Raw genomic sequence first — 55,653 nt, 5'->3', positions numbered from 1 at the left:
CCACCCGCACGCTCGCCCTGCTCGGCGCGGACGTGCTGCGCATCGACGCGCCGCAGCTCCCGGAGAGCCAGGACGCGCACAGCGACACCGGTTTCGGCAAGCGCTCCACCGCCCTCGACCTCGGCTCGGCCGCCGGCCGGGCCACCTTCGAGGACCTGCTCGCCCACGCCGACGTCGTGGTCACCGGCTACCGTCCGGGCGCCCTCGACCGCTTCGGCCTGGCCCCCGAGGAACTGGCCGCCCGCCGCCCGGGGCTGGTGGTGGCCCGGCTCTCCGCATGGGGCGACGACGGTCCCTGGGGCGAGCGGCGCGGTTTCGACAGTCTGGTGCAGGTGGCGACCGGCATCGCCGTCGTCGAAGCGGGCGCGGACGGGACCCCCGGCGCGCTGCCCGCCCAGGCCCTCGACCACGGCACCGGCTATCTGCTGGCCGCCGCGGTGCTCCGCGCACTGACCGAACAGACCCGCACGGGCGGCTCGTTCCTCGCCGCCCTCGCCCTGGCCCGCACCGCCCACTGGCTGATGCACGACCTGGCGGACGGGGCGGGGGAGGACGGCCCCATGGGCGGAATCCTGGACAGGGCCGGGCGGCCGTCCGCCGATGCCGCCGCGCCCGGCGACCCCGGCTACGACCCGGCGGACCACCTCCGGGAGACCGGCAGTCCGCTCGGGCGCCTGCGTCACGCCCTGCCGCCGGTCGCCTTCGACGGGGCGCCGGACACCTGGGCGACCCCACCCGGCCGGGTGGCCACGGACGCCCCGGTGTGGCGCTGAGAGGTGGCGCTGACCGTAATCGCTGGCCGTACCGCACGGCCGTCCGTACGATTTGCCGGTGACGATCAACGACCGCTACCTCGCACGCGGACCGCGGGTGGGCATCCGGCCCTTCACCGCCGCCGACCGGGACGAGTTCACCGCCGCGGTGCGCGCCAGCGCCGAGCTGCACCAGCCGTGGCTCTACCCGCCGGCCGAAGCCGCCGCCTTCGACGCCTACCTGCTCAGGCTGCAGGAACCCCAGCGCGAGGGCTTCCTGTTCTGTGAGCTCACCACCGGCCGGATCGCGGGCTACCTCACGATCAACAACATCGTGCACGGCGCCTTCCGCTGCGGTGCGATCGGCTACGGCGCCTTCGCGCACGCCGCCGGCCGCGGCCTGATGAGCGAGGGCCTGCGCCTGGTGCTCCACCACGCCTTCGGCGCGCTGGGCCTGCACCGGCTGGAGGTCAACATCCAGCCGGACAACGCCTCCTCGCTCGCCCTCGTCCGGCGCGCCGGCTTCCGCCGGGAGGGGTACTCCCCGGACTTCCTCTTCATCGACGGCGCCTGGCGCGACCACGAACGCTGGGCGATCACCAGCGAGATGGTCACGGAGCCGGCCACGGACGGGGAGGCGGCGAAGGGCGGGACGGAGTGACGCCGGTGCCCCCACGGCCGTGACCTCCGGCCGCACCGTGCCGGTCAGCGGGACTTGCGGTTGATCTTCATGGTGTCCATGTCGGTGGCCGTGGACCGCAGGTCGCGACAGCCGAGGCCGGCCGCGGCCAGCGCCGCTTCGGCCTGCTCCTCGCCGAGGGCGGCCGCCATCTCCTCGCCGTCCGCGGCGTCCGAGACGATGACGCAGCGGTAGCTGAACGAGTGCAGCGCGGCGTCGTAGGCCAGCGCACCCTCGGGGGTGAACCGGTACTGCGACAGCCCGTGTTGGTCGGCCTCGGCGAGCAGCTTCGCCCGGGCCGCGGCCGTCAGGCCGTCCCACTTGCCGCGGACGATCACCCGGTAGGTGTGCTGGGTCGCCATGGTCTTCGGGTCTCCTGTCGCTGTGTCAGCGGGCCGGGAGCGACAGGCTATGCGGCCGTGTCCGCCGGCGCCCCCGATTTTCCGATGCGCCTGCATCGCACCGTTCCCGGGCGGCATCGCCACCCTTCTCCGGGCCCCCGGCGCACCGTTCCGGGGGCCCTCCTTTGCGCAACCCTGACCCCGCGGGCCGGAAGAAGCCCTGTTCAGACCGGCGAGGAGGCGGTTCCATGGTCAACAGGAGGCCGCCGTAGCCGAGGTGGCCGGTCCCCCCTTGCGAGGCAGCCGTGGCCACGAGCGTGCGACGCACCACCTTGACCCTTCCCGCCGCCCCCTTCGGTCCGGACAACCCCCTCCCCGCCCTCCAGGGCGGCCACGACCTCCACCGCGTGCGGATCCCCCGGGACGCCGGGCTGCCCGCCGACATGGCGCGCCAGATCGGATACCGGCCGCTGACCTCGATCCTGCCGGTCGCGCGGCGCGACGGATACGGCCGCGCCCGCCGCAGCACCGACCTCGACGCGCTGGTCATCGAGAACGACCGGCTGCGCGCCACCGTCCTGCCCGCTCTGGGCGGCCGGGTGTACTCCCTCCACCACAAGCCCTCCGACCGCGAACTGCTCTACCGGAACCCGGTGTTGCAGCCCGCCGCGTTCGCCCTCAACGGGGCGTGGTTCTCCGGCGGCATCGAATGGAACATCGGCGCCACCGGCCACACCACCCTCTCCTGCGCCCCGCTGCACGCCGCCCGGGTCCCGGCACCGGACGGCGGCGAGATGCTCCGGCTGTGGGAATGGGAGCGGCTGCGCGATCTGCCCTTCCAGGTGGATCTGTGGCTGCCGGACGGCTCCGACTTCCTCCACGTGGGCGTACGGATCCGCAATCCGCACCACCACACCGTGCCCGCCTACTGGTGGTCCAACATCGCGGTCCCCGAAGAGGAGGGCAGCCGCGTCCTGGCGCCCGCCGACGAGGCCTGGCACTTCGGCTACGAGCGGACGCTGCGCCGGGTCCCGGTCCCGGAGTCGGACGGCGCCGACCGCACGTACCCGCTGCGCAGCGCGTTCCCGGCCGACTACTTCTACGAGGTGCCCGACGGCGCCCGCCGCTGGATCACCTCGCTCGACGCGGCCGGCCGGGGCCTGGTCCAGACGTCCACCGATACGCTGCGCGGCCGCAAGCTCTTCCTGTGGGGCGCGGGCCGGGCCGGGCGGCGCTGGCAGCGGTGGCTCACCGAGCCGGGCACCGGCGGCTACGCCGAGATCCAGGCCGGGCTCGCCCGGACCCAGCTGGAGCACGTACCCCTGGACGCCGGCGGTGCCTTCACCTGGCTGGAGGCGTACGGGCCGCTGGCCGCCGATCCCGCGGTGGTGCACGGCGCGGACTGGACGGCGGCCCGTGAGGCGGTCGCCGACGGGCTGGAGGCGGCCCTGCCGCGCGCGGACGTCGACGCGGCGTACGCGGCCTGGCTGCCGTACGCGGACCGGGAGCCGAAGGAATCGCTGGCCACCGGTTCGGGCTGGGGTGCGCTGGAGGTGGCCCGGGCCGGTTTCGCGCTGCCCGGTACACCGTTCGCCCCGGCCACCCTCGGGCCCGAACAGGAGCCGTGGCTGGCCCTGTTGCGGACCGGTGAACTGCCGCCCGGCGGCCCGCTGCCCGGCCCGGCCCCGACCGCACCGGCCTGGCGCGACCTGCTGGAATCCGCCCCGCCGGGCCCGGCCACCGACCATCACCTCGGCCTCGCCCAGTGGCAGGCCGGCGACCGCGCCCAGGCGGTCCGCAGCTGGGAACGCGCGGTCGGACTGGGCGGCGGGGGGACGGGCCGCGCGACCGACCCGGAGGCAGGAGCCGGGAAGCGCGGGCGCGGTGCCGCCGCTCCCGAGGCAGCCGCCCTGCCGGGCTCCCCCGAGGCCTCCGTCCTGCCGCTCTACTGCCTGGCCGTCGCCGAGTGGGCGGCCGGCGAACCGGCGCGGGCCGCCGACCGGTACGCGCAGGTCTGCGCCGCCGCGACCGCGGCGGCCACCGCGGACGGTCCGGCCGCCCGTACCTGGCGTGCCGCACTGCCCGCCCTCGTCCGGGAGGCGGTGCCCGCACTGCTCACCGCCGGCCGTACCGAGGAGGCCGCGGGACTGCTGGCCGCACTGCCGGAGCGCGTCGCCGCCGACGGCCGCTTCCGGTTGCTGACCGCCCGGGTGCTGCTCGCCCAGGACCGGCCGGAAGCCGCCCGGGAGGTCTTCGACGCCGGCTTCGAGATCGCCGATCTGCGGGAGGGCGACGAGACGCTCAGCGACACCTGGTTCGCGATCGCCGAGCGGCTGACCGCGGCCGGCGGAGCGGTCACCGACGAGGTACGCGCCGGGGCCCGGTCCGCGCATCCGCTCCCGGACCGCTACGAGTACCGGATGCGGCCGGTGTAGCCGGCCTTCCTGCGGGTGCGCAGGACGCGTACGCCGATCCGGTGAACGTGCGCGAGGGGTGGGAATGATCCCGGACCGTCCCGTGTTGTGCCCGGTCATGAAGGCAATCAGCACAGAGCGCTATGGCGACCCCGAAGTCCTCACCTACACCGACCTCCCCGACCCGAAGGTGGCCCCGGACTCGGTCCTGATCCGGGTGCGGGCGGCCGGGGTCAATCCGGTGGACTGGAAGGCCCTCGCCGGCTATCTCGACCCGATGCTGAACGTCCACTTCCCGCTCATTCCCGGCTGGGACGTGGCGGGCGTGGTCGAGGCGGTCGGCGTGGACGTCCCCGAGTACGAGGTCGGTGACGAGGTCATCGGTTATGTCCGCAAGGACGACCTCCAGCACGGCACGTACGCCGAGCTGGTCGCCGCGCCGGTGCGGACCCTGGCGCGCAAGCCGGCCTCGCTCAGCTGGCAGCAGGCCGCCGGGCTGCCGCTCGCGGGCCTGACGGCCTATCAGGCAGCCGATCGGGTCGGCGCCGAGGCGGGCGAGACGGCCCTGGTGCACGCCGCCGCGGGCGGCGTCGGCTCGCTCGGCGTGCAGATCCTCGTCGCCCGGGGCCTCCGCGTCATCGGTACGGCCAGCGAGCGCAACCACGACTTCCTGCGGTCCCTCGGCGCCGAGCCGGTCACCTACGGCGACGGGCTCGCCGACCGGGTGCGGGCGCTGGCGCCCGACGGCGTCGACGTGGCCCTGGACTTCGTCGGCGGCGGCGTGGTGGACGTCTCGCAGGAGCTGCTCAAGGACCGCGGCCGGGTGGCCTCCATCGCCGACGGCGAGGTCAAGGAGAAGGGCGGCCATCTGGTGTGGGTGCGCCCGGACAGCGACCGCCTGACCGCCCTCGGCGCCCTCGCGGACGCCGGGAAGCTGACCGTGGCCGTCGACGCGGTCTACCCGCTGTCCGAGGCGCCCGAGGCGCTGCGGCGGAGCATGGCGGGCCGGGCCCGCGGCAAGATCGTCCTGGAGGTGTCCTGAGGGACCCCGCGGGCGGCCGTCCCGAGCGGGCGCGCCGGACGCGGAACAGGCCGCCGGGGGCGTTCCGTCAGGCCCCCGCGGCCTGTTTGCGGTCGACGTACTCGAAGATCGCACCGTCCGGATGACGGGCCACCACGTTCCGGCCGATCGGCGTCGGCACCGGCCCGGCGATGATGTCCGCGCCGACCGCCGTCAGATCGGCCACCGCCTCGTCCACGTCCGCCACGGCGAGCGTCGCGGTGATCTTCCGCAGCACCGACAACTCCGCCTCGGGGCCGCTCATCAGGAAGAAGCAGCCGACGGCCGCGACCGACACACCGCCGCGCTGGAAGCGGATCGCCTCCGCGCCGGTCAGCCGTTCGTAGACGCCGATCGCGGCATTGAGATCACCGACGCACACCCGCAGCGAGGTCCCCAGAATGTCCATATGAACCACCCTAGTTGGGCCCCCGGCCGGTACGCGATCACCTGACCGTGATCGGACCGTCCGCACCCGCACCGGGACAGCGCGACCTCCCGGAGGCCGCCCCCGGCCCGGCTGCCGGGACCGCGCTCAGACCCGGCACAGGAGCTCGCCGTGCAGGATGCCGAACCAGCCGTCCTCCTCGGCGCCCCAGGCCCGCCAGGCCTCCGCGATCCGCCGCAGTTCGGCCTCCGTGGCGTGCCCGCCGTCCACCGCGATCCGGGCGTACGACGAGCTGACCGTGCGGTCCGCCCACAGCTCGCTCCACCAGGCCCGCTCCTCCGGCGTCCGGTAACACCAGGTGCCCGCGGTGGCGGTGACCGCCTCCGGAGCGAAGCCGGCCTGCCGGGCCCAGGCGTGCAGCCGGCGCCCGGCGTCCGGCTCGCCGCCGTTCCCCCGGGCCACCCGCAGGTACAGCTGCTGCCAGTCGGTCAGGCCCGGGACCTCCGGGTACCAGGTCATCGCCGAGTAGTCCGAATCGCGGACGGCCACGATCCCGCCCGGCTTGGTCACCCGGCGCATCTCCCGCAGCGCCTGGACGGGGTCGCCCACGTGCTGCAGCACCTGATGGGCGTGCACCACGCAGAAGGTGTCATCGGGAAAGTCCAGTGCGTGGACGTCGCCGACCACGAACCGGACATTGCCGACCCCGCGCGCGGCGGCGGTGGCGCGCGCCTGGTCCAGCACCTCGGGTGCCCGCTCCAGCCCGGTGACCTGACCGTCCGGCACCAGCGCGGCCAGATCGGCGGTGATCGTGCCCGGACCGCAGCCGATGTCCAGGATCCGCATGTGCGGCGTGAGTGAATCCAGCAGATATCCGGCCGAGTTGGCCGCGGTGCGCCACGTGTGGGAGCGCAGTACGGACTCGTGGTGGCCGTGCGTGTAGACGGCGGACTCCTGCGGCATGGGGCACTCCTTCGCATGCGTCGGTGTGACACCCACACGGTACGCGTCGATCTCGTATCTTGAGAGTCCCGTCTCAAGATACGAGCGGGGGCTGGCCGGCTGTGTCCGCCCCGCCGGGCTCCGCTCAGTCGGGCAGCAGCCGGTACACCGTCAGTGCCTCGCGCTCCTTCTCCAGCGTCAACTCGCCGCCGGACACGGCCACTTCACCGTCGTACGCGACCGCCGCGGTGTCCCCGAGCCCGCCGATCCGCAGCCGCGGCAGCCGCGCCTCACCGAGCACCGGCGAACGGTGCGGAGTGCCCATCAGGGCCGCGGCGAGCAGCCGGGTGCGGGCCAGTCGGCCACCGTGCACCACCCGTACGTCCAGCACCCCGTCCGCCAGGTCGTGCCGGCGCACCGGCGCGAAACCCAGGCCCCGGTACTGGCAGTTGCCCACGAACAGCAGCCAGACCGAGCGCCGTTCGCCGCCGATCCGCACCGACATCGGTTCCGCGGAGCGCAGCACCTCCCACGCCGCCAGCACCCCCGCCGGCCAGGCACCGATCCGGCCCGCCCAGCGCTCCCGGATCCGCACCAGCTCCGGATAGACGCCCACCGAAAAGGTGTTGAGGAAATACCGGCCCTCCCGGTGCGGGCCGGTCCGGAAGCGCGCCACATCGACCGCGACCGCCTCCCCGCTCTCCACGGCCCGCGCCGCGGCCGTGAAGCTCTCGATCCCCAGGTCGTACGCGAAGTGGTTGGCGGTGCCGCCGGGCAGCACCGCCAGCGGCAACCCGTGCCGCACCGCGACCGTCGCCGCGGCGTTGACCGTGCCGTCCCCGCCGACCACCCCCAGCGCGCCGCCCAGCTCCCGGGCCCGCTCCGCGGCGGCCTCCAGCGCCTCGTCCATCGGCTGCCCGGCCGGCCCGTCACACATGACGACCTCGGCCTCCGGCAGCACCGCGTGCACCTCGGCGGCCCGGTCCGGGCGCTGTCCCGTGCGCTGCCCGGAGGCCGGGTTCGCCACCACGACCAGCCCCCGGCCGCCGGGCAGCGCGGGCGCCTCGGCACGCGGCCGGGCCGGCGGCGCCAGCTGCGCGCGGGTCGGCGCCAGGCCCCGCACCGCGAACGCCGCACCCGCGCCCAGCGCGGCACCCGCCAGCACATCACCCGGATAGTGCACACCCGTATAGATGCGGGAGAACGCCACCGAGGCGGCGACCGGCGCCAGCGCCAGGCCCCACCACTTGTTCTCGAAGAACACCCCGGTCGCGAACGCCGCCGCCGACGCGGCGTGCCCGGACGGGAAGGACGAGGTGAACGGCTGGCGGGTCAGCTGCCGTATCACCGGCACCGCGTCCAGCAGCGGCCGCTGCCGGCGCACCGAGCGCTTGCCCAGCGTGTTCACCGTGGCCGAGGCCACCGCCAGGGACGCCACCCCGCGCAGTGCGGCCCGCCGCGCCGGCCGCCCGCCCAGCGCCGCCGCACCCGCCGCGATGCCGAACCACAGCAGCCCGTGATTGGCGCTGCGGGTCAGCCGCGGCAGCACCCGCTGGGCCCCGGGCCACTCGCGGGTGGCGATCAGGTGGAAGGTCCGCCGGTCGAGGTTGCTCAAGAGCGTTCGCATGCGGCACCTCCTACCCCCTCCCGCCCGGAACTGTGCTTCCATCATCCGGTGCTGAGGAGACGCAGGCCCACCGACCTCGACGCGTGCACGGCCGTACTGGCCGAGGTCCACGCGCACAGCGGATATCCGCACCACTGGCCGGACGACCCGGCGCGCTGGCTGACCCCCGACGGACTGACCGCCGCCTGGGTCGCCCTGTCGGCCGGCCGGATCGTCGGCCACGGCGCCCTGTGCGGCCGCGAGGTCAGCCGGCTCTACGTCGCCCCCGGAGCCCGCGGCGCGGGCCACGGCGGACGTCTGCTCGGTGCCGTCGAGGACGCCGCGGCGGCCCGCGGCCTGCGCCCCGTACTGGAGGTGAAGGCCACCGACGCCGCGGCCATCGCCCTCTACGAGCGGCGCGGCTGGGTCCGCCACGGCACCGAGCGGCAGGACTGGGGAGCGGAGGAGAGGGTGACGGTGCACCGCTACGAGCGGGCGGGCGGCACCGGCCATTAGGCCCGGTCGCTGACGTGTCGCCCCCGGGCGGCACCGGCGCGATCTGCGAAGGTGGACGGGGCCGCCCATCATGTGATGGGCCCACGATCGACCCGCCGTCGTGGAGTGGAGGTACGGATGCAGCGGACCGCCCCCGATCCGCGGCCTGAGCCGGACCCGGACCCGCCGGTGGGCCTGCCGGTCCTGCCGGACCTCGTCGCGCACCTCGCCGCGGCCGCCGGCCGTACCGACGCCGAACCCCCCGGCGGCGGCGCCCCGCTGCGCTCCGCCGCCGCCGGCTACTGGGAACGCCGCGGCCTGGCCACCGGTCCCGGCCAGATCCTCGCCGCGCCCGGGGCGGCCCCGCTGCTGCTCGCGCTGTACGCCGCCGCCGACGGCGCCGTGGTCCTGCCCCGGCCCTGCTCCGAGTCGTACGCACCCCCCGCCCGGCTGCTCGGCCGGGCGGTGCACCGGGCGCCGGTGCCCGCGGAGTCCGGCGGGCTGCCCGACCCGTTCGCGCTGCTGGAGACCGTCCGCCGGGCCCGCGAGCACGGCGACCCCCCGCGGGTGCTGGTGCTCTCCGTCCCCGACGACCCGACCGGCACCTGCCCCGCGCCCGAGCAGCTGCACGAGGTGTGCGAGGCGGCGGCCGAGGAGGGCCTGTGGGTCCTCAGCGACGAGACCCGCCGCGATCTGCTGCACGAACCGCACGACACCGTGCTGCTCAGCCCCGCCGAGATGCTGCCCGGCGAGGTCGTGGTGATCAGCGACCTGCGCGCCACGCTGCTGCCCGCCTCCTGGCCCGCCGCGCTGGCCCGCTTCCCGGATACCGGCCCGGGCGCCGAGCTGCGCACCGCGACCCTGGAGGCGCTCGGCGCGCTCCGCAGCCCGCTGCCGGGGCCGCTCGCCCGCGCCGTGACCCATGCGCTCGGCGAGCCCGACACCGTACGGGCCCGGACGGCCACCGTCGCCCGGATCCACGGCGTGCTCACCGCCGCCCTCCACCACACCCTCACCGAGGCGGGCGCCCTCTGCCGGCCACCGCGCGCCGGCAGCCACCTCTACGCCGACCTGGAACCGCTGCGGCGCCCCCTCACCACCCATGGCATCACCGAATCCGGCGCGCTGGAACGGGCGTTGGCGCCCTGGGCGGCGCGCGGCGGGCACCGCTTCGGCGACGACCCGGGCGCGCTGCGGGTCCGGCTGGGCGCCGAGGCCCTGCTGGGCGCCGACCAGGAGCTGCGGCAACGCGTCCTGGACGCTCCCGACCCGCTGGAACTCCCGCACATCACCGAGGCGTTGACCGCCCTCTCGCATGCCCTGGCCGCGCTCACGGCCGCCGGCGACGGCTGATCCGCCGCACCCGCGCCCCGACCCCGTTCCGAACCGCCCCGGTTCTGTCCACCGAATGGAGCCCCTCGATGACCGAACAGACCGAGCGCTCCCTCGCCGAGCAGTCCGCCGACCGGGGCGGCACCGGACCGGGCACCGGCACCGGACCGGGCACCGGCACCGGACCGGACGGGGGAGCGGCGGCCCCCGGCACCGCCCCGGCCGCAGGTGCGGCCGCCGTCGGCCGGGCACCGGTCACCGACACCCCGTCGCCCCTCTCCGAGCCCCGCCCGCTGGGCGAAACCCGCACCTGGCCGCGGGACTTCACCGACCGGCTGACCGCCCCGCTGCCCGGCGTCCGCGCGCTGGCCCGGATCGCCCGCGAGGGCAAGCTGCGCCCGGCACCCGAGACCCTGCGGGAGATCCAGCAGCTGCCGTTCGAGCCCGGTCCGCTGCCGGCCGCCGGCCCCACCACCGTCGCCCTCACCTGGGCCGGCCACGCCAGCTGGGTCATCCGGATCGCCGGACTGACCCTCCTGACCGACCCGGTCTGGTCCCGCAAGATCCTCGGCACCCCGCCCCGGGTCACCCCCGTCGGCGTCCGCTGGGAGGACCTGCCGCCGGTCGACGCCGTCCTCATCAGCCACAACCACTACGACCACCTCGACATCCCCACCCTCAAGCGGTTGCCCCGGCACACCCCGCTGCTGCTGCCCGCCGGACTGGCCTGCTGGGCCCGCCGGCGCGGCTTCCGCCACGTCACCGACCTGGACTGGTGGGAGGCGGTCGAACTCCCCGCGCCCGGCGGCCCGGTGCGCCTCGACTTCGTCCCCGCCCACCACTGGAGCAAGCGCACCCTCACCGACACCTGCCGCTCCCTGTGGGGCGGCTGGCTGCTCACCGCCCCGACGGCCGGCGGGTCCACTTCGCCGGGGACACCGGCTACGGCCACTGGTTCGAGGAGATCGGCCGCCGCTACCCGGGCATCGACCTGGCCCTGCTGCCGATCGGCGCCTACGACCCGCGCTGGATGCTGCGACCGGTGCACACCGACCCCGAGGAGGCGGTACGGGCCTGCCAGGACCTGGGCGCCCGGGCCCTGGTGCCGATGCACTGGTCGACGTTCCTGCTCTCCGGCGAGCCGCCGCTGGAACCGCTGCGCCGGGTCCGCGCCGCCTGGGAGGCGACCGGCCGCCCCCGCGAGGACCTGTGGGACCTGGCCGTGGGGGCGTCCCGGGTACTGGCGGAGCGCTGACGGGGCCGGTACGGGCGGGACCGCGGTGGACGGCTCCCCGGTGCGTCGCGGTGGTCACCGGCGACCTGATCCGCCGGGCGCCCCGCGGACGAACTGCGGTCCGATGCCCCGCCCCCCGAAGGTTTTGCCGCGCCGGGCCACCCTCCGCCGCACAAATCCCGTTGATTTGGGCCCCGGCCGTTCGATCGCCGACCATTACCGGTGCTCGGTAACCCCGGGTGCACCGCGCACGACGAGAGGCCCACCACGCCATGCACGACCGGCACACCCGCCGCTTCGGTCTCGGAACCGCCACCTGCCTGGTGATGGGCAACATCATCGGCGGCGGCATCTTCCTCCTCCCGGCTTCCGTGGCCCCCTTCGGCACGGTCAGCCTGGTCGCCTTCGGCGTGCTCACCCTCGGTGCGGTCGCCCTCGCCCTGGTCTTCGGCCGGCTCGCCGAGCGCCACCCGGACACCGGAGGGCCCTACGTCTACGCGCGCGAGGCGTTCGGCGACTTCGCCGGCTTCCTCTCGGCCTGGTCGTACTGGACGATGACCTGGGTCAGCAACGCCGCCCTCGCGGTCGCCGCCGTCGGCTATGTGCACGTCCTCGTCCCCGGCCACGCCTCCGCCGGCACCGACCTCCTGGTCGCGCTGGCCGCCCTCTGGCTCCCGGCCCTCGCCAACTTCGCCGGCACCCGCTACGTGGGCGCCGTCCAACTGGTCTCCACGGTCCTCAAGTTCGTCCCGCTGCTCTTCATCGCGGTCGTCGGCCTCTTCTTCTTCGACCCGCACAACCTGGGCCCGTTCCACGCCGGCCACGGCAGCGCACTCGGCGGGATGTCCGCCGCCGCCGCGCTCCTGCTCTACTCCTACGTCGGCGTGGAGTCCGCGGCGATGAGCGCCGGCGAGGTCCGCGACCCGGAGCGCAACGTCGGCCGGGCCACCGTCCTCGGCACCGTCGGCGCCGCCGTCGTCTACCTGCTGGGCACCGTCGCGGTCTTCGGGACCGTCGCGCACACCAAGCTGGTGAACTCCACGGCGCCCTTCTCGGACGCGGTGAACGCGATGTTCGGCGGCCACTGGGGCGGCACCCTCGTCGCCGGCGCCGCCGTCGTCTCGATCATCGGCGCGCTCAACGGCTGGACGCTGATGAGCGCCCAGTCGCCGTACGCCGCCGCCAAGGACGGCCTCTTCCCCGCGCCGTTCCTGATCAAGCGCCGCGGCGTCCCCACCTTCGGCGTGCTCGCCGCCGGCATCCTGGCCAGCGCGCTGACCGTCGTCAACTACGTCCTCGGCACCGGCGGCGTCTTCCAGATCCTGGTGCTGATCACCACCTTCTCCGCCACCGTCCCCTACCTCCTCGCCGCCGGCGCCCAGGTCTACTTCCTCCTCACCGGCCGCCGCGACCAGGTCCGCCCGGCCCGCTTCGCCCGCGACCTGACCCTCGCGCTGGCCGCCTTCGGCTTCACCTTCTGGCTCGTCGCCGGCGCCGGCTACGCCGCCATCTACCAGGGCGTGCTGTTCCTCTTCGCCGGCATCCTCGTCTACGCCTGGATGGCCGCCCGCCGCACCACCCGCCAGACCGCCACGACCGACCCGGCGGGCCCCGGAGCCGCCCGCACGGACGACCAGGAGCCCGCGCGCCTTGCCGGGTGACCGCACCGGGGCCCCTGCCCCGGACGCCCCGACGGAGCGGACACCGTGACGCGCCTGCTGGTCACCGGTGCCGCCGGGTTCATCGGCTCGCACTACGTGCGCGGCCTGCTGGGCGGGGCGTACCCTGGCGCCGGGGACGTCCGGGTCACCGTGCTGGACAAGCTCACCTACGCCGGCAACCCCGCCAACCTCGCCCCGGTGCGCGACCACCCCGGCTTCACCTTCGTCCGGGGCGACATCTGCGACGGCCCGCTGCTCGCCGACCTGCTGCCCGGGCACGACGCGGTGGTCAACTTCGCCGCGGAGTCCCATGTCGACCGCTCCATAGCCGGTGCGGACGCCTTCGTCCGCACCAACGTGCTCGGCACCCACACCCTCCTGGAAGCGGTGCGCCGGACCGGCGTGCCGCGCTTCGTCCAGATCTCCACCGACGAGGTGTACGGCTCCATCGAGGACGGCGCGTGGACCGAGGAGAGCCCGCTGCTGCCCAACTCGCCCTACGCGGCGACCAAGGCGAGCGCCGACCTCCTCGTCCGGTCCTACGCCCGCACCCACGGACTGGACGCCAGCATCACCCGCTGCAGCAACAACTACGGGCCGTACCAGTACCCGGAGAAGGTCATCCCGCTGTTCGTGACCTCCCTGCTGTCCGGCGGGACCGTGCCGCTCTACGGCGACGGCCGGCACGTCCGCGACTGGCTGCACGTCGACGACCACTGCCGCGGCATCCAGCTCGTACTGGAACGGGGCCGCCCCGGCGAGGTCTACCACATAGGCGGCGGCGAGGAGTTGACCAATCTGGACCTGACCGAGCTGCTGCTGGACGCCTGCGGCGCCGGCTCGGACCGGATCCGCCACGTCGCCGACCGGCCCGGCCACGACCGCCGCTACGCCCTCGACGACCGCAAACTGCGCGCGCTGGGCTACGCCCCCGAGGTGCCGTTCCGCACCGGACTGCTGCGCACCGTCGCCTGGTACCGCGACAACCCCGGCTGGTGGCAGCCGTTGCGCGCCGCGCACCCCCGCTGACGAGGGCCATTACCTCGGACGTCATCGACCCCGGCCGCGCCGCCCGGCAAGCTGAGGGCATCGGTTCACGGGCCGGCGCACTCCGGCCCGCGAACCGGGATCCCATTCGTGGTGTCAACGTGACGAGGAGCAGATCATGACGGAGCAGCAGCGGTACGCGGACGCGGTGGCACGCTACTTCGAGGCGTGGAACGCGACCGAGGAGGAGGCGCTCGGCAAGGCCGTCGCCGCCGCGTTCGACGAGGGGGCCACCTACACCGACCCGCTGGCCGACGTGGCCGGCCAGGACGGGCTGGCGGCGGTGATCGCCGGGGCGCACGCGCAGTTCCCGGGGTTCGTCTTCCGGCAGCTGGGGGACGTGGACGGGCACCACGACGTGGCGCGGTTCGGCTGGGAGCTGGTGGCGCCGGACGGCACGGCGCCGGTCGCCGGGTTCGACGTGGTGCGGCTGGCCGACGACGGGCGGATCCGCACCGTGGTGGGGTTCCTGGACCGGGTGCCCGCCATGTGACGGGCGGGCCCGTTATCCGGCCGGTGTCTGCAGATAGCTGACCGTTTCCGGGTCGGCAGGGAGGAAGGTCTCCACCGCCAGTTCGGAAACGGTCACGTCCATCGGGGTGTTGAACGTGGCGATGGTCGAGATGAAGGACAGCACCCGGCCGTCGTGCTCGATCATCATCGGCAGGGCGAACGGGGTCTGACCGCCGAAGGACGCCCGCTCGCGGCCGCCCGGGGGCAGCGGATAGCCGCTCACCTCCTCGTAGAGGGCACGCAGCGGCGCGGACCGCATCAGGGCCAGCTGGCGCTCCATCTGGCCGAGCAGATGCTCACGCCATTCCAGGTAGTTGCGGATCCGGGGCGCCAGGCCGCCCGGGTGCATGGTGATCCGCATGGCGTTCAGCGGCGGCTGGAGGAGGGCCGGATCGACGTCCGCCAGCAGCATGGTGATGCCGCGGTTCGCCGCCTGGACGGTGTAGAGCCCGTCGACCACCAGCGCGGGGAACGGCTCGTAGCCGGACAGCAACCGGTCCAGACCGGAGCGCAGCGCATCCATGGCGGGGTCGTCCAGCGGGGTCTCGGGGAAGGTGGGGGCGTAGCCGGCGGCGATCAGCAGCGCGTTGCGCTCCCGGACCGGCACGTCGAGGTGTTCGGCCAGGCGGAGCACCATCTCCTGGCTCGGGCGGGAGCGGCCGGTCTCGATGAAGCTGATGTGCCGGGCGGAGGAGTCGGCGCGCAGCGCCAGCTCCAGCTGGCTGATCCGGCGCCGGTCACGCCATTCGCGCAGCAGCGCGCCCACACCCGTGCTCGTCTCCGGCGGGGCCGGCGCGGCAACAGTCGTCATGGCGATGACCGTAATCGATCGGCGGTCCGACGTACGATCGAATTGTCAGGAACCGCCCGCGGACCGTGGTGACGGGACGTCACCGCGCACGGCGGCGGCACGGCGGCACCGGTGAGAGGGGAACGCGATGGGCGCCCAGGTGGAACCGCTCGGCGAGAAGGAGATCGAGGAGCGGCTCGCGGAGCTGCCGGGCTGGTCGGTCGAGGAGGACCTGCTGCGCCGCAGCTACCACTTCCCGGGACACCTCCCGGCGGCCGTGATGGTCATGCACATCGCCCGGATCCAGGAGGAGTTGGACCACCACGCCGATCTGACGCTGGGCTACAACCGGCTGACCGTCGCGGTGAACACCCACAGCATCGGCGGCCGGGTCACCGACCTCGACTTCGGTCTGGCCCGCCGCATCGAGGAGATCGCCGGGGCACACGGCGCGCACTGACCGGCGCGGGCACCCGCGTGCCCCCCGGGCGGGCCGCGCTCAGTCGCCCGAGCGCGGCTTCACCACCCGGCCCGCCCGGGCCAGCTCCACGTTGAACTGCGCGCCCGACAGCAGCGACAGGTGCGAGAACCACAGCCAGATCAGGAACACCACCGGCCCCGCCAGCGAGCCGTAGAGCCGGTTGAAGGTGCCGACGCAGTCGACGTAGAAGGCGAAGCCCGCCGACGACACCAGCCACAGCAGCACCGCGACCCCCCGCCGGGCGCCGCCCGCCGCACCCCGCGAGAGCTCGGCGGCCCGGACCGGAACAGCACCATGGCCAGCACGGCCGCCAGGACCAGCAGCAGCGGCCACTTCAGCAGGTTCCAGGTGGCCTCACCGGCGTCGCCCAGCCCGAGCGCCCGGCCCGCCCAGGCCGCGATCGGCCCGCTCACCAGGAGCGCCACCGCGCTGCTGATCAGCAGCGCCATCAGCAGCAGCGCGGTGGCCAGGATGCGCGGCGCCTTGCGCCACGGCGGCCGGTCGTCCTTCGTCCGGTGCATGGCGTGCAGCGCCCGGCGGAACACCGCCAGATAGCTGCACGACGACCACAACGCGCTGACCAGCGCACCACCCACCACCACCCACGCCGCGGTGCGCTGCTGCGCCATGGTGGCCAGCGCGCGGTGCACGGTGCCGCCCGACCCGGCCGGCGCCAGCGAACTGATCTGGTCGACGAGCTGCTCGGTGGCCGCCGGATCGGCCAGGCCGATCAGGGACACCGTGACGATCAGCGTCGGCAGCAGCGCCAGCACCGAGTAGTACGTCAGGCTCGCCGCCCAGTCCGTGACGTCGTCGTGCCACACCGACAGCGGTGTCCGGCGCAGCGCGGTGCGGCACTGGGCCCAGGTGGGGCGGGTGGCCGGCTGCCGGGGCCCGGCCGCCCCCAGGGCCCGGTCCAGCAGTGTCCGGTCCATTCCGCGACGCATCCCGCTGTCGCCCATGTCGTCATCCGTCCTCTCCGTCGGTACGTCCTGCATCATCCCCCGGCGGCGGGACCGCCCACGCCACGGTGCCCGCCGCCCACCGGGCGGCGGCGCGGCGACGTTACCGCCCGTACGGCTACTCCTGCCCGCGCGCCCGCCGGAACCGCAGTGCCGCGTCCGCCAGGTCCACCAGCGGCTCCGGGTAGTCGTACGCGGCGCGCTCGGGCGCGTCGAGCCGCCACGGCCGGTGCACGGCGGCCCCGCCGAGGTCCGCCAACTCCGGGACCCAGCGCCGCACATATTCACCCTCCGGGTCGAACCGCCGGGCCTGCACGAGCGGATTGAGCACCCGGTTGGGCCGGGTGTCGGTCCCGGTCCCCGCCATCCACTGCCAGTTCAGCTGGTTGTTGGCCACATCGCCGTCCACCAGCAGGTCCAGGAAGTGCCGGGCGCCCACCCGCCAGTCCACGTACAGGGTCTTGGTCAGGAAACTGGCCACCAGCATCCGGGCCCGGTTGTGCATCCACCCCTCGTGCCGCAGCTGCCGCATCGCCGCGTCGACCACCGGGATCCCGGTGCGGCCCTCCTTCCAGGCCGCCACCTCCGTGTCCACCCGCCGCCACCGGTCGCCCCGGGCGCGGTAGTCGGCGCCCGCCGCGTCGGGGCGGGCGGCCAGCACCTGGTGGTGGAAGTCCCGCCAGGCCAGCTGTCGTACGAAGGACTCGGGCCCGGCCCCGGAGCGCCCGGACGCCTTGTGCACCAGCTCCACCGGCGAGAGACAGCCGAAGTGCAGATACGGCGAGAGCCGCGAGGTGGCATCACCCGCCAGGTCGTCGTGCCGCTCCTCGTAGGCGGCCAGACCGGACCGCTGCCAGGACGCGAACCGGCGGCGGCCGGCCCGCTCGCCGCCCTCCGGGAGCGCCGGCGACGGCCGCCCGCGCGGGCACAGTTCCTTCGCCGACGGCACCGCGCCGGACCGCACCCCGTCCGGGACCGGCACCGACCGCGGGGCCGGCAGCATCGCCCGGAGCTTCTCCGCCCGCCAGCGGCGGAAGTACGGGGTGAAGACCGCGAAATGGTCCCGGCCCGGCCCGGTGGGCAGCACCGCACCCGGCGGGACGGCGGTGATCACCGCGTCGTGGACGACCAGCGCCCGCCCGTCCCCGGCCAGCGCCTCGGCCAACCGCCGCTCCCTGCGCTGCGCATAGCCGCTCACCCCGGCCGCGAGATGCACCTCCCCGGCCCCGGCCTCCGCCGCGACCCGGCAGGTCTCGGCCACCACGTCGCCCGTACGGATGACCAGCCGGCCGCCCCGTTCACGCAGTTGCGCATCGAGGTCCGCCAGCGCACCGGCCAGGAAGGCGGCCCGGTTGGGCACCATGAACCCGGCCCGCGCGATGCCGGTATCGACCACGAACAGCGGCACCACCCGCGTGGCGGCCCGCGACGCGGCCCGCAGCACCGGCTGATCGTGCACCCGCAGATCGGAACTGAACAGACAGATCGCCACATCCATGGCCCCTCTCTACACCGGGCCGCGGCGGGATCAGGCGAACGGCAGGCCCCGCCACGGCGAGGACGCGTCCTGGGTGAGCACCCGGTGCAGATGCACCGTCTCCGCGTACGCGGCACCGAACCAGCCGTGGTCGAAGGCCAGCACCCGGCCCAGCGCGTAGCCCGCGGCGAACTCCTCCCACGAGCCGTAGACCTCCCCGGCCCGTGCCGCGGCCCGCTGGACCGCCTGCTCGGCCTGCGGCGGCGCGCACAGCCGGGCGCCCAGACCCCACCGGACCAGGGCCACGGCATGGGCGAGGTCCAGCGCCACCACGGACACCACCTGGCCGCCGGCCGGCAGCAGCCCGTCCGCGCGGAACCGCTCCTCGTAGCGGGTCACCAGCTCGGGCAGGTCCGGCGCGACGGTGTGGCCGGCGTCCGCCGGCGCTTCCCGTTCCCCGTGCCCGTCCCCGCCGTCCGCGCCGCGCCGGTCCGCCCGGGCGCGCAGCGCCGCCTCGGCGTCCGCCGGCGCGAACCGGCCCGCCAGCAGCTCCTCCAGGCGCTGCTGCCAGCTCACCGGTTCGGTCACCGACCACTGCTCGCGCAGCGTGGCGGCATCCGTCGCCGGGTCGAGGAACGCGGTGCCCAGCTCGTTCCAGGGCACGCTGTGGTGCACCGCCAGCGGCGCGCCGCACGCCAGCCCCCGCGCCACCGGCCCGTGCAGCGGACCGCCGAAGTGCGTGACCAGCAGCCCGCCCGGCCGCACCCCGACCTGGGCCCGGATCCGCAGCCAGCCGGCCCGGTGGGCGGGCGTGGCCGCCAGGTACGCGGCGCACGGCGTGCCGGGATTGACCGCCAGCCGCCACTTGTCGTTCGGCCAGTCCTGCGCCAGCTCCTCCAGCGACACCCGGTCGAAGAACTGCTGCGGCTGCCACGGCGGCAGCATGCCGCGGGTCAGGACGGGGATGCATGTCCCGCCCACCGCCGGATCGTCGTAGACGGGCAGCGGGTCCTGACCCTGCTGCGGGGCCGCCAGATACAGGTCCTCGCCGGCGATCGCGGCGACCTGTCCGTCCCCGTCACCCCGCGCCGTCGCTTCGCACAGCCGCCGCTCGGTGTCCGTCGGCGGCATCCATCCCGGAGTTGCCACGGCCCCGACCCTACGATCACCGCCGCGCGCCGCGGACTCCGGGGTTGCCGGCCCGGCAAAGCCGCTTGCGGCCCCGGCCCGACGGCCCGGCCGCGGTCTTCAGCCCTGGTTCAGCGGATTCGGGGTGATCACGGCGAAGGTGGCGCCCTGCGGGTCCGTCACCACGGCCATCCGGCCGGCCATCATGTCGAACGGCTGCTGGAGCGCCGCACCGCCGGCCGCGGTCACCTTCTCGACCGTCCGGTCGGTGTCCGCCACCGAGAAGTACGCCAGCCAGTGCGACGGCGTATCGGGCGCCATCTGCTCGGACATCGGCTGCATCCCGCCCACGGCACGGTCCTTCACCTTGAGCGCGTAATAGTTGTCGGCCCCTTGCAGGGGGACGTTCTCGATGCCCAGCGCGGCGCGGTAGAAGGCGGCCGCGGCGGAACGGTCGGTGGTGTTGAGCTCGTTCCAGATCAGCGCGCCGTGCTCGTTGACGATGCCCGCGCCCGGGAAGTCGACGGCCTGCCAGACGCCGAACACCGCCCCCGTCGGATCGGCCGCGATGCACATCCGGCCGAGCGACATCACGTCCGTGACGGGCATCAGTATCGTGCCGCCGGCCTTGCTGACCGCCTCCGCGGCGGTGTCCGCGTCGTCGGCCGCGAGATACGTCGTCCACACCGTGGGCGGCGGGGGCTGGTTGTCCATCGCGATCGCGGCCATGATGCCGGCCACCGGCCTGCCCTTCAGCTGGCACACCGCGTATCCGCCGGTCTCGGGAGGCCCGATCTCACCGGTCCAGCCGAAGACGTTCGCGTAGAAATCGATGGCGGCCTGCTGGTCGGGGGCCGCGAGATCGACCCAGCAGGGGGTCCCGGGCTGGTAGGGAGAGGTGACGTCGGGCATCGTGGCCTCCTCGGGGGCAGGGGCGGGCCGGGCCGCGTGAACCGCCCGCCGGGTGCGCCCGGGGACGCCGCACGCTCCTCCCTCCACACTTCCTGCCGTCCGCCGACCCCGCCACTCGGGCCCGGAGGGCCACACCACACGGCGCCGCCCGGGAGGTCCGGGCGGCGCCGTGCGGGCGGGACTCAGGCCACGTCGAACGTGGCCGGGTCCGGGCCGAGGCGCTTGCCGGTGTCCAGCCCGGCCAGCGTCGCGAGGTCGTCGCCGTCCAGCTCGAAGCCGAACACGTCGATGTTCTCGACGATCCGCGAGGGGGTGACGGACTTCGGGATGACGACGTTGCCGATCTGGAGGTGCCAGCGCAGCACCACCTGGGCCGGCGTCCTGCCGTGCTTGGCGGCGATCCCGCCGATGATCGGGTCGTCCAGGAGGCCCCGGCCCTGGCCGAGCGGCGACCAGGCCTCGGTGGCGATGCCGTGCCGGGCGTGGAAGGCGCGGGACTCCTCCTGCTGGAGGTGCGGGTGCAGCTCGATCTGGTTGACCGCCGGGACGACGGAGGTCTCGCCCAGCAGCCGCTCCAGGTGACCGGGGAGGAAGTTCGAGACGCCGATGGCCCTGGCCCGGCCGTCGGCGAGGATCTTCTCGAACGCCTTGTACGTCTCGGTGTACGCGTCCTTGGAGGGGACCGGCCAGTGGATGAGGTAGAGGTCCACGTACTCCAGGCCGAGCTTGGTCAGCGACGCGTCGAAGGCGCGGAGCGCCGCGTCGTAGCCCTGGTCGGAGTTCCACAGCTTGGTCGTGACGAACAGCTCGTCCCGGGGGATGCCCGAGGCGGCGAGCGCCTTGCCCGTGCCCTCTTCGTTGCCGTAGATCGCCGCGGTGTCGATGCTGCGGTACCCGGCGTCCAGGGCCTGGCCGACGGCGGTGAACGCCTGGTCGTCCTCGACCTGCCAGACGCCGAAGCCGAGTTGCGGCATGGCGATGCCGTTGTTGAGCGTGATGGACGGAACCTTGCTCACGGGGGGATCGGTCCTTACGTCGACGTTCGTGTTCCGAATCGTTCAACGATCATCCGCCCCGGCGCATTCCCGCGCACGCCGGCCGCCAGTTCGCCGAGAGTGAAGCTCCCCGCGCAGAGCACCACCACCCCGGCGAACAGTTCCAGCGCGCCCACCAGGCCCGGCAGCCCGCCGGAGACCGCCGGCGCACCGGGGGAGAGGCCGTCGGCCACCGCCCGGCCCAGCCACAGGCAACCGCCGCACGCGAACGCCGACGCCCCGCCCGTCCACGCCAGGGCGAGCGGCACCCGCACCCGCAGCCGGGGCCCGAGCCGCGGGAGGACCAGGAGCAGCAGCCCGGCCGCGCCGGCGAGCGAGAGCAGCCCCTGTGACCAGTCCGCCGCGGCGGTCAGCACCGTACGCCCGGTCGCGTCACCCGCCGGCACCCCGAGCGTCGAGCCCGCGCCCCACAGCACCCGCACCCCGCCCAGGACGGCGAGCAGCACCGCCGCGGGCACCAGGAAGATCCGCTGAAGCGCCCGGCTCCCGGTGTCCGGCAGCGCGTCCACCGGGCGCCGCAGCAGGCCGCCCCACCGCTGGTGCGCGTACACCGCGAAGGCGCCGAGCAGGGTCACGCCCTCCACGAGGAAGCCGCCGTAGACCACCCCGAAGACCCACGGCGCGAGGAAGTCCCCGGCCGCCAGCGGATTCGGCCGGCCCGTCAGGAGACCGGCGACGCTGCCGCCCACCAGCCCCGTCAGCAGCGGCACCAGCAGCCGGAGGCCATCCACAGCGGGAAGGCCAGCAGCCAGGCCGGGGCGCGCCGGCCGCCCGGGCGGGTCAGCGTGTGCGCCACCACCGCCGCGACCGCGTCCAGCAGGAAGGTGAAGAGGTTGGCCGCGAACCAGGCGGCGCGGCCGATGCGGTGGTTGTCGACCACACCGACGTCGAAGCCCAGCACCCACAGCAGTTTGAGTGCCAGATAGGGCAGGCAGGCGACGACCGCGATCCGGCCGAGGAGAGGGAGGCGGCGAGAGTCCATGCAGCGGAGTCTGCTGCGCCGCCGGCCCGCGGGTCCTCGTGCCCGGGGCCGATCCGGCTCCGCCGCACGGGGGAGCCGGGCCGGGCCGAAACCCCCGGCCCGGGAGGGCCTCAGCCCTTGTACAGCGCGTCCACCTCGACCGAGTACGCCGTCTCGATCGCCTTGCGCTTGAGCTTCAGCGACGGCGTCAGCAGCCCGTGCTCCTCGCTGAACTGATGGGCCAGTATCCGGAACGTACGGATCGACTCGGCCTGCGAGACCAGCGTGTTGGCGGCCACCACGGCGCGCCGGATCTCGGTCTCCAGGTCCGGGTCGCGCACCAGGTCCGACGGCGGCATCTCCGGCTTGCCGCGCATGGTCAGCCAGTGCGCGACGGCCTCCGGGTCGAGGGTGACCAGCGCGGCGATGAACGGCCGGTCGTTGCCGACGACGATGCACTGCGCGACCAGCGGATGCGCCCGCACCCGCTCCTCCAGGGACACCGGCGAGACCGTCTTGCCACCGGAGGTGACCAGCACCTCCTTCTTCCGGCCGGTGATCGTCAGATACCCGTCCTCGTCGAGGGCGCCCAGGTCACCGGTGGAGAACCAGCCGTCGTGCAGCACCGCGTCGGTCGCCTTGGGGTCGTTGTGGTAGCCGTGGAAGACCTGCCCGCCGTACAGCCAGATCTCGCCGTCCTCCGCGATGTGCACGGTGGTGCCGGGGACGGGCGTGCCGACCGTGCCGAAGCGGGTCCGCTCGGGCGGGTTGGCGGTGGCCGCCGCGGTGCTCTCGGTCAGGCCGTAGCCCTCGAAGATCCGCACCCCGGCACCGGCGAAGAACAGCCCGAGCCGGCGCCCCATCGCCGAGCCGCCGGACATCGCGTGCCGCACCCGGCCGCCCATCGCCGTACGGACCTTGCTGTAGACCAGCTTGTCGAAGAGCTGGTGCTGCATCCGCAGGGAGGCGCCGGGGCCCGGGCCGGTGCCGAACGCCTTGTTCTCCTGCGCCTCGGCGTAGCGGACCGCGATCTCCACGGCCTTGTCGAACGGCCCGACCTTGCCCTCCGCCTCGGCCTTGCGCCGGGCCGCGGCGAAGACCTTCTCGAAGATGTACGGCACCGCCAGGATGAACGTCGGCTGGAAGGTCTGCAGGTCGGGCAGGAGCGCCCGGGCCGCCAGCTCGGGCTGGTGGCCCAGCTTGACCCGGCCGCGGACCGCGCGACCTGCACCATCCGCCCGAAGACGTGCGCCAGCGGCAGGAACAGCAGGGTCGCCGCCTCGTCGTTCGGCTTCGAGGTGAAGACCGTCTCGTAGCGCATGACGATGTTGTCGGACTCGGCCATGAAATTGGCGTGGGTGATCACACAGCCCTTGGGCCGGCCGGTGGTGCCCGAGGTGTAGATGATCGTCGCGGTGGCGTCCGGGGTGACCGCCATCCGGTGGCGGTGCACCACGTCGTCGTCGATGTGCGCACCCGCCGCGGTCAGTTCGGCCACCGGGTCGGCGTCCAGCTGCCACAGCTTGCGCAGCTGCGGGAGCCGGTCGATGACCGAGCCGACGGTCATCGCGTGGTCCTCGTGCTCGACCAGGCACGCCGAGACGCCCGCGTTGTGCAGCATCCAGAAGACCTGCTCGGCGGAGGACGTCGGGTACAGCGGCACGGACTGGACGCCGATCGACCACAGCGCGAAGTCGAACAGGGTCCACTCATAGCGCGTGCGGGACATGATGCCGACCCGGTCACCGAACCGGACGCCCTGCGCGAGCAGGCCCTTGGCCAGCGCGATCACCTCGTCCCGGAACTGGGCGGCGGAGACGTCCTGCCAGTTCCCCGCGTCGTCCTTGCGGGCCAGCGCGACGCGTCCGGGATCGGTCTCGGCGTTGTCGTACACGGCATCCGCCAGCCCGCCGACCCGGGGCGCGGTCGCCAGAGGGGGGACGGTGAACTCGCGCAATGACCTAGCTCCTCGTGGTGTTGCTCACAAGGCCGCGACCGTACCCCACGGGGACGAGGTCCGGCAGGCCCTTGCCATGGCGCGAAGGCGTCCCCGCGGGAACGCGCCAAGAGGAGAAAACGGATGACTTCGGAGAAGCAGGGACACGATCCGGGCTGTTCAACGCCGTACGATCACGACGCCGGGACCATATCTGCACCAAATCTCTGCACCTGACACCGGATCGCCCGCGCTGTTCGCGGAACGTCCGTGGTCAGGCCGTTACGGAAGCTGCAGCCGGTCGCCGCCGGCCAGGATCGCCTCGGCCAGTGCCTCCGCCGGACCCCGGGCCGCGCGATCGCGCCGCCCATGGAGAAGAGCGAAATCCACGCCTCCCAGTTCCGGCAGACCCGACCGTGGCGGAATCTGAACCAGACCTGGCGGGATCATGCCCTTGGTATGCGCCATAACGCCCAGACCTGCCCGGGTTGCGGCGATCAGTCCGTTGAGGCTTCCGCTGGTGCAGGCGATCCGCCACTCCCGGCCCTGCCGCTCCAGCGCCTCCAGCGCCCGGGCCCGGGTCACCGCGGGCGGCGGGAAGACCACCAGCGGGACCGGCCGCTGCGGATCCAGCCGCAGCCGCTCGGCGCCCACCCACACCAGCCGGTCGCGCCACACCAGCCGGCCGCCGGTCTCCTCCGGACGCCGCTTGGCGAGCACGAGATCCAGCCGCCCGGCCGCCAGCAGCTCGTGCAGCGTGCCCGACAGCTCCACGGTCAGCTCCAGATCGACCTCGGGGTGGTCCCGCCGGAACCCTTCGAGGACCTCCGGCAGCCGGGTCAGCACGAAGTCCTCGGACGCGCCGAACCGCAGCCGCCCGCGCAGCCGGGTCCCCGCGAAGAAGCTCGCGGCCCGCTCGTTCGCCTCCAGGATCGTGCGCGCGAACCCGAGCATCGCCTCGCCGTCCTCGGTCAGCTCCACCCCATGGGTGTCCCGGACGAACAGCCGCCGCCCGGCCGCCTCCTCCAGCTTCCGCACGTGCTGGCTCGCGGTGGACTGCCGCATTCCGATCCGCTGCGCGGCCTGCGTGAAGCTGAGCGTCTGCGCCACCGCCAGGAAGGTGCGCAGCTGCACGGGCTCGAACATGACACCTCCAGGGGCGGGGGCGACCGGCGCCCGGCGATCAGGGACACCCACCCCTTCGGGGGTGCCGGGCCATCGCAATTCATGATGACAGTGACCACGGTAAGAGGGCTTCCCGATCGCCGCACCGCCCGGCACCCTGGACGGGGCACCGTCCACCCCGCACCGCACCGCCCGTCAGCCGCCGGACCACCGAAGAGAGACCATGCGCCGCCCTTTGCCCAAGCCGCCCTCCTGGCTGCCCGTGGACGGTTACATCCTGGCGCTGGTCGGCACCGTCGCCCTGGCCGCACTGCTGCCCGCCCGCGGACCGGCCGCCACGGTCGCCGACGGCGCCTCCACCGGAGCCGTCGGGCTCCTCTTCTTCCTCTACGGCGCCCGGCTCTCCACCCGCGAGGCGATGGCCGGCCTGCGCCACTGGCGGCTCCACCTGACCGTCCTGGCCTGCACCTTCGCCGTCTTCCCGGTGCTCGGCCTGGCCGCCGGCGGACTCGTCCCGTACGTCCTGCCGCCCGCCCTCTACACCGGGCTGCTGTTCCTGTGCCTGGTCCCCTCGACGGTCCAGTCGTCGATCGCCTTCACCTCCCTCGCCCGCGGCAACGTCGCGGCCGCGATCTGCGCCGGCTCCTTCTCCAGCCTCGTCGGCATCGTCGTCACGCCGCTGCTCGCCGGGCTGGTGCTGCACGGGGACGGCGGCGGGTTCTCGGCCGGCTCGCTGGTCTCGATCGTCTGCCAGCTGCTGCTCCCGTTCCTGGCCGGGCAGTTGCTGCGCCGCTGGATCGGGCCGTTCCTCACCCGCCGCAAGAAGGCCCTCGGCTACGTGGACCGCGGCTCGATACTCCTCGTCGTCTACAGCGCCTTCAGCACCGGGATGGTCCAGGGCATCTGGCACCAGGTCTCACCGCTGCGGCTGCTGTGCCTGCTGGGCGTGGAGGCCGTGCTGCTCGCGGTGATGCTGACCGGGACGTCGTACGGCGCGCGCCGGCTCGGCTTCGGCCGCGCGGACCGGATCGCGATCACCTTCGCCGGGTCCAAGAAGAGCCTGGCGGCCGGGCTGCCGATGGCCAGCGTGCTGTTCGGCGCCCAGGCCGGCCTGGCGGTGCTGCCGCTGATGCTCTTCCACCAGATGCAGCTGATGGTGTGTGCGGTGCTGGCCCGGCGGTGGGGCGCGGAGACGGAACCGGAGCCGCGGCGGGAGGGCGATCCCGCCGCGGCGGCCGAGGGCGGCAGTTACCTGCCCGGCCCGGTCACCCGGTCCAACGACAGCCCCAGCACCAGCGGCGCGCGCACCGGGGCGTCGTCCTCGCGGACGCCGGACAGCTCCGCGTCGGTCAGCGCCCGGCGGTAGACCCGCACCTCGTCCAGCGCGCCGGTGAACTGCGCGCGGGCGTCCGGCTTCTGGCCGAGGTGGACGCCGAAGACCGAACCGCGGCTGACCGATCCCGGGACGTCGGGGACGACGGTGGTCTCGGTGCCGTCGACGGTGAGCAGCAGGCGGCCGCCGGTGCGGCGCAGCGCCAGATGGTGCCAGTCGCCGTCGTTGTAGGCGCTGTTGGTGACGGCCTGGGCGGTGGCGGCCGGCTTGGCGCCGTCGACGGCGGTGAGCCGGGCGACGATCCTGCCGTTCGCCGGATCGCCCTCCAGCGCGACCTGGGGCGTCCTGGTGCCCACGCCGCCCATCCACAGCAGCGGCTGCTCGCCGGTCCCGGTCTCGTAGCGGAACCACAGGCTGCAGGTGAAGTCGTGTGCGCCCAGCGGGAGGGAGGTGCGGAACGGCAGGCGTACGGCGTCGTCCTTGCCGTCGAAGTCGAGCGCCCCGCCGAACCGGCCGTCGGTGCGCCGCGGACCGCCGAGGACGAGCGCGGGCCGGGCGCCGGGGGCGGTGTCGCGGGTCGTGGGGTCGGGGCCGCGGCGCGGGCCGAGCCACTCCTCGGTGAAGCGGACGAAGCGGATCTCGTCCCGGGCGTCGACCCGGCCGCCCTCGTACATCAGGCCGGTGACGTCGGGGGAGACGGCGACCAGGTCCGAGTAGCCGGACCAGTCGGTGGTGACCCGGGCGCCCCGGTCGACGCCCTCCCAGGTGCGGCCCTCGTCCCAGGAGGAGCGGATGGTCATGGTCCGGCGGCGGTCGGGGTCGGCGGGCGCGGCGAAGAGGGTGCGGCTGCGGCCGCCGGCGGCGGACGAGTGCGGCAGGCGCAGCGCGGAGGCCTGCACCATCGGCGTGTAGAGGTCGGGGAGGGCGCGGAACGGCGCGGCGAAGGAGTCGCCGCCGTCGCGGCTGACCGCCCACGTCCGATGTCCCAGGTCCGTGCCGTCCTGTTCGCGGCCGTTGACGTAGATCGCGCCGTCGGAGCGTTCCAGCAGCGTCATCTCCGAGGGCTTCTGCCGGAAGGTGCTGTCCGGGGCGATCGGCCAGGTGTCGAGCGCGCCGACCTTCCAGGTGTCCCCGTCGTCGTCGCTGTGGACCAGGGCGGCGTGGTTGGCGGTGACCCGGTTGCCCGCGTAGCTCTCGGCGTTGATGCCGAAGACCAGCCGGCCCGCGTGCCGTCCGCGGGTGAGCTGGATGCCGTGCACGGGGCCGGTGGCGTACCAGGAGTTCCACTGTGCAGGTCGGATGTCGGACGTCAGATCACGCGGCGCGGACCAGGTGGCGCCGTCGTCGCCGCTGTACTGGAGGTGCGGGGTGCGATCGCACGGCACGTCGCAGCTGAGGCCGTCGGTGCGGCCCTTGTTGTACGTCTCGCCGAGGACGATGCGGCCGGTACGGCGGTCCACGACGGGCGCCGGGTTGCCGTGGGTGTCGCCGTCGCCGCGGTTGACGACCTGGAGCGGGCCCCAGGTGCGGCCGCCGTCGGTGGAGCGTTTGAGGACGAGGTCGATGTCGCCGGAGTCGCCGCAGTCGTGCCGCCGGCCCTCGGCGAAGGCGAGCAGGGTGCCGTGGGTGGACCTGACCACGGCCGGTATCCGGAAGCAGAAGTAGCCCTGTTCCTGGGCGGCCTTGAAGAGGACCTGCTGTTCGAAGCCGCCGGCCGGCGGCGCGGCCGCGGTGGCGCCGGGCGTGCCCGACGCCACGTCAGACGCCGCCTGGGCGGGGGAGTTCGGCAGGAGGGAGAGGGCCGCGGCGGTCAGCGCGGAGAGCAGGAGGGCGGCGCGGCGGCGCCTGGATCTGCGGCGGGGGCTGGGGTGTGCGCGGAGAACTGACGTCATGGTCCGGCCTGCCCTTCGAGGGATCGGCGGTCGGGTCATCAGGACATCCCACGTCCTATGTGCATCCCTGACGGAAGCTACTGCCGCGTGCGGACCGCGACAAGGAGCGTGCGACGGTTCTCCCTGCCCCAGCCGGAATTCACCCGCCCGGTCGCATCCGCCCCGCCCTCCGGTCCGCACATCCGCCGCCCTCCCGGCCTGCGAGACCTTCGGTCGCCGGTGCTCACGGCCGCAGCACGACCTTGCCGAGGTTGGTCCGGCCCTCGATGATCTCGTGCGCCTTCGCGGCGTCCGCCAGCGGGAGTTCGGCATGGACCACGGCCCGCAGCCGCCCGGAACCGGCCAGTTCCCACAGCTGCTCGCGGTGGGCCTCGTACCGCTCCCGGTGGACGGTGGTGAACCGGCGCATGGTCAGCCCGGTGACGGTCTTGGAACCGGCCAGCAGCTCGTACGCCGGGATCGTCCCGCCACCGGAGTTGAAGAAGACCAGCCGGCCGCCCTCGGCCACCGCGGCCAGCGCCCACGGCAGCACCTCGCCGCCCACGCCGTCCAGCACCACGTCCACCGGCTCGCCCCAGGACTCCTGGTCGTACGTCACCACCTCGTCGGCGCCCAGGCCGTACAGGAACTCCGCCTTGGCGGCCGAACTGACGGCGGCCACCACGCGCGGCACCCCCTGCAACTTGGCCAGCTGGACCGCGAGGTGCCCGGTGCCGCTGGCCGCGCCGGTGATCAGCACCGACTCGGCGCCCTGCGGGTTCGCGGTGCTCAGCGCGGCGAGCGCGACATGCCCGCTGCGCACCAGGGCCACCGCCTCCACCGCGCTCGCCCCGTCCGGTATCCGGCTCGCCAGGAAGGCGGGCGCCAGGGCGAGTTCGGTGTACGAGCCGGTGAGGGTGAGCGAGGTGACGCGGTCGCCGACGGCGAAGCCGGTGACGTCCGGACCGAGCGCGACGACCTCGCCGGCGATCTCCCCGCCGGGCATCGAGGGCAGCGGATCGCCGCCGCCCTTGCCGTCGCCGCGCACCCGCCGCACGCACGGCAGCGTGACGCCGATCGCCTCGGTACGGACCAGGAGTTCACCGGGACCGGGCACCGGCGCCTCGGCCTCCTCGACGCGCAGGACCTCGGGACCGCCGTAGGAATGGAATCGGACTCGGCGCATGGGCCGGCACCTCCAGGGAGAGTCGGCCGACGGACGCCGGCCGGTTTCATTGGGTGCCCCAACGGTAACCGCAAACCATTGGGCGTGCCAATGGTTTTTCGTTGGTCCTCCCCATGGAATTCGCTACGGTGGTCCCATGTCCGACGACACCCCTTACGCCCCCAGCCGTATCCGCGCCCTCCCCAGCTGGCTGCTGGGCCGCGCCGCGGCCCGCGGCCACCGCCTGGTCGCCGACGCCCTCGCCACCGAGGGCATGCGGATGATGCACCACGCCGTCCTGTCGGCGGTCGACGAGCTCGGCCCGGTCTCCCAGGCGGACCTCGGCCGGACCGTCGGCATCGATCCCAAGGACATGGTCACGCTGGTCAACGACCTGCAGAAGGACGGACTGGTCACCCGCACCCCCGACCCCAAGGACCGGCGCAAGAACGCCGTCGAGATCTCCACCGCCGGCAGACAGCGGCTCCGCCGCACCCAGCAGCTCGGCGATCAGGCCAACGCGGAACTCACCGCGGCCCTGACCCCCGGCGAACGCGCCCAGCTGATCACCCTGCTCGGCAAGATCGTCGCGCCGGACCGGTGACCGGCCTCAGCCCGTCGCGGCCGGCGCGGGCAGCGCGAGGCGGTGCTCACCCGCGTACACGTTCATCGACGCACCGCGCAGAAAGCCCACCAGGGTCAGACCCGTCTCGGCCGCCAGGTCCACGGCCAGCGACGAGGGCGCCGAGACCGCGGCCAGCACCGGAATCCCCGCCATCACGGCCTTCTGCGCCAGCTCGAACGACGCCCGGCCCGAAACCAGCAGAACCGTCCGGGAGAGCGGCAGTTGCCCGTTCTGCAGCGCCCGGCCGATCAGCTTGTCGACGGCGTTGTGCCGCCCCACGTCCTCCCGTATGTCGAGCAGCTCGCCGTCCTCGGTGAACAGGGCCGCCGCATGCAGCCCCCCGGTCCGGTCGAAGACCCGCTGCGCCGCCCGCAGCCGGTCGGGGAGCCCGGCCAGCAGCTCCGGCGCCAGCCGCAGCGGCGGGGTGTCGTCGATCGGCCAGCGGGCCGTCGTACGCACCGCGTCCAGACTGGCCTTGCCGCACAGTCCGCAGGACGAGGTCGTGTAGACGTTCCGCTCAAGGGTGATGTCGGGGAGGACCACGCCCGGCGCGGTCTGCACGTCCACCACGTTGTAGGTGTTCGCGCCGTCCGCCGTGGCACCCGCGCAGTACAGGATGTTCTGCAGATCGCCGGCGCCGCCCAGCACCCCCTCGCTGACCAGGAATCCCGCCGCCAGCGCGAAGTCGTCGCCCGGGGTGCGCATGGTGATCGCCAGCGGCTTGCCGTTCAGCCGGATCTCCAGGGGCTCCTCGGCGACGAGCGTGTCCGGACGGGTGGAGACCGCCCCGTCCCGGATGCGGATGACCTTGCGTCGCTCCGTGACTCGTCCCATGTCGTCCTCAGTCCCGGTTCGGTATGTGCTGGTGGTCGAAGCGCTTCACGACCTCATTGTCCTGCACGTAATTGTCCTGCACGTGCGGACCGACGCCACCGCCGGGAGCCGGGCCGAAATCCGCCCGCTCCCGACCGCCGGTGGCCGGCAGCGCGCGCACACCCGCCCTACGCACCCCGAGCGCGAACGCACCGACGCCTGACGGGGACTGACCACGTCCCGGCTGGTCCGATCCGCGAGACCGTACCCGGCCGGCGCCCCTCGGCCGGGTAATGTGCATCCGATCACCAGCGAAGTACCGACCGACGATGGCGAGAGGCACATGAGCGAAGGGACACCGGCGGCCGGCGAAGCGGCCACCGTCGCCGACCAGGCAGCCCGTGAGCAACTGCGCTATCTGCGCGGCAGCATCGACAACCTCGACGCCGCGCTGGTGCATCTGCTCGCCGAGCGCTTCAAGTGCACCCAGCAGGTCGGTGAGCTCAAGGCCCGGCACAGCCTGCCGCCCGCCGACCCGGCCCGCGAGGCGGCCCAGATCGAGCGCCTGCGCCGCCTGGCCGAGGAAGCCCGGCTGGACCCGGCGTTCGCGGAGAAGTTCCTCAACTTCATCATCGATGAAGTGGTCCGCCACCATAAGGCGATCGCGCGACAGAACCACGCGTGACGCGCTTGGGTTTGCCTCCCACGTACCTGTCTGTCCCGCCGTGGTGGTTTCTCGCCGTTGCGCTTTGCGGCGCCCCGCACGTACCTGTCTGCGGCGCCGCGGTTGTTGTTCGCCGTTGCTCCCCCAGCTAACGCTGGGAGGTGCCCCCAGCGGCGGGCTGGGTGGTTGTTGGGTGCGGTGACGGGCCTCCGGGGCCGGTTGTGTGGACTGCTGACGCTTTACGTCCACACAACCGGCCCCTCCGGCCCGTCCCCTCCCGTGAGGGGGAAAGTTTTGGCCGGTGGGGGTGCACGTAATGCCTACGTGCCCGCAGGCAACAGATGACGCCCGCCCCAACCAGCTCTTACCTCCCACTCACGGGAGGGGCTGGACCGGAGGACGAAGTCTGGAGGGCCGGCACCGCACCCGACAAAACAACGCCCGCCGCCAGGCGCTACGGCGAGACGACCCGCGGCGCCGCAGACAGGTACGTGCGGGGCGCCGCAAAGCGCAACGGCGAACAAGCCCCGCGGCGGGAGAGACGGGTACGTGGGAGGCACCGCAAAGCGCAGCGCCCCGCGGCGGGAGGGCCAGGTACGTGCGGGGGGCTCCCTGCCAGGTGAAAGGCACTCCGAAACCTTGGTATGGTTGTCCACGTCGCCGCGGGAAACGCCCCGCGAAGATCACACCTAGTCCGGGTGGCGGAATGGCAGACGCGCTAGCTTGAGGTGCTAGTGCCCTTTATCGGGCGTGGGGGTTCAAGTCCCCCCTCGGACACCACTGAGATCCCCTGGAAACCCCTGGTTGACCAGGGGTTTTCTGCATTTCTGGGGCGTCTGGGAGGCGCGCGGAGGGGTGGTCGCGGGGAATGTCGGAAATTATCTGAAAAAGAGGCTCTGGGCCTGTTCCATACCCTTTCGTCGGGAGTATCCTGAAGACCGGCCTACGGGGCGAGCGAGGGAGTCCGATTGGAGCGGACCTCGCAACGAGGACTTCGGTTCTCGCCGAGGACGCGAGTGAAGGTCGGGCTGAGAGGCTGAAAGGTCATGCGGACCGGACGGCGACCCCCAAGCACCTGATCCGGACCATGCCGGCGAAGGGAGCCCACCTCGTAGGTCTTTGATGTGCTCGCGAGGGGTGGCACCGGCGGGCACGGGGGTCATGTGGCGCGGACCATGTCGGCGCACTTCTCGCCGATCATCATCGTGGTGATGCACGGGTTCACGGCCGGCAGGAACGGCATCGCGGAGCCGTCGGCCACCCGCAGACCGCTGACGCCCTTGACCCGCAGTTCCGGGTCGAGCGGGGCGGCCGGGTCGTCGGCGGCGCCCATGCGGACCGTGCAGGCGGGGTGGTAGACGGTGTTGTGGGTGGCGCGGACGTAGTCCAGCAGCTCGTCGTCGGACCGGGCGGAGGGGCCCGGCGCGAGTTCCGGGCCCGCCCAGTCGGCCATCGGGGCCTGGGCGACGATCTCGCGGGCCAGCCGCAGGCCGTGCAGCATCACCCGGACGTCGTGCTCGTGGGTGAAGTAGCGCGGATCGACCCTCGGCTTGTCGCGGAAGTCCCGGGTGCGCAGGCGCACGGTGCCCAGGGAGCGGGCGCGGGTGACGTTCGGGGTGAGGCAGAAGGCGTTCTCCGAGGTGGGGTAGCCGCGGCGGTAGGTGTTCAGGTCGAACGGCACCGAGCCGTAGTGGAACATCAGGTCCGGGCGGTCCAGGCCCGGCTCGGTGTCGGCGAAGATGCCGATCTCCCACCACTGCGTCGACGAGGTGACCATCGGCTGCTTGGCCTCCCACATGATCACGCCCTCCGGATGGTCCTGGAGGTTCGCGCCGACACCGGGGGAGTCGAGCAGCACGTCCACGCCGACGTCGCGGAGGTGGTCGGCCGGGCCGATGCCGGAGAGCATCAGCAGCTTCGGGGTGTCGATGGCGCCGCAGGAGACGATGACCTCGCGGCGGGCGCGTACGCCGTGGGTGCGGATCAGGTCCGGGGCCAGGTAGTCCACACCGGTGCACCGCCGGTCCGGGTCGAAGGTCAGCCGCTTGGCCTGGAGGCCGGTGCGGACGTCCAGATTGCGGCGGGTGCCCATGACGGGGTGGAGGTAGGACACCGAGGACGAGGAACGGGTGCCGTCGGGGCGGCAGTTGATCTGGAACCAGTTGGCGCCGCGGACGACGGTCCGGCCGGTGTTGAACGGGGTGGTGGGGATCCCGGACGCCGCGCACGCCTCCAGCAGGGCCACCCCGCAGGGGTCGTGCGGCGGGACGGTGCGCAGGGTGACCGGGCCGGTGCGGCCGTGGTGGTCACCGGGCGCGTCATTGCTCTCCAGGCGCGTGTAGAGCGGGAAGGTGTCCAGGGAGTGCCAGCCCGTGCAGCCCAGCGCGGCCCACTCGTCGAGGTCCTCGGCGGGCGCCCAGAAGGCGATGCAGGAGTTGTGCGAGGAGCAGCCGCCCAGCACCTTGGCGCGGGCGTGCCGCATGAAGCTGTTGCCGTTCTCCTGCGGCTCGACCGGATAGTCCCAGTCGTATCCGGATTCCAGCAGGCCCATCCAGCGGTCCAGCCGCAGGATGTTGTCGTCGTCCACGTCGCTCGGGCCGGCCTCCAGCAGGCACACGGTGACCGCCGGGTCCTCGCTGAGCCGTGCCGCCACGACCGCGCCGGCCGTGCCGCCACCGACCACGACGTAGTCGAACTCGTCCGCAGCGATCTCTTGGGACATCGGGCCGTCTCCAGTCAGGGGGAGGGGGAGGGAGGGGTGCCCGGGCCGCCCGGCAGGGTGTCGTCGGGGAGCTCGGCGGCGTGCATGGCCAGCACACCGGTCTTCTTGCGCTGGACGAACCAGTAGTAGGCGAAGCCGCCGAGCGCGACGACGCCGATGAACAGGAACGCGCCCCAGCGCAGGTACCAGTGCTGCGGGCCGGTCGCGTTGTAGACCGCGGCGCGCGGCCAGGCGAGGTTGAGGGACATGCCCGCGCCCCACAGCACCGCCAGGACGTTGACCGGGAGCCCGAATCTGCCCAGGGAGAACTTGCCCTTGAGCGGCGTCCAGTTGCCGCGCAGCCGCTGCACCAGCATCGGCAGCGTCACGGCCAGGTACGCCAGGTAGATCATGATGATCGCGATGCTGGTGATCACCGAGAAGATCTGCGGCTGGTTGACATTGAGGAACAGGATGCCGACCGCCACCAGCCCGATGATGATCGCGGGCAGCACCGGCGTCTGGAACCGCGGGCTGACCTTGGCCAGCAGCGAGGCGGCCGGCAGGTTGTTGTCCCGGGCCATGGCGAACGCCAGCCGGATGCCCGCGGTGTGCACCGCCAGCTCGCACACCGTGATCGCGATGACCACGCACCACAGCACGATCTGCCCGATCGTCGAACCGAGGGTGGCCAGCACGACGTACTGGAGGCCGTCCACCGACAGCTCCTTGGCGTGCAGGTCCGGTACCGACAGCAGGGCGAAGAGCAGGATCAGCCCGCCGATCACGAAGGACGCGATCAGGGCCCGCAGGATCGCGCGCGGGGCGTTGCGGCCGGGGTCCTTGGACTCCTCGCCGAGCGACGAGGCGGTGTCGAAGCCGTACATGACGTACGCCGAGGCCAGCGACGCGGTGAGGAACGCGCCGAAGTAGCCGAGGGTCTCTCCCTGGCCGAGGCCGAAGGTGTCGGTGACCGCGCTCGGGCCGCGGGTGACGTGCGCGGCGAGCAGCAGCACCAGGACGATCGCGGCGATCAGCTCGATCGCCACCCCCGCGGAGTTGATCCGGGCCATCAGCTTCACGCCGAAGGCGTTGACCAGGGTGGTGAAGGCGACCAGGACGGTGCCGAGCAGGACGGCGTTGGCGGCCGCGGACTTCCCGGTGCCGTCGCCGATGAACTGGAACCACGAGGAGATCTGCGGCAGCGTGACCTGGTAGGCCAGTGCCACCGCGGACAGCGACACCATCGACGCGGTCAGCATCAGCCAGCCGCCGAGCCAGCCGATGTGCGGACCGCCCAGCTTCTTGGACCAGTTGTAGATCGAACCGGCCACCGGATACCGGGCGGCCAGCTCGCAGAAGCACAGCGCGACCATCAGCTGGCCGACGAACACCATCGGCCAGGACCACCAGTAGGCCGGTCCGCCGTGCGCGATACCGAAGTAGAACAGCTGGAAGGTGCCGGTCAGGATGGAGATGTAGCTGATCCCGGCGGCGAAGGTGTGGAAGTTGCCCAGCGTGCGCTTGAGTTCCGGCTTGTAGCCGAGCTCGGCGAGCGAGGCGTCGTCGTGCTCGTGGTCGTCCCCGTGCGCGGGGTCGGTCCCGTGGGCGGGGTCGTTCCCGGGTTCCGGGCGGGACGGGCCGGGGCCGGTCATTCGAACCACCTCTGCGGCCGTGGCGCGGTATTGCGCCAGACGTGCTTGGCCTCCTGGTACTCCGCCAGCCCCGCCGGCCCCAGCTCCCGGCCCACACCGGACTGCTTCATCCCGCCCCACTCGGCCTGCGGCACGTACGGGTGGAAGTCGTTGATCCAGACCGTCCCGGCCCGCAGCCGCGCGGCGACCCGGTGCGCGCGCTCGGCGTCCTGCGTCCACACCGCCCCGGCCAGGCCGTAGACCGTGTCGTTGGCGAGCGAGACGGCCTCGTCCTCGTCGCGGAACCGCTCGACGGTCAGCACCGGGCCGAACGACTCGTCGCGGATCACGGACATGTCCGGCGTGCACTCGTCCAGCACCGTCGGCAGGTAGTAGTAGCCGTTGGACAGCGACGGGTCGTCCGGCGCCGAGCCGCCGCAGAGCAGCACCGCTCCCTCGTCGAGCCCGGCCGCCACATACGCCTCGACCTTGGCCCGGTGCTGGGCCGAGATCAGCGGGCCGGTGCGGGCGTGCTCGTCGAACGGCCCGCCCAGCCGGATCCGCTGGGCGCGCGAGACCAGCTCGTCCACGAACGCGTCGTGCAGGGTTTCCTGGACCAGCAGCCGGGCGCCCGCCGAGCAGACCTGTCCCGAGTGGAGGAAGACCGCCGTCAGGGCGTAGTCGACCGCGGTGTCGAAGTCCGCGTCCGCGAAGACGATGTTCGGGTTCTTCCCGCCCAGCTCCAGCGCGATCTTCTTCACCGTCGGCGCCGCCGCGGCCATGATCCGCCGCCCGGTGAGCAGGCCCCCGGTGAACGACACCATGTCCACCCGCGGATCCTCGGTCAGCGGTGCGCCCACCACCGGGCCGGTGCCCAGCACCAGGTTGCCGGCACCGGCCGGCAGCCCGGCCTCGTCCAGCAGCCGCATCAGGTGGACGGCGGTGTGCGGGGTGAGCTCGCTGGGCTTGAGCACGAAGGTGTTGCCGGCGGCCAGTGCGGGCGCGACCTTCCACGCGGTCTGCAGCAGCGGATAGTTCCACGGGGTGATCAGCGCGCACACCCCGACCGGCTCGTGCCGCACCGTGCTGTCGGTCTCCGCCATCCCGGTGTCCACCACCCGGTCCGTGCCGCCGGCCGCGGCGAGGTTGCCGAAGTAGCGGAAGCAGTTGGCGATGTCGTCCATGTCGTACTCGCTCTCCACCAGCCGCTTGCCGGTGTCCAGCGATTCCGCCCTGGCCAGCGCGTCCTTGTCGCGCAGCAGCAGCTCGGCGACGCGCAGCACCAGCCGGCCGCGCTCGGCCGCCGGTGTGCGCGGCCAGGGGCCGTCGTCGAAGGCGGTGCGGGCCGCGCTGATCGCCGCCGCGACGTCCTTCGGCCCGCCCTCGTCGACGGTCGCGACCAGCGTGCCGTCCGCCGGACAGCGGATCTCCCGCACCTGCCCGTCGGCCGCTGCGGTCCACTGACCACCGATGAACAGCTCCGGCATGGTGGTGCCTTTCGTTCTCCGGGCGCTCACGGGGCGGCAGCGCGGGGCACGGCGGACGGTCCGGGGGCGCCCGGCCACCGTCCGGCCGCCGTGCGCACCTCCGTGACGATCACTGCACCGAGCGTAAGACCGCCACCATGGGTCCGCACGGTACGGAGGGCCGGCGGAGAGCGGCGGGGCCCCGGGTGGGGCCGATGGGGTGACGGGGCGGGCGGACGGGAGAATGGGGGCATGTCCAGCGCGCAGCCAGCAGACGCGGAGCGGCAGGCTCCGGACCCGCACGAGGAGGGCCCGCACGAGGACCCGCACGTGGCGGCACCGCACCAGGGTCCGCTGCACCCGATCCCCGATGTCGCCGGGTACCTGTTGGGACGCTGGAGCATCGAGCGCACCGTGCACGACCTGCGGACCGGCACCGAGGGCCGCTTCCACGGCACCGCCGACTTCCGGCCCGACCCGGCCGGCGGCGCGCTGCTGCACGTCGAGGAGGGCGAGCTGACCTGGGACGGCACGGCCTACCCGGCGAGCCGGACGCTCCGCCTGCGGCCCCGCCCCGACGGCGGCGCCGAGATCGACTTCGCCGACGGCCGGCCCTTCCACGACCTCGACCTCACCACCGGCCGCTGGACCCCCGTCCACCCCTGCGCCGAGGACCGCTACGAGGGGACCTTCACGGTCCGCTCACCGGACGAATGGCACCTGGAGTGGCGGGTCACCGGCCCGGCCAAGCGGCAGCTGCTGCGCACGGTGTACCGGCGGCGGACGGACTGAGAACGGCGGTCAGCACGTACCTCGCGCCCCTATCCTGAGGGCAAGCAGCCGTCCCCCGTAGTTGCGTTACGGGGGACGGCTGTGGTGTGCGGTCGCTCGTCAATTCACTGGCCGGCCCCGATGGTTCGGTGCGCGGCGCGTTCCCGGCGCTGCCGTACGGGAGCCGGTGAGGGGCATCAGGTGCAGGCCTTCAGGCTGCCGGTGACCGTCACCCCGCCGCTGGTCGCGGTGTAGGTGGAGGCCAGCACCTGCGTGACGCTGAGGTTGCCGGTGCAGGTGGCGTTGCCGCTTGCGTCGGCCACGGCCGTGCACACCGTGCCTCCCAGCACGGAGAAGGTCACCGTCGAACCGGGCGTGGCACCGCTCACACTGAACGTGGCGTGGGCGAACGCCCAGGGCACCGGCGGGAAGTTCAGCAGGTAGCAGGCCGGCTTCGCGGTCAGCACGGGGGTTCCCACGCCGACGTTCACCGTCACGGTGCCGGAGACACCGGTGCAGGTGCAGGCGCCTGAAGAGGAGATCACCGTGGCCGTGACGACGTTGACGCCGGCCGGCAGCGCACTGGTGGTCACGCTGGCCTGTCCGGCGGCATTGGTGGTGCCGACCCCCAGGGCGCCGCTGGAGGTGGAGAAGAGCACCATCGCGCCCGGGACCGGGGCCCCGTTGCAGGTGACGGTGGCGGTGACGGTGACGGGCTGGCCGGCGGTCGGGTTGGCCGGCGTCGAGGACACCGTGACCACGCAGGTGGGCGCCGCTGCGACGTTGACGGTCGCGGTACCGGTGACGCCGACGCAGGTGCAGGTGGTCTCGGCGGAGACCACGGTGGCGACGACGACGTTGGCGCCGGCCGGCAATGCGCTGGTGGTGACGCTGGCCTGGCCGGAGGCGTTCGTGGTGGCGGCGCCCAGATTGAGGCTGCCGCCGCCGGAGGTGAAGGTGACGACCGCGCCGGGGACCGCGACTCCGTTGCAGGTGACGGTGGCGGTGACGGTGACGGGCTGGCCGGCGGTCGGGTTGACGGGGGTGGAGGAGACGGTGACCACGCAGTTGGTCGCCGCTGTGACATTGACGGTCGCGGTGCCCGTGACGCCGACGCAGGTGCAGGTGGTGCTGGCGGAGACCACGGTGGCGACGACCACGTTGGCGCCGGTCGGCAGCGCGCTGGTGGTCACGCTGGCCTGGCCGGAGGCGTTCGTGGTGGCGGCGCCCAGATTGAGGCTGCCGCCGCCGGAGACGAAGGTGACCACCGCGCCGGGGACCGGGGCCCCGTTGCAGGTGACGGTGGCGGTGACGGTGACGGGCTGGCCGGCGGTCGGGTTGGCGGGGGTGGACGTCACGGTGACCACGCAGTTGGTCGCCGCTTGGACGTTGACGGTCACGGTGCCGGTGACGCCGACACAGGTACAGGTGGTGTTGGCGGAGACCACGGTGGCGGTCACGACGTTGACGCCCGCCGGCAGCGCGCTGCTGGTCACGCTGGCCTGACCGGAGGCGTCGGTGGTGGCGACCCCCAGGGCGACGCCGCCGTTCGAGGTGAAGACCACCGACGCCCCGGGGACCGGGACTCCGTTGCAGGTGACGGTGGCGGAGACGGTGACGGGCTGGCCGGCGGTCGGGTTGGCAGGTGTGGACGTCACGGTGACCACACAGTTCGATGTGGTCACGGTGAGCGTCGCCACGCCGGTTCCACTTGTCGGGCCGGTGGCCACCACCAGCCCCGATGTGGTTGCCGTGAGCGTCAAGGTCACGCTACCGGTGCCGCCGGCGGTGACCGTCACCGGCGGTTGCGCGTCGTACGTGACGGTGATGGCTTCGCCCGGTGCGGCACCGGTGACCGTGGCCTGGAAAGTCTGTCCCGCCGCGACGGTCGACGGGGTCAGAGTGAGGATGAGCGCCATGTTTGGACAGCCCCTTTCGAAGGCTCCGCTTGGGAGGTGGGGCCGTCGCGCCGCACAGTCAGAACCCTGTGCCGATCGCGCTCTCCTGCCGGGGGTGCCCTGAAGAAGCACAGCGGACTGCATCGTGCAGGCAGCCGTCCGTGGTCCCCGCCAGGGGATGGGCACCCACCGTCGGTACCACTCATTGAAGCGAGCGGCCGCACGCGGGACCACGGACGGGGCACAAGGCAACCCGATTGGCGGAGCGTGCGTCGGCGTGTCCGTGACGACGGCAGGTGCATATGTGGGGTAAAGGGGCTCGGCTCCGTGGCCGCCGCTAGTCGTGCGGCTTGACCGCCCGCAGTGCGTACAGCAGCGGAATGAACGGCTCCGACGGCGGCAGCCGCCACCAGCCGTTCTCGGTGGGCACCATGGCGTCGAACCGCTTCCAGGGCAACAGCTCGGTCTCCCGCACCAGTTGGACGGAGAGGCCGGCACCGGTCACGGCCGTGATCACCTCGCCGATGCCGTGCCGCCACTCGTAACTGGTGGTGGCGCCGCGCACCGGCGGCCCGTCGGTGTAGGTGTGCGGCGTATCGCTCCGGACGGAGCCGCGGCCGCCCAGGTAGTCATGGCGCAGCCGGAGGTCCTGCCGTTCCGGGGCCGGCGTCGGGCCGAGGGCGTCCAGCAGCGGGTGGAACTCCACCAGGTAGAACGTCCCACCGGGCCGGAGCAGTTCGCTGACGACCCCCGCCCACGCGGCGAGGTCCGGCAGGTAGCACAGCGCGCCCTTGCCCGTGTAGACCACATCGAAGCGGCGGCCGCCCAGCGCGGACACCGCGTCGTGCACGTCCGCCCGCACGAACTCCATGTCCCGGCCCGCCTCATCGGCCAGCCGCCGGGCCTCCCGCACCGCAGCGGCCGAGAAGTCCAGGCCCACCGTGCGCGCCGCCCCCCGGTCGGCGAACGCGGCCGTCTCGGTGCCCAGGTGGCACTGCAGATGCAGCACGTCGCGCCCGTCGAGCTCGCCCAGGTCCGCCCACTCGAACGGCGCGAACCAGTGCTCGGCGGTCCGTGAACCGTCCAGCCCGTAGAACTCGCTGGCCACATGGACCGGGGTGCGGGCGTCCCAGTTGGCCTGGTTGGCGCGGATCATCTCCGCGACGCCGGGAGCTGCCGGCCGCGGCGGTATCCGCCCACCGTCCCCCTGCTCACCGCTGTCCCCGGATGTACTCGTCACGACGGTCATCCCTCCCTTCTACCGCCCGTGCGGAAGAGCCACCAGAAGGGACGGCCGGAACCGTGCGCCGGTGGCCGTCGAGGACGGTCACCCGGCCCGCGGTGAGCGTCGCCAGCCGTGGTGCCCGGCGGGCGAGCGCGGCGTCCGTGGTGGTCACCACGCAGCAGACCCGCCGCTCGCCCCACAGCCGTACGAACAGCTCCACCAGCCCGGTGTGCTCCCGGGCGTCCAGACCGGCGGTCGGCTCGTCCGCCAGCAGCACCGACGGCCGCTTCACCAGCGCCCGCGCCAGCGCCACCCGCCGCCGCTCCCCATCCGTCAACTCGGCCGGAAATGCCCAGGGTTGAGCTCCGAGACCGACCTCCGCCAGAGCATCCGCGGCGAGCTCCTGACGGTCGGCGGGGCGCAGCCGCAGCGGGACCAGCGCGCTCGCCACGTTCTGCCACGCGGTGAGCCCCGGGACGAGACCGCCGTCCCCTCCGCGGACCACCCCGATCGACTCGGTGCGGATCCGGGCCAGCCGGGCGCGCACCGTCACCCCGTCCCGGCCGCTCCGGCAGCGCGTGGTCACGCCGGTCAGGTGGTACATGGTGCGCTCTCCTCCGGCCGCCGGGCGGGCCCGCGGCGCGCCTTTCGCCGACCGTAGGAAAGGGGCGTGACCGGACGATAAGCGGTGGGTGAGAGCGTGATGAGAATCGGCGGCGCGGCGTGCGTTCCCTGCCGTAGCAGGGAGCCACTGACGAGACGTAAGAACCCTCGTCACTCACCTGCAACAGCCGCCACTCCATAGGTATGTTGGACTGCGCGGCGTGGTCGTTCCGACACGGAACGGCGCCGTTGCCGCGCCATGGCCGAGGGCTGTCGAAGCGACGGGAAAGTGTCGAATGAGCCAAGAATCAGCACCGCAGTCCAGCACCGTCGATGTGACCGTCCCGAGCGTGGCGCGGATGTACGACTACTACCTCGGCGGCAAGGACAACTACGCCGTCGACCGCGAGGCCTGCGAGCAGCTGAGCAAGGTCGTGCCGAGCACCCAGGTGCTGGCCCTCAACAACCGCCGTTTCCTGCAGCGGGTGGTGCGCTGGCTGGCCACCGAACACGGCATCCGGCAGTTCGTCGACCACGGCTCCGGCCTGCCGACCCAGGACAACGTCCACCAGGTCGCCCAGCGCGTCGACCCGGAGGCCCGGGTGGTGTACGTCGACAACGACCCCATCGTGCTGGCGCACGGCCGGGCGCTGCTGGAGGAGAACGTCAACACCGCGGTCATCCAGGCCGACATGCGGGACACCGACGGCATCTTCGGCAGCCCGGAGGTCGAGCGGCTGATCGACTTCAGCCGGCCGGTCGCCGCGCTGTTCGTCTCCGTGCTCCACTGCATCCCGGACACCGACGACCCGGGCGGCCTGATCAAGCGGGTCGCCGACCGGCTGGCCCCGGGCAGCTTCCTGGTGGTGTGCCAGCTGGTCAGCGAGGACGCCGCGACCCGTGACTTCGTCACGAACTTCATGGCCGAGCAGACCCACGGCAACTGGGGACGGGTCCGCCAGGCGCACGAACTGGCCGGATTCCTGGAGGGATTGGAGATCCAGGAACCCGGGCTGGTGGAGGTCTCGACCTGGAAGCCGGACGCGGACATCGGCCCCAAGCAGCTGACCCTGGAGTGGATCGAGTACGGCGGGGTCGCCCGCAAGGTCTGACGCACCCGGCCCCGGACGGCGACGAGCGGCGCGAGCACACCGGGCGCCCCGCCGCTCGTCGCCGCATCAGACCAGTGTGAGCGGTATCAGATCTCCTTGAGCATGCGCTCCAGCATGGCCAGCGACTCGCGCGGCGATTCCGACTGGGCGCTGAGACGGTCCATCACCGCCAGGTAGTGGTCGACGTCATCGCGCTTGTCCAGATACAGCGCACTGGTCAGCTGCTCCAGATAGACGATGTCCGGCAGATCCGGCTCTAGGAAACGCAGGATCGTGATCGGACCACCGGCCGCCGCCAGGCCGCCGAGGCTGAACGGCGCGATCTGCAGCGTGACGTTCGGCAGCTCGGACATCGTCAGCAGATGTCTCAGCTGGCCCGCCATCACCTCCCGGCCACCCAGCGGACGGCGCAGCGCGGCCTCGTCGAGCACCGCCCACACCCGCGGCGCGTCCGGCAGCGTCAGCAACTCCTGCCGCTGCACGCGCAGCCGCACCCGCCGCTCGATCTCCTCGGGCGTCGACCGCGGATGGCCGAGCTGCGCCACCGCACGGGCGTAGTCCGCGGTCTGCAACAGGCCCGGCACGAACTGCACTTCGTACGTACGGATCACCGACGCGGCCTCTTCCAGGCCGAGATGGGTCTCGAACCAGCCGGGCAGCACATCGCCGTACTGGTGCCACCAGCCCGGACTGCTGGTCCGCCGGGCCAGCTTGAGGAAGTCGTCGCGGACCGTGTCGTCCGTGACGCCGTAGAGCGTCAGCAGATCGGCGACGTCCCGCTCCTTGCAGCTGACCCGGCCGAGCTCCAGGCGGCTGATCTTCGCGTGCGAACCGCGGATGGCGTCCCCGGCGGCCTCGCGGGTGACGCCGGCCGCCTCGCGCAGCCGGCGCAACTGTGTGCCCAGCACGATCCGCAGGACGGTCGGGCCGCCCCTCGGATGGTCGAGATACCGGCGCAGGGACGCACCACTGCTCGGCTGCGCCTCACTCATGCTGACTCCCTGACTCCCCTGAGTGGTCGGGCGAACGCCCAGTGTCCCATCGCGCCACGTGTTCGTACAGTCAGGTCGACTATCCGAACGACATATGCGCCAATCTCCGCGGCATATGCCGCCGGTGCGTCAGATGAGGTCGTCGAAGTCGCCGTCCTTGGCGCCCTGGACGAAGGCGGCCATCTCGTCGCGGGTGTAGATCAGCGCCGGCCCCGACGTGAACCGGGAGTTGCGCACGGCCACCCCGCCGTCCGAAAGGACGGCCAGCTCAACGCAGTTGCCGCTGGGATTGCTGCGGCGGCTCTTGCGCCACACGGCGCCCTCGATGCGGGTCGCCTGCATGCCGTTGGTCACCGACTCCATCAGACCTGCTCCCTTGCTGGAGGGCATCCCTCCGACCGATCCCGAGCCCGCGGTCACGTTGGCGTGAACGAGCCCCTGAGCGACCGTCCTTGCCGATGTAATTGCAGATGCACTTGCACCGAGTGACGGCTGCCGAGGATATTAGCTCTCCAAGGCAGTCCGGCCCAGCCCCGAAATCGCCCTCGCGGAGACGTTGATGACCGCTCATCCGGCAGAGACCGTGTACGACGCCCTTCGAGAGGAAGCGTTCGAGGAGAGCTGGTGGATGCCCGCCCCCGACGGTTTCGCCGCCTGTGCCCTCAGCAGCTCCGCGCAGACCGTGGCGGAGGCCCGTCGCTTCACCCGCTCGACCCTCACCGGCTGGCAACTCGCCGCGGACGTGACCGAGAACGCGGCACTGGTCGTCACCGAACTCGTCAGCAACGCACTGCGGCACGGCCTCCGTGCGGAGGAGGCGGACGCGGCGCCGGTCGCCCGCGGGTTCTGTGTGGTGCCCGCGCCGGTCTGCCCGGCCTGGCTCGCCCTGACCCGGCAGGAGACCGCCGTGCTGTGCGCCGTCTCCGACGCAGGCACCGACGCACCCGTCGTCCGCACCCCCGACCCGCTGGCGGAATCCGGCCGGGGGCTGCACCTCATCGACCGGCTCAGCGACGCCTGGGGCTGGACCCCGCCGGACCACTCGGGCAAGACGGTGTGGGCCACGGTGTCGCTGCACGGCTGAGACACCGTCCCCCGGCCCTCCGGTGCGCCCCGTGTGACCATTTCCGGGTCGCCGTCGTCCGACCGGAAGGCCCGAGGAACCGATGGATCTGCTGTCCCTGCGGTACTTCCGGGTCGTCGCGCGCCGGGAACACATCAGCCGCGCCGCCGAGGAACTCCGGGTGGCCCAGCCCTCGGTGAGCCGGACCATCGCCCGCCTCGAAGCCGAACTGGGCCTGCCGCTCTTCGACCGGCAGGGCCGCACGATCCGGCTCAACCGCCACGGCGCCGCCTTCCTCGCCCGGGTGGAACGGGCCCTGGCCGAACTCGACGACGCCCGCCGCGAGATGGCCGACGCCGCCGGACTCGACAACGGCAGCGTCACCATCGCCGCGGAGACCCTGCTGCCGCTGACCGAACTGCTCGCCGGCTTCCGCGCCGCCCACCCCGCCGTGACCGTCCGCTGCTTCCAGTCCACCCCCGACCTGATGCGCGAGCACCTGCGCACCCGCGAGGTGGACTTCTGCGTCGCCTCGCAGCCGCTGACCGGACCCGGGCTCGGCGCGGTGCGACTGCTGCACGAGGAGGTGCTGCTCGCGGTCCCCACGGCGCATCCGCTGGCCGGCCGGGAACGGGTGACGGTGGCCGAACTCGCCGACGAGCCCTTCATCACCACCCGCCCCGGACACTGGCAACGCGCCCTGCTGGACCGGCTGTTCGCCACCATCGACCGCCGCCCGGTCATCGGCTGCGAGGGCGACGAACCCGGCGCCACCCACTTCCTCGTCATGGCCGGCCTCGGCATCGGCCTGATGCCCTCCATCGCCCGCGCCGACCTGGCCGCCGCCCCGCTGGCCTGGCTGCGCATCGACGCCCCCGACTGCGCACGGATCCTGAGCCTGGTGCGCCGCGAGGACGGCTACCTCTCGACGGCGGCCACGCGGTTCCGCGACCTCGCCGTCACCCACTTCGCCGCACGGGCCCGGCGGGCGCGCGGGATGCTCTAGGTGTGCTGACCGGACAGGTCCTAGGAGGCGAACGGCCCGGTGCCGTAGCCGTGCAGGGTGATCGCGACCTCGTGGGCCGAGGGGCAGTCCGCCGGTGAGGGGAGGAAGTCCCGGCAGCCGGCCGCCAGTTGGCGCAGCACGCCCTGCTGGCAGGCCAGCGCCAGCCGGTCCGCCTCGACGGCCGACAGCCGCACCCCCGGCCGCAGCTCGACATGGACGACCGGCCGGGACTCCAGCTCACCGCCGGCCGGCGCCACACAGAACCCCTCGATCAGCCCGGCCAGCGGATTGTCCTCGTACAGCCCGTGTGCGACGTCCTGCGGATTGATGATGGCCCCCAGGGAAGATGCCGAAAACGTCCGTCCATGCGTCATCGACATACTCGGGGCCCGGCGCGGAGCCGTCATGAGCTGAGCTACTCAGGTGCCCGGGTGAGTACCCGGCCGGACACCGCTACGACTCCCCGGCCGCCGGATCCGCCAGGCCGAACGCGGACAGCAGCCGTTCGGCCGCCAGCGTCGCGGTGATCTCGCCGTCCCGCACCGCCCGCTCGACCTCCGGGCCCAGCCTGCGCACCTCGGGATGTTCCTGGAGGCGGTCGATGAGCCGCTCGCGGACCATCGACCAGGTCCAGTCGACCTGCTGGGTACGGCGCCGCTCGGCCAGCGCACCGGTCGATTCGAGCAGCGTGCGGTGCTGCTCGACGCGTTCCCAGACCGCCTTCAGGCCGGTGCCCTCGCGGGCGCTGCAGGTCAGTACGGGCGGCGTCCATGCCGCGTCGTGCGGCTGCAACAGCCGTAGTGCACCGGCCAGTTCGCGGGCCGCGGACCGGGCGTCCCGCTCGTGCGGCCCGTCCGCTTTGTTCACCGACACCAGGTCCGCCAGCTCCAGCACGCCCTTCTTGATGCCCTGGAGCTGGTCGCCGGTGCGGGCCAGGGTCAGCAGCAGGAACGTGTCGACCATGTTGGCCACGGTCGTCTCCGACTGGCCGACCCCCACCGTCTCCACCAGCACGACGTCATAGCCCGCGGCCTCCATCACGACGATGGACTCCCGGGTGGCGCGGGCCACCCCGCCCAGCGTCCCGGACGTGGGGGAGGGGCGGACGAACGCCGCCGGGTCGGTCGCCAGCCGCTCCATCCGCGTCTTGTCACCCAGGATGGAGCCGCCGGTCCGGCTGGACGACGGGTCGACGGCGAGCACCGCCACCCGGTGCCCCATCCCGGTCAGCAGCGACCCCAGCGCGTCGATGAAGGTCGACTTGCCGACACCGGGCACCCCGCTGATGCCCACCCGGCGGGCCGCACCGGAGTACGGCAGCAGCTCGACCAGCAGCCGCTGGGCCGCCGCCCGGTGGTCCGCACGGGTGGACTCGACCAGGGTGACGGCGCGGGCGATCCAGGCCCGGGAACCCGCCCGGACCCCCTCGGCGTACCGTTCGACGTCGATCGTCGCAGGCATGACCCCCCGCTCTACAGCTCGTGGCCGAGGACCGACGCCAGGTCCTTCACCAGGTCGTGCGCGGCATCCGGGATGACCGTGCCGGGCAGGAACACCGCGGCCGCACCCATGTCACGCAGCGGCTGCACGTCCTGCGGCGGGATCACCCCGCCCACCACGATCGTGATGTCCTCCCGCTCCTCCGCCGCCAGCGCCTCCTTCAGCGCCGGCACCAGGGTGAGGTGACCGGCCGCCAGGGAGGACACCCCGACGATGTGCACGTCCGCCTCGACCGCCTGGCGGGCCACCTCGGCCGGGGTCTGGAACAGCGGGCCGACGTCCACGTCGAAGCCCAGGTCGGCGAAGGCCGTGGCGATCACCTTCTGGCCGCGGTCATGGCCGTCCTGGCCCATCTTGGCCACCAGGATGCGCGGCCGGCGCCCCTCGGCGCGCTCGAACTCGGCCACCAGCGCCCGGGTGCGCTCCACACCGGAGGAGGGGCCCGCTTCGTCTCGGTACACACCCGAGATCGTACGGATCTGGCCCGAGTGCCGCCCGTAGACCTCCTCCAGGGCGTCCGAGATCTCCCCGACGGTCGCCTTGGCCCGGGCCGCGTCCACCGCCAGCGCCAGCAGATTGCCCTCAAGTCCCTTGCCGGGACCGGACTTCGCCGCCGCGGTCAGCGCCCGCAGCGCGTCCTGGCAGGCCGCCTCGTCGCGCTCGGCGCGCAGCCGCTTCAGCTTCTCGATCTGCTGCGCACGGACCGCGGAGTTGTCGACCTTGAGGACCTCGATCTCCTCGTCGCTGGCCACCCGGTACTTGTTGACGCCGATCAGCGCCTGCCGCCCGGAGTCGATCCGCGCCTGGGTACGGGCCGCGGCCTCCTCCACCCGCAGCTTCGGGATACCCGCGTCGATCGCCTTGGCCATCCCGCCGGCCGCCTCGACCTCCTCGATGTGCTGCCAGGCCCGGCGCGCCAGGTCGTAGGTGAGCTTCTCGACGTAGGCGCTGCCGCCCCACGGGTCGATCACCCGGCAGGTGCCCGACTCCTGCTGCAGGAACAGCTGGGTGTTGCGGGCGATCCGCGCCGAGAAGTCGGTGGGCAGCGCGAGCGCCTCGTCGAGGGCGTTGGTGTGCAGCGACTGGGTGTGGCCCTGGGTCGCCGCCATCGCCTCCACACACGTGCGGGTGACGTTGTTGAACACGTCCTGCGCGGTCAGCGACCAGCCCGAGGTCTGCGAATGGGTGCGCAGCGAAAGGGACTTGGGGTTCTTCGGCTCGAAGCGCTGGACCAGCCGGGCCCACAGCAGCCGGGCCGCGCGCAGTTTGGCGATCTCCATGAAGAAGTTCATGCCGATCGCCCAGAAGAACGACAGCCGCGGCGCGAACGCGTCCACGTCCATCCCGGCCGCCAGCCCCGCGCGCAGGTACTCCACACCGTCCGCGAGGGTGTACGCCAGCTCCAGATCGGCCGTCGCCCCGGCCTCCTGGATGTGATAGCCGGAGATCGAGATGGAGTTGTAGCGCGGCATCTTCTGCGAGGTGTACGCGAAGATGTCGGAGATGATCCGCATCGACGGCTGCGGCGGATAGATGTAGGTGTTGCGGACCATGAACTCCTTGAGGATGTCGTTCTGAATGGTCCCGGCCAGCTTCTCGGGCGGTACGCCCTGCTCCTCGGCGGCCACGATGTACAGCGCCAGCACGGGCAGCACCGCGCCGTTCATCGTCATCGACACCGTCATCTTGTCCAGCGGGATGCCCTCGAAGAGCTGCCGCATGTCGTAGATCGAGTCGATGGCGACGCCCGCCATGCCGACGTCACCGGTCACCCGCGGGTGGTCGCTGTCGTAACCGCGGTGGGTGGGCAGGTCGAAGGCGACGGACAGGCCCTTCTGGCCGGCCGCCAGATTGCGGCGGTAGAAGGCGTTGGACTCCTCCGCGGTGGAGAAACCGGCGTACTGCCGGATCGTCCAGGGCTGGTTGACGTACATCGTCGGGTACGGACCGCGCAGGTACGGCGCGACGCCCGGGTACGTGCCCAGGAAGTCCACGCCCGCCAGATCGTCCTCGGTGTACAGCGGCTTGACGTCGATGCCCTCCGGCGTCTCCCACGTCAGGTCCGCAAGTCCCTTGCCGGTGGCCGACTCCACGGCCCGGGTCCACTGCTCCGCCCCGGCCGCGCCGTCCGCCGCGGCCGCATCGCCCAGCTCGACGGTGCTGAAGTCCGGGATGGCGCCGGCCTGTTGCGTTGCTTCCTGCATCTCGGTCATTCCGCCACCTCCATGACGTCCAGGGCCGAGGACAGCACCTCGACCGCGTCGCAGCCCGCGAAGACGAACGCGTCCACCCCGGCCGCCTCGAATTCCTCCCGGCGCTCGCCCGGCCGGCCGGCCAGGAACACCCGCACCGCACCCGCCGACGTGAGTGCCGCCGCGACCGCGGCCGCCTGCTCGCCGTAGACCGCATCGCTCGAACACAGCACGGCGGTCCGCGCGCCGCTCCGGGCGAACGCCTCCGCCACCGACTCCGCGTCCACCGCGGCCGGCTCCTGCACGGTCTCGATGCCGCCCGCCTGGAACAGGTTGGCGGCGAACGCCACCCGCGCGGTGTGCGCCGCGACCGGGCCCAGCGCGGCCAGGAACACCTTCGGCCGGGCCCCGGTCGCCGCCAGATGGGCGTCCGAACGGGCCCGCAGCACCTCGTACGCGTCGTCCCTGCGCACCCGCGGCAGCCCACCGGACACCGGAGCGGGCGCCGGCTCGCGCTCCACCGGGCCTCGGCGAGGAACGGGAACTCGCTGACACCGGTGATCGGTTCACGGCGGTGCGCCAGGTCCTCGGTGCGGCGCGCCCAGGTCTTCGCCAGCCGCTCGCGGAGCATCCCGGAGCGCAGCGCCGCGGCCTGACCGCCCGCCGCCTCGATCTCCTGGAAGAACGCCCAGCCCGCCCGGGCCAGCTCGTCGGTCAGCCGCTCCACGTACCAGGAGCCGCCCGCCGGGTCGATCACCTTCGACAGGTGCGACTCCTCCAGCAGCACCGACTGGGTGTTCCGGGCGATCCGGCGGGCGAACGCGTCGGACAGGCCGAGCGCCGCGTCGAACGGCAGCACCGTCACCGCGTCCGCACCCCCGACCCCGCCGACAGCCCGGCGACCGTGGTGCGCAGCATGTTCACCCACGGGTCCCGACGGGTCATCATCACCGGCGAGGTCACCGCGTGCTGGACCTGCGCGGACGCGCCCGGCGCGGCCCCGCACACCTCCGCGACCCGCGCCCACAGCCGGCGGGCCGCGCGCAGCTTGGCGATGGTCAGGAACTGGTCCGCGGTCGCGGCGTAGCGGAACTCCAGCTGCCGGCAGGCGTCGTCGACGCCCACCCCGGCCGCGGTCAGGTGCCGCAGATAGGCCACACCGGTGGCGAGGGAGGCGCCGAGCTCCTCGGCCGCCGAGCCGCCCGCCTCGTGGTACGGCAGCGCGTCGACGGCCAGCGCCCGCACCCCGGGCGCCTCCGCGAGGCAGCGCCCGGCCAGCCGGGCCGCCGCCTCCAGCTGCACCCGCAGCTTGCTGTCGTCACCGGTACGGGCCAGCAGCCCCAGCGGATCGGCGCCCAGCGCGCCGGTGGCCTCGGCCGCCGGCACACCGGCCGCCGCGTACAGGCGCAGCAACTCCTCGGCGGCCGGGGCGAAATCGGCACCCGCGTCCAGCACCACCGCGGCCAGGTCCAGATAGACGCCCTTGAGGGCCTCCGCAAGACCGGACACCGGCACCCCGCCGTGCCCGACGGTCAGCCAGACCGAGGTGACGCCGTTCTCCAGATCGGCGAGCACGGCCTCGTTGGCACGCCGCGGATCGGTGTGCACCTGACGCTGGCGTACGTCCCAGCCGGCGACGGTCGTGCCCTCGGGCCGGCCGCCCCGTACGAAGGGCGGGAAGCCGGGGCGGCCCGCAGCGGCCGTGCCGTCCTCGGCGGTGTAGAGCGGGCGGACGCGGATCCCGTCCTGCAGATCCGTGGCGAGCGCGTCCTCGGCGGCGGCGCCCGTTGCCTCGCTGGCGCCCGATTTGCGCAGCACGCCTTCGACAAGGCGCTGCCACTGCTCGCGATCGGCATCCGGGAAGGCCGCGGCCAGGGGGAGTTCGGTGGACTCGGCGGTCATGGCAGCAGGCTAGGCGAACGACCGTTAGCTGGAGCAGGGGCTCCCGCTGTGACGTTGCACTCGTTGACCACCCCCGCATGTTCATATCTATGCGTGGCTGACCGGTTCTGTACGGTGATCTCGGACACCCGACCACTCCGGAGGCCGACCGAGGAGCACGATGGCCAGGGCGCCGCACCGCCGCACCACGGCCGCCGCCCTGCTCCTGGCCGCCGGCGCGCTGCTGTGGGCACTGCCCGGAGCCGATGGCCCCGGCCGGACGGCCGGCTGCACCGGACGCCGGATCGGCTCCTGGTCGGTCGATTCCCGGCAAACCGCCGCATTCGCCCGCTACGGCAACGACAACACCCGCACCGACGACTGGACCGGCGGCGACGGCACCCACTCGGTGCGCCTCCCCGACGGCCGCACGCTCTGGCTCTTCTCCGACACCTTCCTCGACCGCATCCAGCCGCCCCCCAACCCCCAAGGCCAGAACCACCGTTGGCGCACCGCCGGCCGCGGCGGCACCCCGTACCTCCGGCACAACTCCCTGGTGGTGACCTCCCGTTCGGGCCGCCCGGAGCGCACCCTGACCGGCGGCACCCCGGCCGCACCCGGCCCGTACTTCCCCGACCCGCCCGGCGGCGGCTGGCGCTGGCCGGTCGACGCGCGGGTCGAGCCCCGGACGCCCGGCGCCACCGAGCGGGTGGTCCGGGTACTGCTGTGGCGCCGGGCACCCGGCACCGGACCGTGGATCTTCGGCATGCCGTACGCCACCGAGGTCGCCACCCTCTCGCTGCCCGGCCTGCACCTGGAACGCATCGACGAGACCGTCGGCCCGGACGCGGCCGCCGACCCCGGACGGCGCGTCCTCTACGGCGCAGCGGCCGTCCGGCACGGCCGCTGGACCTACCTCTACGGCGCCGACGACCCGCCCTCCGCCCCGGCCTCCCGCGCCTACCTCGCCCGGGCCCCCGCCGGCCGGCTCGCGGACCGCGGCGGCTGGCGCTTCTGGGACGGCACCCACTGGCAGCCGCGTGCCGACAGAGCAGCACCGGTACTACGGGACGGCGGCCGCCGCGGCGTCGGCAGCGCCTTCACCGTCGTCCGCGACGGCGCGGGCACCTCCCGGACCTGGGTGCTGTTCACCATGGACACCGGGGGAAGCGGCACCGCCGGGATGCGCAGCATCACCACCTACTGGGCCTGCGCCCCCGAGGGCCCCTGGCACGGCCCGCACGGCCGGATCACCCCGCCCCGGCCACCCGCCCCCGACCCGCAGCACGTCGTCGCCTACAACCCGCAGGCCCACCCCGGAGCCGGCGCGGACGGCACCCTGCTGCTCAGCTACGACATCAACTGGCTCGGCCCGCCCGGCGCCCCGGCCGACCCCCACGTCAACGGCGACGTCGACCTCTACCGGCCGCGCTTCCTCCGCCTGCGGACGACGGCCGCCGCACCCTGACGTCCGACGCCGCGCGCCTCAACTCCCGTGCCGCTCCCGCCACTTGCGGGCCTGCTCATCGACGTCGAACGGCACCAGATTCAGCGGCGGACCCTCCAGGGGAGTGCGCAGCGCCGCACGGATCCGCTCGTTGACCGCCGTCAGGATGCGCCGCAGCGCGGCCTCGCTCGGGGCGTTCGCGGCCGCCTCGACCGCCTCCTCGGCGTCCTTGCGCAACACCAGGCTCGGCGGCAGGTAGGAGAGGTGCTCGCGCTGCATCTTCTCCCTGATCCACCACATCTCGTCATACGGCTGATCGAGATGCGGAAGGGGCTTGCCGACACCGGGGAGGTCGGCGAAATCGCCGCGCTCCGTCGCCTCGCGGATCTGCTTGTCGACCCAGCTCTCGAAGCTGACTCCCGGTGGCTTGCGCTCGGACATCGCGAGACTCCCCACGTCGCGGCTTGCGGCCCCTGGCCCTGTGATCAGCCTACGCCGCCGCCCCCCGTACCGCCGGTGCCGCCCGGCGTGGTCGGACTGGGCTGGACGATCGGGAAGGCGTTGTTGCCGCCGCACACCATGGGGCCGACCCGGACCGAGTCGCCCGCCAGGGTCACCATCACCTGGTCCGCCGGCTTGTTGCCCGGCACCCGGGCGTTGGCCGCGGTGCACACCAGCTGGTTGAGCGAGGGGGAGTCCAGCAGCTTGGCGTTCATCGGCAGGTTGATCACGACCGTGCCCTCGCCGGTGGCCGCGGTCAGCCGGCCCGGGAACTTGGGCAGCACACTGGACAGGCCGCGCATCCGCTCGGCGTGGTTCGGCCCCTCCATCAGCAGCGACAGCGCCTGGTCCGGGTCGACCGGGGCCTTCGCCGGCCGGGTCGCCGACCGCAGTCCGGACGGACCGTAGAAGAACAGCTGGACGTCGGCCGCGGGCTGGCCCGGCGACTTCACCCCCGAGGCGGGCTCACCCGCGTCGATCACATCGGTGGGCGCGATACCGCAGCCGGCCAGCGCACCGGCCAGCGCACCGCTGACCACGCCGCCCAGCACGCGCCGCCGGGCCCTGGGCGTCCGCGCCGCGTTCCGGCCGTTCATGGCGCTCATCCGTCGTTCTCCTCACCGGCCGCCCGGGTCCCTTCGGCCCCGCCCGCCCCGTCCGTCCTGCCCGGACCGCCCGCCGTGTCCGCCCCGCTCACGTCGGACGTGCCGCCGGACCCGCCCGGCTCGTCCTGGCGCAGCGGGAGGTCCACGGTGAACACCGCGCCGCCCTCTGCGGAGTTGGCCGCCCGCATCGTGCCGCCGTGCAGCCGTACGTTCTCCATCGCGATGGCCAGGCCCAGCCCGCTGCCCTCCGAACGGGCCCGGGCCGAGTCCGCCTTGTAGAAGCGCTCGAAGACGTGCGGCAGGACCTCGGGGTCTATCCCCGGACCGCTGTCGTGGACCTCGATCAGCAGCCGGTCCGCGCCCGGCTCCGGGGCGTGCAGCAGCACCCGCACCGGCTCGCCGCCGTGGTGCAGCGCGTTGCCGACCAGGTTGGCGACCACCACGTCGAGCCGCCTCGGATCGAGCTGGGCCCGGACGTCCTCGGGCAGGTCCGCGGCCACCCGCTTCTGCCAGGCCCGGGCCTGCAGCGTCTTGCGGATGGTCTCGGCGACGTCGACCTCGTCCAGATGGAGCGCCGCGGCGCCGGCGTCGAACCGGGAGACCTCCATCAGGTCCTCCACCATCCGCGCCAGCTTGCCGGTCTCCTGGCTGATCAGCCGGACCGCGGAGGCGGTGTCCGGGTCCAGGGAGTCGGCGTCCTCGTCGAGCACGTCGGTCACCGCGGTCATCGCCGCCAGCGGCGTGCGCAGCTCGTGCGAGACATCGGCCGCGAACCGCCGGGAGTTGGCCTCCAGGCGGCGCAGCTCGGCCATGCTCTCCTCCAGCCGGGCCGCCATGTCGTTGAACGTGCGCGAGAGATCGGCGAGTTCGTCGCCGCCCTTGACCTCCAGCCGGGTGTCCAGCTTGCCCTCCGCGATCCGCCCGGCGGCCTGCCGCAGGCCGCGCACCGGCCGCAGCACCCCGCGCGCGGCGAGCAGCGCCGGGATCACCGCGAGGATCAGCACCGGCAGGGCACCCCGCTGGGCCGCGGTCACCAGCGCCTCGACGTTGGACTCCTCGGCGCTGAGCGGCAGTTGGGCGTAGACGGACAGCGCGGACGCCTGGCCGTCGGACTGCCGGACCGGCATACCGATCAGCAGCCAGGGCGAGCCCGCGCGGTTGATCCGCTGGAAGGCCGGAACGTGCCGCTTCTCCACCGACGCCTTCAGGTCGGCCGGGATCACCACACTGCGCTGCAGCCCGCCCTCGTCACTGTCCGGAACGCCGCGGTAATGAACGGAAATATCCCATTCGC

Annotated in this window: 50 protein-coding genes, 1 tRNA gene and 3 pseudogenes (2 of these 54 cut by a window edge); 20 read left to right on the top strand and 34 right to left on the bottom strand. The window is 73.3% G+C overall.

From position 1 onward, the window contains the following. A protein-coding gene (locus OJ254_RS27965) for a CoA transferase (RefSeq protein ID WP_265364598.1) crosses the window boundary here: on the top strand, nucleotides 1–773 show its 3' portion. The gene continues 697 nt to the left of window position 1, outside the view; the window shows 773 of its 1,470 coding nt (coding positions 698–1,470); the start codon falls outside the window, past its left edge; it ends in the stop codon at nucleotides 771–773. Between the two features lie 58 nt (nucleotides 774–831). Further along, complete coding sequence (locus OJ254_RS27960; RefSeq protein WP_265364597.1) at nucleotides 832–1,413, top strand: GNAT family N-acetyltransferase; 582 nt, start codon at nucleotides 832–834, stop codon at nucleotides 1,411–1,413. Between the two features lie 44 nt (nucleotides 1,414–1,457). Here the strand turns inward: OJ254_RS27960 and OJ254_RS27955 are convergent, their stop codons facing one another. Further along, entirely contained in the window at nucleotides 1,458–1,793 is a 336-nt protein-coding gene (locus OJ254_RS27955) for a DUF6204 family protein (protein WP_265364596.1), read from the bottom strand. A gap of 284 nt (nucleotides 1,794–2,077) precedes the next feature. Between OJ254_RS27955 and OJ254_RS27950 the strand changes: the two genes are divergently transcribed. Both OJ254_RS27950 and OJ254_RS27945 read left to right on the top strand, forming a co-directional pair. Next, nucleotides 2,078–4,207: a DUF5107 domain-containing protein gene (locus OJ254_RS27950; RefSeq protein WP_265364595.1), complete on the top strand. Its 2,130-nt coding sequence runs from the start codon at nucleotides 2,078–2,080 to the stop codon at nucleotides 4,205–4,207. A gap of 97 nt (nucleotides 4,208–4,304) precedes the next feature. Then, nucleotides 4,305–5,228 (top strand): NADP-dependent oxidoreductase, encoded by a 924-nt coding sequence (locus OJ254_RS27945; protein ID WP_265364594.1) that lies wholly within the window; start codon nucleotides 4,305–4,307, stop codon nucleotides 5,226–5,228. 67 nt (nucleotides 5,229–5,295) lie between these two features. Here the strand turns inward: OJ254_RS27945 and OJ254_RS27940 are convergent, their stop codons facing one another. From OJ254_RS27940 to OJ254_RS27930, 3 genes are all read right to left on the bottom strand, one after another. Further along, complete coding sequence (locus OJ254_RS27940; RefSeq protein WP_261954818.1) at nucleotides 5,296–5,655, bottom strand: VOC family protein; 360 nt, start codon at nucleotides 5,653–5,655, stop codon at nucleotides 5,296–5,298. A 126-nt stretch (nucleotides 5,656–5,781) separates the two neighbouring features. Beyond that, nucleotides 5,782–6,597: a class I SAM-dependent methyltransferase gene (locus OJ254_RS27935; protein WP_265364593.1), complete on the bottom strand. Its 816-nt coding sequence runs from the start codon at nucleotides 6,595–6,597 to the stop codon at nucleotides 5,782–5,784. Between the two features lie 124 nt (nucleotides 6,598–6,721). Continuing rightward, nucleotides 6,722–8,203, bottom strand: a complete 1,482-nt coding sequence (locus OJ254_RS27930; protein WP_265364592.1) for a bifunctional phosphatase PAP2/diacylglycerol kinase family protein — start codon at nucleotides 8,201–8,203, stop codon at nucleotides 6,722–6,724. A gap of 48 nt (nucleotides 8,204–8,251) precedes the next feature. Here OJ254_RS27930 and OJ254_RS27925 point away from each other — a divergent pair, with 48 nt between their 5' ends. The 6 genes and pseudogenes from OJ254_RS27925 to OJ254_RS27900 all read left to right on the top strand — a co-directional run bounded on the left by OJ254_RS27925 (nucleotide 8,252) and on the right by OJ254_RS27900 (nucleotide 14,444). Beyond that, nucleotides 8,252–8,698, top strand: coding sequence for a GNAT family N-acetyltransferase (locus tag OJ254_RS27925; RefSeq protein WP_265364591.1), 447 nt, complete (start codon nucleotides 8,252–8,254; stop codon nucleotides 8,696–8,698). Nucleotides 8,699–8,815: 117 nt separating this feature from the next. Then, complete coding sequence (locus OJ254_RS27920) at nucleotides 8,816–10,030, top strand: aminotransferase class I/II-fold pyridoxal phosphate-dependent enzyme (RefSeq protein ID WP_265364590.1); 1,215 nt, start codon at nucleotides 8,816–8,818, stop codon at nucleotides 10,028–10,030. Between the two features lie 68 nt (nucleotides 10,031–10,098). Beyond that, nucleotides 10,099–11,264: pseudogene (locus OJ254_RS27915) on the top strand (MBL fold metallo-hydrolase). Nucleotides 11,265–11,515: 251 nt separating this feature from the next. Further along, on the top strand, nucleotides 11,516–12,904 hold the full coding sequence (locus OJ254_RS27910; protein ID WP_265364589.1) for an amino acid permease: 1,389 nt from the start codon (nucleotides 11,516–11,518) through the stop codon (nucleotides 12,902–12,904). Between the two features lie 45 nt (nucleotides 12,905–12,949). Next, entirely contained in the window at nucleotides 12,950–13,933 is a 984-nt protein-coding gene (rfbB, locus tag OJ254_RS27905; RefSeq protein WP_265364588.1) for a dTDP-glucose 4,6-dehydratase, read from the top strand. Between the two features lie 136 nt (nucleotides 13,934–14,069). After that, complete coding sequence (locus OJ254_RS27900) at nucleotides 14,070–14,444, top strand: nuclear transport factor 2 family protein (RefSeq protein WP_265364587.1); 375 nt, start codon at nucleotides 14,070–14,072, stop codon at nucleotides 14,442–14,444. A gap of 12 nt (nucleotides 14,445–14,456) precedes the next feature. Here the strand turns inward: OJ254_RS27900 and OJ254_RS27895 are convergent, their stop codons facing one another. Further along, complete coding sequence (locus tag OJ254_RS27895) at nucleotides 14,457–15,275, bottom strand: helix-turn-helix domain-containing protein (RefSeq protein WP_265364586.1); 819 nt, start codon at nucleotides 15,273–15,275, stop codon at nucleotides 14,457–14,459. 127 nt (nucleotides 15,276–15,402) lie between these two features. Here OJ254_RS27895 and OJ254_RS27890 point away from each other — a divergent pair, with 127 nt between their 5' ends. Beyond that, complete coding sequence (locus tag OJ254_RS27890; RefSeq protein ID WP_265364585.1) at nucleotides 15,403–15,714, top strand: 4a-hydroxytetrahydrobiopterin dehydratase; 312 nt, start codon at nucleotides 15,403–15,405, stop codon at nucleotides 15,712–15,714. A 39-nt stretch (nucleotides 15,715–15,753) separates the two neighbouring features. Here OJ254_RS27890 and OJ254_RS31805 read toward each other — a convergent pair whose 3' ends face one another. The 10 genes and pseudogenes from OJ254_RS31805 to OJ254_RS27845 form a co-directional block, all read right to left on the bottom strand. Further along, nucleotides 15,754–15,945: a YhjD/YihY/BrkB family envelope integrity protein gene (locus tag OJ254_RS31805; RefSeq protein ID WP_423835974.1), complete on the bottom strand. Its 192-nt coding sequence runs from the start codon at nucleotides 15,943–15,945 to the stop codon at nucleotides 15,754–15,756. Continuing rightward, the gene (locus tag OJ254_RS27885; RefSeq protein WP_423835973.1) at nucleotides 15,855–16,670 is read right to left on the bottom strand and encodes a YihY/virulence factor BrkB family protein; all 816 of its coding nucleotides are present in this window, start codon (nucleotides 16,668–16,670) and stop codon (nucleotides 15,855–15,857) included. The genes OJ254_RS31805 and OJ254_RS27885 overlap by 91 nt, the downstream gene beginning before the upstream one ends. A 145-nt stretch (nucleotides 16,671–16,815) precedes the next feature. Continuing rightward, nucleotides 16,816–18,195, bottom strand: a complete 1,380-nt coding sequence (locus tag OJ254_RS27880) for a cryptochrome/photolyase family protein (RefSeq protein WP_265364584.1) — start codon at nucleotides 18,193–18,195, stop codon at nucleotides 16,816–16,818. Between the two features lie 30 nt (nucleotides 18,196–18,225). Continuing rightward, nucleotides 18,226–19,305, bottom strand: a complete 1,080-nt coding sequence (locus OJ254_RS27875; RefSeq protein WP_423836044.1) for a DUF1266 domain-containing protein — start codon at nucleotides 19,303–19,305, stop codon at nucleotides 18,226–18,228. A 117-nt stretch (nucleotides 19,306–19,422) separates the two neighbouring features. Further along, entirely contained in the window at nucleotides 19,423–20,214 is a 792-nt protein-coding gene (locus OJ254_RS27870) for a VOC family protein (RefSeq protein WP_265364582.1), read from the bottom strand. Nucleotides 20,215–20,396: 182 nt separating this feature from the next. Then, nucleotides 20,397–21,230: an aldo/keto reductase gene (locus OJ254_RS27865; protein ID WP_279351904.1), complete on the bottom strand. Its 834-nt coding sequence runs from the start codon at nucleotides 21,228–21,230 to the stop codon at nucleotides 20,397–20,399. 14 nt (nucleotides 21,231–21,244) lie between these two features. Then, nucleotides 21,245–22,000, bottom strand: coding sequence for a hypothetical protein (locus OJ254_RS27860; RefSeq protein WP_265364581.1), 756 nt, complete (start codon nucleotides 21,998–22,000; stop codon nucleotides 21,245–21,247). Further along, nucleotides 21,967–22,251 carry a hypothetical protein gene (locus OJ254_RS27855; RefSeq protein ID WP_265364580.1) on the bottom strand — a complete coding sequence of 95 codons (285 nt, stop codon included), beginning with the start codon at nucleotides 22,249–22,251 and terminating at the stop codon, nucleotides 21,967–21,969. Before OJ254_RS27855 ends, OJ254_RS27860 begins: the two co-directional genes overlap by 34 nt. Nucleotides 22,252–22,361: 110 nt before the next feature. Beyond that, nucleotides 22,362–24,187, bottom strand: a pseudogene (locus OJ254_RS27850) (AMP-dependent synthetase/ligase). Nucleotides 24,188–24,448: 261 nt separating this feature from the next. Further along, the gene (locus OJ254_RS27845; protein WP_265364579.1) at nucleotides 24,449–25,312 is read right to left on the bottom strand and encodes a LysR family transcriptional regulator; all 864 of its coding nucleotides are present in this window, start codon (nucleotides 25,310–25,312) and stop codon (nucleotides 24,449–24,451) included. A gap of 202 nt (nucleotides 25,313–25,514) precedes the next feature. Between OJ254_RS27845 and OJ254_RS27840 the strand changes: the two genes are divergently transcribed. Next, nucleotides 25,515–26,657: a bile acid:sodium symporter family protein gene (locus OJ254_RS27840; RefSeq protein ID WP_265364578.1), complete on the top strand. Its 1,143-nt coding sequence runs from the start codon at nucleotides 25,515–25,517 to the stop codon at nucleotides 26,655–26,657. Here OJ254_RS27840 and OJ254_RS27835 read toward each other — a convergent pair. Then, on the bottom strand, nucleotides 26,540–28,516 hold the full coding sequence (locus tag OJ254_RS27835; protein ID WP_265364577.1) for a sialidase family protein: 1,977 nt from the start codon (nucleotides 28,514–28,516) through the stop codon (nucleotides 26,540–26,542). The two genes, OJ254_RS27840 and OJ254_RS27835, sit on opposite strands and share 118 nt — an antisense overlap. A gap of 223 nt (nucleotides 28,517–28,739) precedes the next feature. Then, nucleotides 28,740–29,681: a quinone oxidoreductase family protein gene (locus tag OJ254_RS27830; protein ID WP_265364576.1), complete on the bottom strand. Its 942-nt coding sequence runs from the start codon at nucleotides 29,679–29,681 to the stop codon at nucleotides 28,740–28,742. A 136-nt stretch (nucleotides 29,682–29,817) separates the two neighbouring features. Between OJ254_RS27830 and OJ254_RS27825 the strand changes: the two genes are divergently transcribed. Then, nucleotides 29,818–30,264: a MarR family winged helix-turn-helix transcriptional regulator gene (locus OJ254_RS27825; RefSeq protein ID WP_265364575.1), complete on the top strand. Its 447-nt coding sequence runs from the start codon at nucleotides 29,818–29,820 to the stop codon at nucleotides 30,262–30,264. Between the two features lie 6 nt (nucleotides 30,265–30,270). Here OJ254_RS27825 and fdhD read toward each other — a convergent pair whose 3' ends face one another. Continuing rightward, nucleotides 30,271–31,119 carry a formate dehydrogenase accessory sulfurtransferase FdhD gene (fdhD, locus tag OJ254_RS27820; protein WP_265364574.1) on the bottom strand — a complete coding sequence of 283 codons (849 nt, stop codon included), beginning with the start codon at nucleotides 31,117–31,119 and terminating at the stop codon, nucleotides 30,271–30,273. 7 nt (nucleotides 31,120–31,126) lie between these two features. Continuing rightward, the gene (locus OJ254_RS27815) at nucleotides 31,127–31,279 is read right to left on the bottom strand and encodes a hypothetical protein (protein WP_265364573.1); all 153 of its coding nucleotides are present in this window, start codon (nucleotides 31,277–31,279) and stop codon (nucleotides 31,127–31,129) included. Nucleotides 31,280–31,441: 162 nt separating this feature from the next. On the opposite strand from OJ254_RS27815, the gene OJ254_RS27810 reads away from it, so the two are divergent. Continuing rightward, nucleotides 31,442–31,783, top strand: coding sequence for a chorismate mutase (locus OJ254_RS27810; protein ID WP_265364572.1), 342 nt, complete (start codon nucleotides 31,442–31,444; stop codon nucleotides 31,781–31,783). Between the two features lie 671 nt (nucleotides 31,784–32,454). Further along, a tRNA-Leu gene (locus OJ254_RS27805) sits at nucleotides 32,455–32,542 on the top strand. Nucleotides 32,543–32,921: 379 nt separating this feature from the next. Here OJ254_RS27805 and OJ254_RS27800 read toward each other — a convergent pair. The 3 genes from OJ254_RS27800 to OJ254_RS27790 are packed head-to-tail and all read right to left on the bottom strand — an operon-like array spanning nucleotide 32,922 to nucleotide 37,584. After that, entirely contained in the window at nucleotides 32,922–34,484 is a 1,563-nt protein-coding gene (locus OJ254_RS27800) for a GMC family oxidoreductase (RefSeq protein ID WP_265364571.1), read from the bottom strand. Between the two features lie 14 nt (nucleotides 34,485–34,498). Continuing rightward, nucleotides 34,499–36,118 carry an APC family permease gene (locus OJ254_RS27795; RefSeq protein ID WP_265364570.1) on the bottom strand — a complete coding sequence of 540 codons (1,620 nt, stop codon included), beginning with the start codon at nucleotides 36,116–36,118 and terminating at the stop codon, nucleotides 34,499–34,501. After that, nucleotides 36,115–37,584: an aldehyde dehydrogenase family protein gene (locus OJ254_RS27790; protein WP_265364569.1), complete on the bottom strand. Its 1,470-nt coding sequence runs from the start codon at nucleotides 37,582–37,584 to the stop codon at nucleotides 36,115–36,117. The genes OJ254_RS27795 and OJ254_RS27790 overlap by 4 nt, the downstream gene beginning before the upstream one ends. Nucleotides 37,585–37,815: 231 nt before the next feature. Here OJ254_RS27790 and OJ254_RS27785 point away from each other — a divergent pair, with 231 nt between their 5' ends. Continuing rightward, the gene (locus OJ254_RS27785) at nucleotides 37,816–38,355 is read left to right on the top strand and encodes a DUF6314 family protein (protein WP_341483742.1); all 540 of its coding nucleotides are present in this window, start codon (nucleotides 37,816–37,818) and stop codon (nucleotides 38,353–38,355) included. Between the two features lie 176 nt (nucleotides 38,356–38,531). Here the strand turns inward: OJ254_RS27785 and OJ254_RS27780 are convergent, their stop codons facing one another. The 3 genes from OJ254_RS27780 to OJ254_RS27770 form a co-directional block, all read right to left on the bottom strand. Beyond that, a complete protein-coding gene (locus OJ254_RS27780) occupies nucleotides 38,532–40,253 on the bottom strand; it encodes an Ig-like domain-containing protein (protein ID WP_265364568.1) in 1,722 nt (573 codons plus the stop codon). Nucleotides 40,254–40,569: 316 nt separating this feature from the next. Then, nucleotides 40,570–41,388 carry a class I SAM-dependent methyltransferase gene (locus OJ254_RS27775; RefSeq protein WP_265365337.1) on the bottom strand — a complete coding sequence of 273 codons (819 nt, stop codon included), beginning with the start codon at nucleotides 41,386–41,388 and terminating at the stop codon, nucleotides 40,570–40,572. A 55-nt stretch (nucleotides 41,389–41,443) separates the two neighbouring features. After that, nucleotides 41,444–42,061, bottom strand: coding sequence for an ATP-binding cassette domain-containing protein (locus OJ254_RS27770; protein ID WP_265364567.1), 618 nt, complete (start codon nucleotides 42,059–42,061; stop codon nucleotides 41,444–41,446). A gap of 295 nt (nucleotides 42,062–42,356) precedes the next feature. On the opposite strand from OJ254_RS27770, the gene OJ254_RS27765 reads away from it, so the two are divergent. Beyond that, on the top strand, nucleotides 42,357–43,172 hold the full coding sequence (locus OJ254_RS27765; RefSeq protein WP_265364566.1) for an SAM-dependent methyltransferase: 816 nt from the start codon (nucleotides 42,357–42,359) through the stop codon (nucleotides 43,170–43,172). Between the two features lie 86 nt (nucleotides 43,173–43,258). Here the strand turns inward: OJ254_RS27765 and OJ254_RS27760 are convergent, their stop codons facing one another. Both OJ254_RS27760 and OJ254_RS27755 read right to left on the bottom strand, forming a co-directional pair. Then, complete coding sequence (locus tag OJ254_RS27760; protein WP_265364565.1) at nucleotides 43,259–44,164, bottom strand: helix-turn-helix domain-containing protein; 906 nt, start codon at nucleotides 44,162–44,164, stop codon at nucleotides 43,259–43,261. 129 nt (nucleotides 44,165–44,293) lie between these two features. Next, a complete protein-coding gene (locus OJ254_RS27755; RefSeq protein WP_265364564.1) occupies nucleotides 44,294–44,527 on the bottom strand; it encodes a DUF397 domain-containing protein in 234 nt (77 codons plus the stop codon). Nucleotides 44,528–44,723: 196 nt separating this feature from the next. Here OJ254_RS27755 and OJ254_RS27750 point away from each other — a divergent pair, with 196 nt between their 5' ends. Then, nucleotides 44,724–45,248: an ATP-binding protein gene (locus OJ254_RS27750; RefSeq protein ID WP_265364563.1), complete on the top strand. Its 525-nt coding sequence runs from the start codon at nucleotides 44,724–44,726 to the stop codon at nucleotides 45,246–45,248. 82 nt (nucleotides 45,249–45,330) lie between these two features. After that, nucleotides 45,331–46,233 (top strand): LysR family transcriptional regulator, encoded by a 903-nt coding sequence (locus tag OJ254_RS27745; protein WP_265364562.1) that lies wholly within the window; start codon nucleotides 45,331–45,333, stop codon nucleotides 46,231–46,233. A gap of 20 nt (nucleotides 46,234–46,253) precedes the next feature. Here OJ254_RS27745 and OJ254_RS27740 read toward each other — a convergent pair whose 3' ends face one another. From OJ254_RS27740 to OJ254_RS27725, 4 genes and pseudogenes are all read right to left on the bottom strand, one after another. Continuing rightward, nucleotides 46,254–46,607, bottom strand: coding sequence for a coenzyme f390 synthetase (locus tag OJ254_RS27740; RefSeq protein WP_265364561.1), 354 nt, complete (start codon nucleotides 46,605–46,607; stop codon nucleotides 46,254–46,256). Between the two features lie 79 nt (nucleotides 46,608–46,686). Next, nucleotides 46,687–47,694 carry a methylmalonyl Co-A mutase-associated GTPase MeaB gene (gene meaB / locus OJ254_RS27735; RefSeq protein WP_265364560.1) on the bottom strand — a complete coding sequence of 336 codons (1,008 nt, stop codon included), beginning with the start codon at nucleotides 47,692–47,694 and terminating at the stop codon, nucleotides 46,687–46,689. 11 nt (nucleotides 47,695–47,705) lie between these two features. Beyond that, on the bottom strand, nucleotides 47,706–49,937 hold the full coding sequence (gene scpA / locus OJ254_RS27730) for a methylmalonyl-CoA mutase (RefSeq protein WP_265365336.1): 2,232 nt from the start codon (nucleotides 49,935–49,937) through the stop codon (nucleotides 47,706–47,708). 5 nt (nucleotides 49,938–49,942) lie between these two features. Continuing rightward, nucleotides 49,943–51,827 (bottom strand): annotated as a pseudogene (locus tag OJ254_RS27725) (methylmalonyl-CoA mutase family protein). 160 nt (nucleotides 51,828–51,987) lie between these two features. Here OJ254_RS27725 and OJ254_RS27720 point away from each other — a divergent pair. Beyond that, entirely contained in the window at nucleotides 51,988–53,274 is a 1,287-nt protein-coding gene (locus OJ254_RS27720; RefSeq protein WP_265364559.1) for a hypothetical protein, read from the top strand. Between the two features lie 18 nt (nucleotides 53,275–53,292). Here OJ254_RS27720 and OJ254_RS27715 read toward each other — a convergent pair whose 3' ends face one another. The 3 genes in view from OJ254_RS27715 to OJ254_RS27705 are tightly spaced (at most 44 nt apart) and all read right to left on the bottom strand, a layout consistent with a single transcriptional unit that may run on beyond the window. Then, nucleotides 53,293–53,694 carry a DnaJ family domain-containing protein gene (locus OJ254_RS27715; protein WP_265364558.1) on the bottom strand — a complete coding sequence of 134 codons (402 nt, stop codon included), beginning with the start codon at nucleotides 53,692–53,694 and terminating at the stop codon, nucleotides 53,293–53,295. A 44-nt stretch (nucleotides 53,695–53,738) separates the two neighbouring features. Continuing rightward, nucleotides 53,739–54,359, bottom strand: a complete 621-nt coding sequence (locus tag OJ254_RS27710; protein ID WP_265364557.1) for a hypothetical protein — start codon at nucleotides 54,357–54,359, stop codon at nucleotides 53,739–53,741. After that, nucleotides 54,356–55,653, bottom strand: partial view of a sensor histidine kinase gene (locus OJ254_RS27705; protein ID WP_265364556.1) — the 3' portion only. The gene runs 259 nt beyond the window's last position; only the last 1,298 of its 1,557 coding nucleotides appear in the window; its start codon lies off the right edge, out of view; its stop codon occupies nucleotides 54,356–54,358. The genes OJ254_RS27710 and OJ254_RS27705 overlap by 4 nt, the downstream gene beginning before the upstream one ends.

It is taken from the genome of Streptomyces endophytica, from assembly GCF_026153355.1.
Lineage (GTDB): Bacteria > Actinomycetota > Actinomycetes > Streptomycetales > Streptomycetaceae > Streptomyces > Streptomyces endophytica.
This window is presented reverse-complemented; position numbering and strand designations above follow the sequence as displayed.

Excerpts from the sequence above, each read along its gene's own strand:
- OJ254_RS27955 (WP_265364596.1), bottom strand. The coding sequence starts at position 1,793 with ATGGCGACCCAGCACACCTACCGGGTGATCGTCCGCGGCAAGTGGGAC.
- OJ254_RS27945 (WP_265364594.1), top strand. The coding sequence starts at position 4,305 with ATGAAGGCAATCAGCACAGAGCGCTATGGCGACCCCGAAGTCCTCACC.
- OJ254_RS27940 (WP_261954818.1), bottom strand. The coding sequence starts at position 5,655 with ATGGACATTCTGGGGACCTCGCTGCGGGTGTGCGTCGGTGATCTCAAT.
- OJ254_RS27935 (WP_265364593.1), bottom strand. The coding sequence starts at position 6,597 with ATGCCGCAGGAGTCCGCCGTCTACACGCACGGCCACCACGAGTCCGTA.
- OJ254_RS27930 (WP_265364592.1), bottom strand. The coding sequence starts at position 8,203 with ATGCGAACGCTCTTGAGCAACCTCGACCGGCGGACCTTCCACCTGATC.
- OJ254_RS27920 (WP_265364590.1), top strand. The coding sequence starts at position 8,816 with ATGCAGCGGACCGCCCCCGATCCGCGGCCTGAGCCGGACCCGGACCCG.
- OJ254_RS27910 (WP_265364589.1), top strand. The coding sequence starts at position 11,516 with ATGCACGACCGGCACACCCGCCGCTTCGGTCTCGGAACCGCCACCTGC.
- OJ254_RS27900 (WP_265364587.1), top strand. The coding sequence starts at position 14,070 with ATGACGGAGCAGCAGCGGTACGCGGACGCGGTGGCACGCTACTTCGAG.
- OJ254_RS27895 (WP_265364586.1), bottom strand. The coding sequence starts at position 15,275 with ATGACGACTGTTGCCGCGCCGGCCCCGCCGGAGACGAGCACGGGTGTG.
- OJ254_RS27890 (WP_265364585.1), top strand. The coding sequence starts at position 15,403 with ATGGGCGCCCAGGTGGAACCGCTCGGCGAGAAGGAGATCGAGGAGCGG.
- OJ254_RS27885 (WP_423835973.1), bottom strand. The coding sequence starts at position 16,670 with ATGGACCGGACACTGCTGGACCGGGCCCTGGGGGCGGCCGGGCCCCGG.
- OJ254_RS27880 (WP_265364584.1), bottom strand. The coding sequence starts at position 18,195 with ATGGATGTGGCGATCTGTCTGTTCAGTTCCGATCTGCGGGTGCACGAT.
- OJ254_RS27875 (WP_423836044.1), bottom strand. The coding sequence starts at position 19,305 with ATGCCGCCGACGGACACCGAGCGGCGGCTGTGCGAAGCGACGGCGCGG.
- OJ254_RS27870 (WP_265364582.1), bottom strand. The coding sequence starts at position 20,214 with ATGCCCGACGTCACCTCTCCCTACCAGCCCGGGACCCCCTGCTGGGTC.
- OJ254_RS27855 (WP_265364580.1), bottom strand. The coding sequence starts at position 22,251 with ATGGACTCTCGCCGCCTCCCTCTCCTCGGCCGGATCGCGGTCGTCGCC.
- OJ254_RS27845 (WP_265364579.1), bottom strand. The coding sequence starts at position 25,312 with ATGTTCGAGCCCGTGCAGCTGCGCACCTTCCTGGCGGTGGCGCAGACG.
- OJ254_RS27840 (WP_265364578.1), top strand. The coding sequence starts at position 25,515 with ATGCGCCGCCCTTTGCCCAAGCCGCCCTCCTGGCTGCCCGTGGACGGT.
- OJ254_RS27835 (WP_265364577.1), bottom strand. The coding sequence starts at position 28,516 with ATGACGTCAGTTCTCCGCGCACACCCCAGCCCCCGCCGCAGATCCAGG.
- OJ254_RS27830 (WP_265364576.1), bottom strand. The coding sequence starts at position 29,681 with ATGCGCCGAGTCCGATTCCATTCCTACGGCGGTCCCGAGGTCCTGCGC.
- OJ254_RS27825 (WP_265364575.1), top strand. The coding sequence starts at position 29,818 with ATGTCCGACGACACCCCTTACGCCCCCAGCCGTATCCGCGCCCTCCCC.
- fdhD (WP_265364574.1), bottom strand. The coding sequence starts at position 31,119 with ATGGGACGAGTCACGGAGCGACGCAAGGTCATCCGCATCCGGGACGGG.
- OJ254_RS27810 (WP_265364572.1), top strand. The coding sequence starts at position 31,442 with ATGAGCGAAGGGACACCGGCGGCCGGCGAAGCGGCCACCGTCGCCGAC.
- OJ254_RS27800 (WP_265364571.1), bottom strand. The coding sequence starts at position 34,484 with ATGTCCCAAGAGATCGCTGCGGACGAGTTCGACTACGTCGTGGTCGGT.
- OJ254_RS27795 (WP_265364570.1), bottom strand. The coding sequence starts at position 36,118 with ATGACCGGCCCCGGCCCGTCCCGCCCGGAACCCGGGAACGACCCCGCC.
- OJ254_RS27790 (WP_265364569.1), bottom strand. The coding sequence starts at position 37,584 with ATGCCGGAGCTGTTCATCGGTGGTCAGTGGACCGCAGCGGCCGACGGG.
- OJ254_RS27785 (WP_341483742.1), top strand. The coding sequence starts at position 37,816 with ATGTCCAGCGCGCAGCCAGCAGACGCGGAGCGGCAGGCTCCGGACCCG.
- OJ254_RS27780 (WP_265364568.1), bottom strand. The coding sequence starts at position 40,253 with ATGGCGCTCATCCTCACTCTGACCCCGTCGACCGTCGCGGCGGGACAG.
- OJ254_RS27775 (WP_265365337.1), bottom strand. The coding sequence starts at position 41,388 with ATGATCCGCGCCAACCAGGCCAACTGGGACGCCCGCACCCCGGTCCAT.
- OJ254_RS27770 (WP_265364567.1), bottom strand. The coding sequence starts at position 42,061 with ATGTACCACCTGACCGGCGTGACCACGCGCTGCCGGAGCGGCCGGGAC.
- OJ254_RS27765 (WP_265364566.1), top strand. The coding sequence starts at position 42,357 with ATGAGCCAAGAATCAGCACCGCAGTCCAGCACCGTCGATGTGACCGTC.
- OJ254_RS27760 (WP_265364565.1), bottom strand. The coding sequence starts at position 44,164 with ATGAGTGAGGCGCAGCCGAGCAGTGGTGCGTCCCTGCGCCGGTATCTC.
- OJ254_RS27755 (WP_265364564.1), bottom strand. The coding sequence starts at position 44,527 with ATGGAGTCGGTGACCAACGGCATGCAGGCGACCCGCATCGAGGGCGCC.
- OJ254_RS27750 (WP_265364563.1), top strand. The coding sequence starts at position 44,724 with ATGACCGCTCATCCGGCAGAGACCGTGTACGACGCCCTTCGAGAGGAA.
- OJ254_RS27745 (WP_265364562.1), top strand. The coding sequence starts at position 45,331 with ATGGATCTGCTGTCCCTGCGGTACTTCCGGGTCGTCGCGCGCCGGGAA.
- OJ254_RS27740 (WP_265364561.1), bottom strand. The coding sequence starts at position 46,607 with ATGACGCATGGACGGACGTTTTCGGCATCTTCCCTGGGGGCCATCATC.
- meaB (WP_265364560.1), bottom strand. The coding sequence starts at position 47,694 with ATGCCTGCGACGATCGACGTCGAACGGTACGCCGAGGGGGTCCGGGCG.
- scpA (WP_265365336.1), bottom strand. The coding sequence starts at position 49,937 with ATGCAGGAAGCAACGCAACAGGCCGGCGCCATCCCGGACTTCAGCACC.
- OJ254_RS27720 (WP_265364559.1), top strand. The coding sequence starts at position 51,988 with ATGGCCAGGGCGCCGCACCGCCGCACCACGGCCGCCGCCCTGCTCCTG.
- OJ254_RS27715 (WP_265364558.1), bottom strand. The coding sequence starts at position 53,694 with ATGTCCGAGCGCAAGCCACCGGGAGTCAGCTTCGAGAGCTGGGTCGAC.
- OJ254_RS27710 (WP_265364557.1), bottom strand. The coding sequence starts at position 54,359 with ATGAGCGCCATGAACGGCCGGAACGCGGCGCGGACGCCCAGGGCCCGG.